A 57,671-nucleotide genomic window follows, 5' to 3' on the forward strand; every position below is an offset into this window, starting at 1 on the left:
TGCAGCACTGATCGGCCTCGGATTGCTCGTCGCCGACGAAATCGAAACTTCGCGCTTCCAGTCCCGCTACCTCTTTCATTTCGCATCGACCCTCGACTACCGCATGGTGGACGGGCCGAGCAAGTCCATCCGCTTCCCGGCCCACGGACCATTCGATGAGCGCATGGGCTATAGCCGACTGCCCGGAATCTCCACCCGACTGCTTGAGCAGGGTTATAGCGTGACCCGGCAGGCCAGCTTCTCTGACGCCTTGCTGAGCTACGTCGACAAGGGCAATTTCCCGCCTTATACCGAAAAGACCGGCGCCGGCCTGACCATTGCCGACTGCCACAGCGATGCACTCTACAAATTTCGCTACCCCTATCGCGCCTATGCCGATTTCGCTGCGGTGCCCAATCGCGTCGCACAGGCGCTGATGTTCATCGAAAACCGCGACCTGCTGGATGAATCGCGGCCAACGATGAACCCTGCCGTGGACTGGGTACGTTTCGCCCGTGCCGTGATCGGCCGCGTTGGGCGTCTGGTCAACGAAGACTTCGACGCCCCCGGCGGCAGCACGCTGGCCACCCAGATCGAAAAGTTCCGCCACTCGCCTGATGGCGTGACGCCCAACGCCCACGAAAAGCTGCGCCAGATGATCTCGGCCAGTGTCCGTGCCTATCATGACAGCGAGGAAACATTGCCGGCGCGTCGCCGCCTGCTGCTCGACTACCTGAATACGGTGCCGCTATCGGCTGCGCCCGCTTTCGGTGAGGTCAATGGCCTGGGTGATGGCCTGTGGGTGTGGTTCGGCAGCGACTTCAGCGAAGCCAACGCCCTGCTTGCCGAACCTGAGGCCAGCGGCGCACGCCTGGTTGCTCAAGGACGCACCTTGCGCCAGGTGGTGGCGCTGATGATCGCCCATCGCCGGCCAACCTATTATCTGTCAGCCAAGGGCCACGACGATTTGCGCAGCCTGTCCGAAAGTTACGTACGTCTGTTCGCCGAACACGGGTTGATCGGACCAGCGCTACGCGATGCCGCGCTCAGCGAACCGCTCACTTTCCGCAACCACCAGACCAACCCCGCGCTGTTGCCCGCCGATGCCGGCAAGGGCGCAATGGCAGTGCGCAATCGCCTGGCCGGCGTCCTCGGCGCCTCGCTGTACGACCTGGACCGCTTCGACGCAGATATCGCCACCACCCTGGATGGAAAGCTGCAGCAACAAGTCAGTGTCTTTCTCGGCAACCTCGATCAGCCGGATGCTGCCCACCAGGCCGGTCTGATCGGTGACCGCATGCTTGATCCGGGCACGCTCGGGCAGGTGCGCTACAGCTTCAATCTGGTCGAAAGCACGCCAGCCGGCAACCGCGTGCGTGTGCAGACCGACACCACCGATCAGCCGCTCGACATCAACGAAGGCAGCAAGCTGGAACTCGGTTCGACGGCCAAGCTGCGCGTGCTCTCGACCTATCTCGAAATCATTGCCGAACTGCACCAGCGCTACAACGCGCAGCCGCCCGAAGAACTGCGCAAGGTGCCGGTGGAACAACGCGACCGGCTGACCCAATGGGCCATCGACTATCTAAGCCATGCCAAGGACCGCAGCCTGCCGGCCATGTTGCAGGCCGCGCTGGCACGCAGCTACTCGGCCAGCCCGGGTGAGACCTTCTTCACCGGTGGCGGCGCCCACAACTTCAACAACTTCCGCCACGAGGACGACGGACGCACGCCCACCATACGCGAAGCGCTGCAAGGCTCGATCAACCTGCCCTTTGTGCGCCTGATGCGCGACATCGTGCGCCACGCCATGTACCAGGTACCGGGCAGCTCTGCCCATGTTCTGGAGCAGGCCGATGATCCGCGGCGAGCCGACTATCTGGCGCGCTTTGCCGACAAGGAGGGGCAGGTTTTCCTGCGCCGTTTCTGGCACAAATACCGTGGCAAATCGGCCAGCGATATCCGGGATGTCTTCCTCGACGGCCTGCGCCCGAGCGCCAGCCGTCTCGCCGCCGTCTTCCGCTACCTGTCACCGCAGGCCAATCCGGCAGCGCAGGAAGCCTTCCTGCGGGAGCGACTGGGCAACGAAAAGCTGACGGCAACCGAAAGCGCCAGCCTCTACACGCGCTACGCTCCCGAGGCCTTCGATCTGCCTGACCGCGGCTATATTGCCCGCGTGCATCCTCTCGAACTGTGGCTGGTCGGCTACCTTTCGAGCCACCCGGAAGCCAGCTGGAGCGAACTGGTCACAGCCAGCAAATCCGAGCGGCAGGCGGTGTATCGCTGGCTGTTCAACACCCGCTTCAAGGGCGCACAAGACTCACGTATTTACACGATGCTGGAAGTCGAAGCCTTCCTCGACATCCACCGTCGCTGGGCCAGGCTCGGTTATCCATTCGGCCATCTGGTGCCGTCACTGGCCACGGCACTTGGCAGCTCGGGCGATCGCCCGGCCGCGCTGGCCGAACTGATGGGCATCATTTCCAACGATGGCATCCGTCAGCCGACCCGGCGCATCGACCGCCTGAGCTTCGCCAATGGCACGCCCTACGAAACGCACTTTGCCGGCGCCTCGGGATCAGGCGAGCGCGTGATGGCACCGGAAGTAGCCGAAGCCCTGCGCAATGCGCTGTCGGAAGTGGTTGAAGGCGGCACGGCACGGCGCCTGTCTGGCGCCTTCAAATCGGCCGACGGCAAAACGCTGGCGGTCGGCGGCAAGACCGGAACCGGCGACAACCGCATCGTGCTCGGCAAGGGTGCCGGCCGCGGTGTGGCCCAGAACCGTACGGCCACCTTTGTCTTCTACATTGGTCCCCACCACTTCGGCACGCTCACTGCCTACGTGATGGGACCGGATGCCAGCAAGTTCCGGTTCACCTCGGCCCTGCCGGTTCAGATCATCAAGGCCATGGGGCCGATCCTGCTGCCACATATGGAATCCATCGGCGATAACACCTGCCCGGGCGGCTGGCCGGTCAAAACGCCGGCGGAAGACGATTCGTCGCGGTCAACCGGAAATTCAGCCGAAAATCCAAAAGCGCCGGAAGCTCAGGAAGCGCCCCCTGCGACCAAGCCACCCACCGCCACGCAGAAGCCAGCAAAAATACCGGAGGCTGCAAGCAAGCAGGACGGGGCGCCGACGCCCAAGACGGCGGCAGCGTCGACATTGCCCGCTGAATCCACCATGCCCGCCAAGCCGAACCCGACACCTGCGCCGCCCCATAAAACTGAAGCGGTCTCCACACCGAAATCCGGTGCCAAGTCCGATGCCAAGCCAGCCAGCACGCCGGCCCCTGCAGCAACAGTGGCACCAACCAAGCCCAAAGCAGATTCGGCACCGCCGCCCGAGGCAACCCCCACGCTGAAGACTGACCACGCGCTCACCATTAAACCCAAAACGGCGAGCACACCTAAACCGGAACTGGAACAGGCAACACCACCGAAAACCGAGCCCAAAACCCCGGAGGCTCCGCCAGGAAAACCCGACGCCGCCGACAAGAACTAGCCGAGCCGGAGGTGACGGAAACCGCCTTCCCGCCATCCGCCCTTATCGGACGTCGCCCCGCAGCCGCGCAACCAGGGCGCGCAAACCGTCTGGCGTCACATCGGCTGGCGCTACCGGCGCCCCGACGCGCAACGCAATGTCCGAGAACAACCCGCGGCGGAACGGCTTTTTCATGGCGTCACCGTCAACCCGCGAGAAAAAACTGCCCCACAGACCGGATAGCGCCATGGGCACGACCGGTACGGGATTGTCGGCCAGGATGCGCGTGATACCCGAACGGAAAGGCTGCAACTCACCGTCATTGGTAATATTGCCTTCCGGGAAGATGCCGACCAGATTGCCGTCAGCCAGCGCTTTGCTAACTTCGGCGAAGGCAGCCTCCAGCATCGCCGGGTCTTCCTTCGCTGGCGCGATGGGGATGGCGCCGCCGTGACGGAAAACGAAACCGAGCACTGGCGACTTGAAGATGCGGTGATCCATCACAAAACGGATCGGACGCGGCGAAGCACCCATGATCACTACCGCGTCGGCAAAGCTGACGTGATTGGCCACCAGCACGGCCGGGCCTTCGTCCGGAATGTGCTGCAAGCCCTCTGTGCGTAGCCGATAGACCGCCTTGACCAGCAGCCAGGCAATGAAGCGCAGCAGGAACTCCGGCACCAGCCTGTAGATGTAGATCGCCACCAGCGCATTGAGCAGCGCGGCGAGGCCAAACAAGGCCGGCATCGACAAGCCGGCGCCCAGCAGGCTGGCCGCCCCCAGCGCACCGACGACCATGAACAGCGCGTTGAGAATATTGTTGGCAGCGATGATGCGCGCCCGATGGTCGGGCGAACTGCGTAGCTGAACCAGCGCGTAGAGCGGCACGATGAAGAAGCCGCCAAAGACACCGAGCATCATCAGATCAAACAACACGCGCCAGACGGCCGGGATGCTGAGCAGAGCGAGCAGTTCGTGCGGCGTCGTGCCGACCAGCCCGGTCGGCGAGGCGAAATAGACATCCAGTCCGAACAACGTCAGGCCGATCGAGCCGAAAGGCACCAGGCCGATTTCGACGTGCTTGCCGGACATGCGCTCGCAGAGCATGGAGCCAATGCCAATACCGACGGTGAAGATCGCCAGCAACAGCGTCACCGACGACTCACCACCGCCCAGCACGAATTTGGCATAGGCCGGAAACTGCGCCAGAAACAGCGCGCCATAGAGCCAGAACCACGAGATGCCGAGGATGGACAGGAAAACCGTGCGGTTCTGTCTGGCGAAGGCAATATTGCGCCAAGTTTCCGACAGCGGGTTGAGATTGACCTGCAGTTCCGGCGCTGGCGCCGGGGCGCTCGGAATACCGCGACTGGTCAGATAGCCGGCCAACGCAACGACGAATCCGCCCACCGCAATCCACGCTGGATGCTCGACCGAACCAGCCAGCAAGCCGCCAGCCAGCGTGCCGATCAGGATGGCGACGAAGGTGCCGGCCTCGATTAGCGCATTGCCGCCAACCAGCTCTTCCACGTGCAGGTGCTGCGGCATGATCGCGTACTTGACCGGCCCGAACAGCGTCGAATGGCAACCGAGCAGGAACAGCGCGCCCATCAGCACCGGCAGACTGTGCAGGAAGAAGCCCGTGGCAGCGACACCCATGATCACCATTTCCAGCACTTTCACGAGGCGGGCCAGCATCGCCTTGTCGTACTTGTCGGCCAGTTGCCCAGCCGTCGCCGAGAAGAGGAAAAACGGCAGGATGAAGATGCCCGCAGCCATGTTGGCCAACAGCTCCGGCTTGATCGTCGTCCAGCTTGCCGCCTGAAAAGTCAGCAGCACGACCAGCGCGTTCTTGAACAGGTTGTCGTTGAAGGCGCCTAAAAACTGGGTGACGAAGAACGGCGCAAATCGGCGGGTTTTCAAAAGTCCGAATTGACCGCTCATGCTTGGCTCGCAGCGAAGAGACGACGGGTGTTGAAAACCGCCGGTGAAAAGGAATGGCCCTGCCAGTTGAGCAGGCGCTTGAGAGTGAAGTCGAAGAGCAGCGGATTGTGCTGGCGCAGGATATTGAGATCGCTGACCGCAGCTTTCGGCAGCAGGCCGTCTCGCGCCATTGCCGTGCTTGAGGTCAGCGGCACGATGCCGGGCAACGGGTAATCGGAGCCATACAGCAGGCGGTCATGCAGGTCGCCACGTTCGAGCAGCGTACGGATCAGGGCTGGCTTCCGGTTGCGCTGGGTGATCGCCGAAATGTCACCATGTAGTAGCCCCTTGGCGCGCGGCTCAGCCATCAACCTCAGGAACAGCTCGAAGCTGGGACGTGCCTTGCCGTCATCGTCGAGATCGTCGCCCAGGGAAGCACAGTGGGCGACCACCACTTTCACCCCGGCATCGTGCGCCCGTCGCAGGCGCAGCGGGTTGCCGAAAGCCTGCGTGTCGCTGCCCTTGACGGCTTTTTCCTCGCCGCAATGGACGATCAGCGGCGTACCTGCTTCGGCCAGCACGCGGTAGAAGGCATCGCACTTGGCGCCGGCCGGGTCCATGCCCATGGCGGCCGGCAGCCATTTTATGGCGCGCGCGCCGTTGGCGATGGCCTGTTTCAGGTCATCGGCCGCCGTTGCACGATAAGGATGCAGGGAGGCCACCCACTCGAAGCGCGCCGGAAAATCCCGCGCCAGCTTGGCCGCCCAGGCATTAGGCACGTAAAAGGCCGAATGCTCGGGATGGGTGTCGCCCTTGCCGTCGTGAAAGCGCTCGAAAGCAAAGAGCATGACCTTGAAGCCTTCCGGCATCGCGTCGCACAGGTTGAGCAGGCGCGCGACATAAGCCTGATCGACCTTGCCCGGCGCATCGTGGGCGCAGCCGGCATTCATGTAGAACAGGCGCTGGGCGTAATGTAGCGGATGCAGCACCGAGGACAATTGCGGCCCGACCACAATACCGCTGCCGCCATCGCCAATGCCGGCCAGATGGACGTGGCAATCCCAAAGTTGCGCCGGATCGATACCCGCCCACGCCTGTTGCAGCCACGAGCTATCGATCAACCCGGTCGGGATGGCAACCCGGCATTTGTTGACCAGCAGCGGCTTGGCGGACACCCAACCCGCCGCCGACAGCGCCGCGCCACCGGCCAGCGCGCCAAGCAGGCGACGACGGCCGGGGTTGAACATATCACTCATGGTACTTGCCCCCACGGCAAGCCGCATTTTCGGCCCCCTGGAAAATTTCATTTTTGCGCATTTTTTCGGGTTGACCGTGGAAGGCATGTTGACGCGCACTCATACCGCCTCCGCCAGATGTTTCAGGCTCACGTAATCGACCTTGCCGGTACCGAGCAGCGGTAGCGCCGCCACTGTTTGTATCTTGCGCGGCACGGCCAGTTCCGGCACGCCGGTTTCACGCGCCTTGGCGGCGAGCCGTTCGCGGGTCAGTGCAGCGTCGGTAGTAAACAGCACCAGCGCCTCGCCCTTGGCCGGATCGGGCTGGCTGGATGCGGCGTGCATCAGGTCCGGCGAGGTCGCCGTCGCCAGTTTTTCCACCACTTCCAGACTGATCATTTCGCCGGCAATCTTGGCGAAGCGCTTGACCCGGCCGACAATTTTCACGAAGCCATCCTCGTCCAGCTCGACAATATCGCCGGTTTCATACCAACCTTCGCCGATGTCCGACACCGGCGGCTGCAGCACACCCGGCTTGTCGGCTTTCAGGTAGCCGGCCATGACGTTAGGACCACGCACGTGCAGGATGCCGCCCGAGTCGATACCCGGCACTGGCACCAGTTTGTGTTCGATGCCCGGCAACAGGTTGCCGACCGTGCCGGTTCGGTAGGCCATCGGCGTGTTGACGGCCAGCACCGGCGCCGTTTCCGTGGCGCCATAGCCTTCAAAGATACGCAGGCCGAACTTCTCGAACCACAGTTCGCGCACAGCCGCCGATAGCTTCTCGGCGCCAGCCACGACATAGCGCAGGCGATAGAAATCGTAGGGATTGGCAAACTTGGCGTAGTTGGCGAGGAAGGTTGAAGTACCGAACAACACGGTGCAGCCGCGGTCATAGGCCAGCTCGGGAATCACCCGGTAATGCAGCGGCGACGGGTAGAGAAAGAGGCTGGCGCCGTTGAGCACCGGCAGCAGCGCACCGGCCGTCAAACCGAAGGAATGAAAGATGGGCAGCGCGTTGAGCACCTTGTCGTTGACTGAGAAGTCGATGACCGAGCAAATCTGTGCAATGTTGGCGAGGATCGCCCGGTGCGGCAGCACGACACCTTTGGGCTTGCCTTCAGAACCGGAGGTGAAAAGCACCACGGCTGGGTCTTCCGGTGTGCTCGGCAAGGCGAAGGCACGCGGAAAATGGATGGCGTAGCCCATCAGCCATAGCTTGTCGCCGAGTCCGATCTGTTCGCGGACATCTTCCAGATAAATGAGTTGTACGCCGTTCAGGCCCGCCAGCTTGTCGGCCAGCTTGGCCTGCTCGACAAAGGCGCGCGAGGTGACGATGGTCTTCAGTTCGGCACCGTCGATGGATGCCTGCATGGCTTCGACGCCCGCCGTGTAGTTGAGCATGGCCGGAACGCGCTGTCTTGCGGTCAACCCGAAAATCAGCCCCAAAGTGGGCACCAGGTTGGGCAGCAACAGGCCGATCTTTTCACCTGGCTGCGACACGCGCTCTATCTGGCGACCGAGCACCAGGGCCATCTTCAACAGATCGTTGTAGGAGTATTCGATCTGCTTGACGTCCTCAATCAGCCGGCGCCGCCGACCAAATATTTCGGCTGCATCACACAGGGCCGAGTAAAGCGTTTGCTGCGGGCGCGAGGCGAAAATCATTTCCTGCATCAGCTTGCGCATCTGCTCGCCAGACTTGCGGCGGCGCAGCTTGGCGGTTGCTCCCGCTGGCATCGGAAAATGCCGTTCGGCCAGAATGGACAGACGAATCTTTGGGAACAGCGTGCGCGGATGCTTGCCGGAAAGGCGCGAAAAGTAGCTGCGCGAGGCACCATCAACCCGCACCGGCACCACCGTCGCGCCAGTTTTGGCAGCGACGAAGGCCGGGCCGTCGTACACCTTCATCAGCGAGCCGGTCAGCGTGATCCGCCCTTCCGGGAAGATAACCACTGGCCGGCCGGATTCGATCAGCCGAATCACTTTTTTCATGGCCATCGGGCTGCTCGGGTCGACCGCCAGATAATCCACCTGCGACAGCAGGATGCGGAAGGCAAAGCTGTTGGCGATGGTCGTATGCACGACAAAGACCGGATCGATCGGCAGGAACAGCCCAATCAGCAAGCCATCGAGAAAAGACTGGTGATTGGCGACGATCAGCAGGCGGTCATGATTGAAATTGGCCTGCTGATGCGACATTTCGACGCGAAAAAGCAAGCGGGCAAGGCCGCGCAACAGCGGCCGCAATAATTTGCGCATCAGCAATTTTCCTTGAGGTAGTCGAGGACGTTCGAAAACGTCAGCCCCAACGCGTCGCGATTGATCCAGAACCAGACTTCCTTGCCGATCTTCTCGGAGCCCAGCACGCCGGATTCATGGAGTATCTTGAGGTGGTGCGACACCGTTGAACGCGCCAGCGTCGATACCTCGGCGATCTGCCCAACATTTAGCCGCTCGCCCGGCTCGAATAGCAACAGGATGCGCTGCCGGTGCTCATCACCCAGTGCCACAAAAATTTTGGACATCGCCTGCCACTGGGGAGGGATCGTCCGCGAATAGTCATTTCTCATGTCGACGATCTTAGTTATATCGACATGTCTGCGTCAAGCTATTTTTTCACAATCTGCTTATCGTCCGCCAGTTAAGCCACGATTGCCTAGAATTGAAGCAAGCGACCTAACTCCCTGTCGACACAGGTCTTATCGGCAACTACCAACGGGCAACGCACAGACTTGTCCACAGAAAATGTGGATAGTCAGATGTCGCGCCAAGTGCATCAATTTGGATTCTGATGCACGGCTCTGGTGCCTCGTTTAGCCTTGGCCCAGCTCCAGAGCGCCTCTCCAAAGTAAGGCAAAACAGCGCCACATCCCAGTGCTGCAAGCATTTCGGGCGATAGCATGATAGTCACCTCATTCAGAAAGAAGATTGCCGAGCAATAAAATGCAAATACCATACCAAAGAGCCGTCGCCTCGGCAGTAGCACCGAATGAGCATGTCACGATGGCTAATGAGCAACGACCGAAGAGCACATTTTCCCGTGCTCTTCGGTCGTTGCTTTCGGCCAACCTCGGCTACACCCAGATCATCCTTCAAGCAATGGCGGTAGGTAAAGGATGCGATTGGTGGCCGAATCCATCACCGGATGAATTCAAAAAAGCCGTGATCCAAAAACAGTGGTGAGGCGTGCCCATCCTAAATACCACCAACGACAGTACTAGCTAAGTTGCCCCACGCAACAATGGCTTGACTAGCCCCGGCTGAACACTTTCGTCGCTGCTGTTACTTGCATCAGGTTCCACCACGCACGGCTCAATGGCCAACGCAAGCACTTACGCCCTCCCTTCGCTTGCCAGCTTTTGCAGCAATTTCATTGCTAGTTTCTCGGGCGACCTATTCGCAAGCTGGGTGCTGGCGCCACCCTTTGACGTTGAAACAACCAGAATCATTCCAGCCACCCAATAATTGCCCTGGTAGGTCGTTCCATCGACCTCGCAACGGACTAGATAGCGTTGCTGTCGAAAACTTTCTTTCAGGTCACTCATGACGCCCCAATGTTGTTCAAAAATACATCTTATCAATTTGGAGTGGTAGACCATGGAAGCAGCCAAAAAAAGAAACCGTCAGCAATCACGCTTCGATCAACCACGTTCAATTCTGCGTCACAATTACGCAATGACCCTAGACATCATCGACAACGCGATTCGACGCCACCTTCGCTGGGTGGCTGATTTTCATTCAGTGCTCGCCGGTACACTGACGAAGGATTTTGACCCGGAAACAGCGAGAGACGACACGGCATGCGCCCTAGGCGAGTGGTTTGGCAGTATTGAATCACTTGAGCTACTAGGCGAAGACTTCCATATCCGGTCAAGGGCTCTCCACGCAACATTTCATGAAATAGCTGCAGAAGTGGTCGAAAGCCTGAATGCGAATGACCCCCCGGAAGTCACCAAAGCATTAATTTCAGCGCTGGAGGATTTATCCAAGAGTGTGGTTGAGTTCCTTGAGTTTGCCAAAAAGAGGCTGCTTGGAGTCCCGCCGTCCTGGAAGAGTTAATTTCTCTCGAGGCAGGACAGCAGAAGAACGCGACAGCCAACACAGGAGGCTTCAATGCTTTACCGCGGGAGAGCCGCCGATCAAGTCGCTACGACCCACGCTACAGTACCCCACGAGCAGCAACAGCCGACTTGAAGCGCGAGCCGCCGAGCCTTTCGACGGAGACTTCAAGCGGCGCGTGCCCTGGCTACGTTATCGACCACGTACAGCCGCTCAAGCGTGGTGGCGCTGATACGCCGAGGAAGCGGCCAAGCAAAAAGACAGGTGCGAGTAATCAACCGACTTCAGACTCCATTACGCTTTAACACGGCAAAACAGACTCAAAGCAAAGGGCTGATTTCCGTACAGCATCCGTACAAAGCAAAAGAGCCACCCGAGAGGATGGCTCAATAGCTTGATTTTAAGAGAAATTCTGGTGCGCCCGGAGAGATTCGAACCCCCGACCCCTGCCTTCGGAGGGCAGTACTCTATCCAGCTGAGCTACGGGCGCATGGGAGGGAGGCATTCTACCCTCTGGGTACGACTTGCGTCCATTCTCAAAACCGGATTAAGCTCCTACAAATCTACAAGTTTGCTTGATTCGGTAAAAACAACATGTCAAATGAGATCAATCAGGAACTGTCGCACGATGTTGTAGAGAAAGTGATGAGCAGCATCGATATCCCGACCTGCCCAGGAATGGTCACTGATGCAATGCGAGAGGCTCAGAAGGATGAGCCGGATTTAAGCCGTTTGGCCGATATCATTGGCAGCGATGCCGGCATGTCGGCTGCCGCCCTTAAACTTGCCAACTCGCCACTGTTCGGTGCGAATAATCGGGTGGTGAGCGTGCGCAAGGCGGTTGAACGCCTGGGCATCCAGAATGTTGTTTGCGTGGTCGTCGCTTCTGCACTCCGTGCCAGTGTTACCGGTTTGCCTGCCGCCTGGGTCGAAGATTTCTGGAGGCGAACGATGCAGCTCGCCCTGGCATCGAGTTTGGTTGCTCGCCGTCAATATGGCATTTCTGCCGATGCGGCGTACACCTATGCGCTTTTTCACAACGCGGCCATACCTCTGCTGATGCGTCGCTTCCCAAATTACGCCGATGTTCTCGAGGGCTGCCGCAGCGAAGGGAGGATGCTGAGCGATGCCGAAGAGCAATACTTCCCTTGCACCCATTCCATCGTCGGTTCACTGCTGGTGCGTAACTGGGGACTTCCACCCTTGCTCGGCCAGGCTATCCGTTTTCACCACGAAAAGGATGTCTATGATTTACCGGATCGTAGCTTGCCCGGCGGCGCCCTGTCATTAATCGCAGTGACTCAGGTGGCTGAACACCTTCTCGACGAAATCATTGGTGACACTAGCGAAGTTGATACCAATCTGCTCGAGCGTGCACTCGCCTTCCTGGGCATTTCGAACGACGACCTTGATGAATTACGCCAACGGTTCGCCTCTGCCGTGGAAAATTAAGCCAACTAGACTTTAATCTAACAACGTGCGCGCCTCTTCAAAACGCTGCGCATAATAGCGATCGCTAAGCTTGTCGATGCGAACCTTGCCATTGGTGGACGGCGCGTGAATAAAGCGTGTATCACCGATGTATATACCGACATGCGAGTAGGATCGATTCATCGTATTGAAGAAGACCAGATCGCCCGGCCGCAGTTCTCCTTGCGCGATTGGCCGCCCATTGCGGGCAATGTCAGCAGCACTACCCAGCACTTTGAGGCCGGCTGCCCGACCATAGATATAACTGACCATCCCGCTGCAATCCAGGCCGGCCTCGGGGTTCTTGCCGCCAAAACGGTAACCGGTATCGATCAAGCCCAAGGCGTAGAACACCACTTCGTTGCCCACTTGGCTGACCGGACGTATAGTTTCCGTCGAGCCGGATGTACGCCGCTCCGCAGTACCGCAGGCGGCCAACAGGAAGATCGACAGAAAAATTGAAAACAGTCGCGGAAGTCGCATGTAGCTGGTGTGCTTTCTAGGAACAACTCGTAACTTACCGTTTTTACAGGAATTTTCAAGACCATGAACCTACAGAATACAGAACTTCTGCGGTCAAGCAACCTGATAGGCGGGCAATGGGTCGAAGCCGACAGCGGTGCCCGACTGTCCGTGATCAACCCCGCCACGGGAAACACGCTGGGTGATGTGCCGTTGTGCGGCGCCGCCGAAACCCGTCGCGCCATCGAGGCGGCGGATGCGGTCTGGCCGGCCTGGCGAGGGCTGACCGCTCGCCGCCGCGCCCAATTGCTTCAGGCATGGTTCAAACTCATCGTCGACAATGCCGAGGATCTGGCGCAACTGGTGACGGCCGAATGTGGCAAGCCTTTGTCCGAGGCCAGAGGCGAAGTGATCTACGGCGCATCATTTATCGAGTGGTTTGCGGAAGAAGGCAAACGGACTTACGGCGAAAGCATTCCTAGCCCGGCAGCCAACACTCGATTGATTGTCATCAAGCAACCGATCGGCGTCTGCGCCGCGATCACGCCCTGGAACTTTCCGCTCGCCATGATCACCCGCAAGGTTGCGCCGGCCCTGGCCGCGGGTTGCCCGGTGGTCGTCAAACCGGCTGAAGCCACGCCGCTCACGGCGCTGGCGTTGGCCGTGCTGGCCGAGGAAGCGGGGTTCCCCCCCGGCGTTTTCAATGTTGTCACGGGCAAACCAGCAGATATTGGTGGGGAGCTCTGCGCAAACCCGATCGTCCGCAAGCTCTCTTTCACCGGCTCGACTGGTGTTGGCCGACTGCTGATGGCGCAATGTGCCCCGACCATCAAAAAACTGTCGCTTGAACTCGGCGGCAACGCGCCTTTTATCGTTTTTGACGACGCCGACTTAAATGCTGCGGTCGACGGCGCTTTGGCGGCGAAATACAGAAATACCGGCCAGACCTGCGTATGCGCCAACCGCTTTCTGGTGCAAGCCGGTATCTACGAGGAGTTCGCGACAAAATTTGCCGAGAAGGCCCGCGGCCTGAAGGTGGGCGATGGCACCGAGGCTGGCGTCGTACAGGGTCCGTTGATCAATGCGGCCGGCCTGAGCAAGGTCGAAGCCCATGTGGCCGATGCCGTCGGCAAGGGGGCTCGCGTGCTGTGTGGTGGCGCCCGTCACGAGCGCGGCGGCAATTTCTTCCAGCCAACCGTGCTGGCTGACGTAACGACCGAGATGAAGGTAGCTCGCGAAGAAACCTTCGGCCCGGTGGCGCCGCTTTTCCGTTTCGAGACGGAGGCTGAGGCCATCGCCATGGCCAATGACACCGAGTTCGGCTTGGCAGCGTATTTCTTTACCCGCAATGTTGGCCGCTGCTGGCGCGTCGGCGAGGCGCTTGAATACGGCATGGTCGGTGTCAATACAGGGATGATTTCGAACGAGGTCGCACCGTTCGGCGGCATCAAACAATCCGGCCTTGGCCGTGAGGGTTCGAAGTACGGCATCGAGGATTATCTGGAAATCAAATATCTCTGCTTCGACATCAATACCTGATGGGCAAGCTCATCCTCGTCCTGCTGCTGGCACTGGCAGCCGTGCTGCTTTGGCGCAACTGGTGTCGGCAGCGGCGTGAGGCTTACATCAACACCTATCCACTTCATCGCATTCTCGACCAGCGGCTGGCGGCCCGCCGCCCGGAACTGACAGTCGAACAACGCATCGAGGTTTTCGCTGCACTGAGCGACTATTTTCAGCTCTGCCGCAAGGCGGGACGACGCATGGTCGCCATGCCATCGCAAGTGGCCGACGATGCCTGGCACGAGTTCATTTTGTTCACTCGCCAGTACGACAAATTCTGCCGCCATGCCTTCGGGCGATTCCTTCACCACACGCCGGCTGAGGCAATGAGCACGCCGACGCAAGCCGGCGATGGCATTCGGCGCGCCTGGCGCCTGGCCTGTGCGCACGAAAAAATCAATCAAAAAAGTCCGGAGCGTTTGCCCCGCCTTTTTGCGCTGGATGCGTCCCTCGGTATCGCCGGCGGATTCATCTATCAGCTTGATTGCCTGGCAGCGAGTGGTGGTACCGGTTCAGGTTATTGCGCCAGCCACATCGGATGCGGCGGTGATGGCAGCGGTTGCGCCGGAGACTCCGGCGCATCTGATGGCGACAGCGGTGGTTGTGGCGGCGGGTGCGGTGGCGGAGATTGACCAGCTACTTGTGATAAGTCCGGCCGCTGCCAGAAGCGCCATGCCCCGAATTTGCCACCGTATCAAACATGCTCCAGCCCTGCTGTTGGGCATAGACAAAGAGTAACAATGCAAAGACGCCGGAGGCGAGTGTGAACTTGTCAAACATCAGTCGTCCCCATCTGAATCGTCAGCGCTCTCCGGCGCATGATCACTTTCGGCCCAGCGACGCGCCTCGAAGGCGGCATGGCGCATGGCGCTAAAGACCGGAAAGATGATGATAAAGATCATCACCAGCACGAAATTTGACCAGCCCGCACCGGCTGTACGCACTTCGAGGGTATCGCGCACCGCTACCGGCTTGTCCTGTGCCATATCCGGGTCCAGCGTCAGATAGTAGGTGCCGGCCGGAATATTCAGGAAGACGATTTCGTCGTCCCGACTGCCCTCAGTCCATCGCCCATCGTCGTAGCCACTGTAAAACGACAATTCGCGTCCCGCCTGCCAGGCTGCGCCGGTGTTCTTGTTGACCAGCACCATGTCGAGTCCAATCCAGTTGTTGTCGAGTGAAGTCCGGTTCTTTACGGCTATCTTGCGTGGCTTGCCGGAAATCTCGAATTCGCGGGTCTGGACCTCCGCTCCTGGCTGTGGCTCGAACGTAAAATCCTGCCGCAGCAATAATTTGCCGCTGGAAAACAACACAAAAAAAGCCTGAAGCAGCATGGCTGCCAAGGCCAGTTTCCAGGACAAGCCCCATATCCGTCGATTTGTCTCACCCCAGGGATTCGGTTGATTGGCGAAAACCCCGATCGGCCGAAAAAGGATGTCCTTCAGTTTGAAAGCCTCCGCAATCACTTGCGGCTCGACGTAGCTGCCCTGCGACCAGGTCAAATCGTTGCCGGTCGATTCGCTGGACAACATCAACGGAGGCGCCACGTAATCAATCACGCGATTGGTTTCGCCCCGCCTCACCCGCCAAGTAAACTCCCCGGTAACCTGAATCACCTCGACAACAGGCGATGTCGAAAAATGCTTGAACGATTGCCCGCCAAAGCGAACGTTCTCCAGTTCAACGATCCCGCCGGCCGGCGGTTTGGACAGCACATCGACGACATTCCAGTGACCGTTGTATTCAGTCAGCCAGCGATAGGTGCCATTTTCGCAAGCCAGCAGGTATTCGCTCCAGTCGTAGGCAATGCCATCGACCCGGCATTGCTTGACGAGAAACCCGATCACTTCAAGCGCCTTGCCCTCCAGAAGTCCCTTGCTACCGAGCGGCACGCGCGGCGTATACCGCTCATCGCGCATCCCCAGCGACTTCGACAAGACCTTGTAACTCTGGTCCGTCGCATCGACCACTGCACCACAGGAAGCGCAGCCTACCGCCAGGATTTCCTGCGAACGAGCCGCCATCGGAGCGCCGCAACCTGGGCAACGGAAAACGCGAGCTTCGACCATCTTTGTCGGAATGGCCATGCCATCGCGAAGATTGCTCATCCGCAACGACCGGAAGTCGACCGCCTCGCCGACAAACAATAACGGTGGAGTTTCCGAATAATCCAGTGTTGCGAAATTTGCCTGATTTCTCAGGTCGACCGCAGCAACGGGGTAGCCGGCACCAACCTTGAATGGCAACTCACCCTGACCTGCGATGCATTCGGCGTTTTCGATATTGCTGACGGTCCATGCCTGGCTAGCGAGGGAAATCCGCTGCCCGATCTTTAACTGGTCAAAATCCGGCAAAGGTTCCCGAACCTGCTGCATGAAGGAAAGCACATATTCACCAGCCGCTTCCGACAACCAGCCATTCCGCATGTCGTCAAACAGCAGGTGCCATTCGTTCCACGTTCCCTGGCTGTACTCGATCTGGATACGTCCGATCAGCGCGAAATGAACCCCCTGATAGCTACCCTCCGCTCCCAGTTGCAGCGGCGAACGATCCTCGACCAGCGCCGCCATCTTGCCGATGTCTTCCAGATTCTGGTCGTGACGAACCAGCATGCTCTGACAGTATTCGCAGACGGCAAAGACCGAGGACGCCGACTTGAAAACAACCGGCGCCCCGCAGGATGGACATTGGGCGCTTAAAGCCACGTTGCTGCGGTCAACTCAATTTTTTGAGCAATTCCGCTTTTTTGGCATCGAACTCGGCCTGGCTCAGAATGCCTTTTTCGACCAGCCCATGCAGCTTTTCAAGGGTAGCCACGACTTCGTCTGCTGACACCGAGGCCGCCACCGCGCTGGCGGGTTGTGCGGCCGATGCCATTGCCTGCCCCATGACCTGACCAAAACCGATGCCCGCCCCCATACCGACGCCCATGCCGGCCATGCCGCCTTCGTTCTTTGCCGCCTCGGGAATGGCGTTGGCAACCTGGTACTGCGTGAAGCGTTGCATGTCACCGATCATGTTCATGCCGATCTTCTGGTCGAGAACCTTCTGCAATTCTTCCGGCAACGAGACGTTCTGGACAACCAGCGAATCCAGCACCAAGCCGTATTCGGCGAACATCGGCGCAGCCTTGGCCAGCATGGCCTTGCCGAACTCATCCTGGTTGGCCGCCATGTCAATGAATGGCACTCCGGATTCGCCGAACAGGTCAGTCAATCCGGCCACCATCGTGTTGCGCAGCTGACCTTCCAGCTCTTCCCGGGTGTAGGTATCGCGGGTGCCGGAAATTTTCTGATAGAAGGTCTTCGGATCAGTCAGGTGATACGAATAGATGCCGAAGGCGCGCAGGCGAACAATGCCGAATTCCTTGTCGCGGATCGTGATCGGATTGGGGGTGCCCCACTTTTGATCAAGCTGTGTGCGCGTCGAGAAGAAATAGACGTCCGACTTGAATGGGGACTCGAACAGCTTGTCCCAGTTTTTCAGGTAGGTCAGGACCGGTAGCGTCTGTGTCGTCAGCTTGTACATGCCAGGAACGAAGACATCGGCCACCGTACCTTCGTTGACGAACATTGCCACCTGCGAATCGCGTACCGTCAGACTGGCGCCATTCTGGATTTCCATTTCCGCCATCGGGTAACGCCAAGCCAGCGTACCGTCGCCACCCTCGGTCCATTGAAGGATGTCGATAAACTGCTTCTTGATGAAGTCCATCAAAGCCATGAAATTCTCCTTGAGTGATCAGGCAATGCAACCGGCATTAAGAATGCCAACGCCGAGGGAAAGTGAAGCGAGAAATATTCCGGAGGCAAGCTTGCCTTGCGGAATATTCAAATTGATCTGGGGCAGGGCAAATCGCGCCACTATGTAAGCCATGAGCTGTACGGCACAAGCCACAACGCCCCAGCCGATCATCACGTAGATGTTATGACTGGCCGCCACGGACACGGCAATCGGCAAGGCGTAGCCAACAATCGCGCCGGCCAGGCTAACAGCGGCCGCTGTATTGCCCTCGCGGATCAGGCGTAGTTCGTTGTATGGCGTGACAAGGACATACAACGCCAAAAATACGGCGAGCAGGACGATAGCCGTCGCGAAATAGCCTGCAAAGGCTGGCAAACTGTTGATAACCGGATCGAACATGGAATATCCCGGGAACAATGACAGCCGATTGTCACCGCTGACCCACATTTGTTCAAGCTGAACGGGCGAAATACCAAGTGATGAATTCGTCCCGCGGCATCGGCTTGCCATACAGGTAACCCTGCGCATCCTGGCAGCCGAGCGCCAATAACTGATCGCGTTGCTCAATGCTCTCGACACCTTCAGCCAGCGAGCACATCCCCAAGTCATGCGTAAGGTCGATGATGGCGCGGACAATCCGCAACCCTTCGGCAGACGCCGACATGTTGATTACGAATGAACGGTCAATCTTGATTTCATTGATCGGCAGAGTCGCCAGATAACTTAATGAAGAATAACCGGTACCGAAATCATCCAATGCCAGGCGCACCCCAAGTTCGCGCAGCTTCTTCATCACCGACAAACCAAGCTCACGATCGCCCATCATGGCGGATTCGGTCAACTCGAAGGTAAATCGTCCAGCAGGAATCCGCCAGGCTTCAAGGCACTGCGCGACCAACTCGGGAAGGTCTGGATCAAGCAGATCGCCCGCGGTCAGGTTAAGGGAAAGCGAGATATTGACGCCCGCAGCATCCAGAGCCGCACACTGGCGCAAGGCGGCCCGGATCAACCAGTCGGTGAACAAGGTTCGCCAGCCATTTTCTTCGATAAGTTCAACGATGATCGGTGGCGCCACCCAGTCACCGTTTCCCCGACGCCAGCGCAAAAGCAATTCAGCACCAAAACATTGCCCGCTAGCAGCATTGACCTGAGGTTGCATGTATAGCATCAGAGATTCATGGCGCAGGGCTTGTCTCAATTCCTCGGAAAGCTCATTGCGCAGCAACCAATGTTGTCGCATGCCGAGGTCAAACAACGCAAAAGCCTCGTTCGCCCCTTGCACACTCGCTCTGGCCAGACGTGCGGCAAGAATGACCTCCTCTGCGTCGCTCCCGTGCTCCGGCAGCATTGCCATTCCAATCTCAACATCAAGCATCACAGTACGACCACTCAGCAAGACGACCGGCTCGTCAAACGCCCGTCGAATATGCGTCGCCGCCAGTACCGGCTGGGCCATTGTTTTCACTTCAGGCAAAAGCAGAATCCACTCGCCTTCATGGCCGACAAAGGCCTGATCTTCTGGACGGAGCAAGCGCTTCAGCTGCTCGGTCAATAAACCTGGAATGGTTTGCAGTTCTGCTGCCGAAAAGTGCGAAAACGCTCGTCGATTGACCAGCGAAACCGATAGGACGGCGACAGCCCGATCAGCCTTGGCCATTTCCTGCAGCCGACGCATGGCCACGAACTCGCCAGACAACCCGATCTCGGAAAGTCTGGCCTCCTCCCCAAGCTCAATGGCACAACTGATAGCAGCCACCACACTACGTCGGAGGATGGCCAACAGATCCAGCTGAATTCGGCCCACCTGCTGCATATCGCCGAACAAATCTGCTTCACAGCGTGCTACCGCATGATTGAACATACTAAACATATCTGCGAGGGAAAACCCACTGCTGCTCAGCTTGTGCCAAGAATGCAGCCATTCACGCTGCCAGCCAATATCTGCGATCGATAATGGCAGTTCAGCGGTACGCTCGACAAATTTCTGGAGTGCTCCACTGCTGCCAAATCGCTCTGCCACCCACATCAATGCATCCTTCCACACTGACGTTAGGGCTCTGAGCGAACGCAGATCCTCTGGACTCAAGCCAAAGGCTGCGTAGTCGATATAGCCGGCGCTAGCCGAGGTAGTAGTCATTGCCAGCCAGTCCGTAGGCATTGTGTGGCAAGGCCTTGGCAATTCGCAGCGCGGCATTCGCGTCTTCTCGCAGGTCAACGACACGGTAAGAACGCACCAGTATCTTTGCTGCATCCAACATTACAACCACGCGCGGCTTCGAGCGCTTAACTCGATTTTGCTGGATAACCACCCCTACCTCACCAGTATTCAGTTCAACCAGTGTGCCAATCGGATAAAGGCCGACACATTGAACAAATTGCTCCATCAGGGCCGGACTAAACAGTTTGCCTCGCAAATTGTGCAATTCCTCGAGCGCCTCCTGATGACCGAGCGCTGTCCGGTAGGGCTTGTCCTTGAGCATGGCACAGAAGGAATCAGCGAGGCCGGCAATCTCCGCTGCCAAGCCAATCTGTTCGAATTTCAACCCGCGCGGATAACCGCTGCCATCCCAGCGCTCATGATGGCGAGACACCGTGAGAATTACTCCATGCGGCAAATTTGCCTGTGAGTAAAGCATTTCCAGCGAACTCGCAACATGCGAACGAACCACTTTAAGCTCGGCGACCGAGAATGGCTCCTTTTTAGACAGCAATTCATGGGGAAGCTGTATTTTGCCGATGTCCTGCATCATTCCTGTCAGCCCCAGTTCGAGCAGGCGCTCATCGCGCCAGCCAACATGGGTCCCGAGTAGAATCATGTTGACCGCCACGTCCATCGCATGATCGAAGCTGTACTGGTCATTTTGCTTTAGCCGAAGCAACCACATCACTGCGTCGGGATTGCGTTGCAGGCTGCCCGCAATTTCGCTTAAGCCCTCGCGAATAAGCGCGATATCGATTTCCTGCCCATCGGAAAACAACTTGAATGCGTCCTGCAAGGCATTTGCCAAAATATCGTATTGAGGCTCGATGCGTGCAAGCTCCCGAGACAGCTCTCTAGCTTGATCATTGTCGCTTTGGCTGTGCAGAAAATCCAGAAAACGGCGCCGACGTGACTGGCGCTTTTCCGAAGTAAGCGACATGGCTTCATGCTGGCTAGATTTCCGTTCGTCAATGCGATCGCTCTGAAATGGCGAAGCCTTTAGTGGTGCATCTTTTTCGTGCTTCGTTGGGACATAGTGTTCATTTAACGAACGTGTACGGTCGATGTAAACGAAACGGCATTTGGATTGGAAAATATCCACTTGATCCGGCGTGGAAATAACAAAGCCCTGGAAGGCAAAGTTGAACTCTGTCCAAGGACAATCAGGCTCCGCAACGAACATGCCAATCTTGAGATCAGCGACCGATACAATTTCCATCGTCATTTTTCTGGTTATTGCTCAAGCGCCAGCCGCTTCAAGCCATCAAGCGGAAGATTGTGCGTGACCTTGTGAGGAATAACAAGATGATGCCCAATCAGCTCTGCGTTTCCTCCCGACAACAAACAGCAGGCGCCACCATCTGCCAGGCGGACAAATGCTCGCTCTATCGCCCCGGCCTGCGCTTCAAGCCCCCCCGAAACTATTGCATCATCGGTACACTGCGGGTAAGCGGCATACCCACCATTCGCAAATGGCAAGGCTGCCGTTTCACGTGCCAGCGATCGCCGCATCAACTCCGGCCCAGGCAAAATAAAACCACCGAGAAATTCACCTTCGGCGTTCATCGTGTCGATCGTGGTTGCCGTACCCGCCATGACCACCAACACCGCCGAATGGCTCATGCCGCGCGCACCGATTAGCGCGCACCAGCGGTCGACGCCGAGTTGCTCGGGATTTCGATAGCGATTGGTTACGCCACATCGCGAAAATTCGGAAGTCACCTCCCAAAACACAGGCGACCACCTGCCAAGCTGTTCACGAATCCGCCCCCCGGCCACCGTACCTGCCACATTGGCAAGTACCACTTTATCGGGATTTGGCCAATCGAGAAGCAGACGCGCCAGTTGCTCAACATCGGCATGAGCAACTGCGCCTTGGGCCAGCCACTGTGCGCCATCATGTACGCCCCATTTGATGCGGCTATTCCCGCTGTCGAGACAGACAATCATGCTCGACGCAGGCTGACATCACCTGAAAATATGCGCTCGACATCGCCGGTCACGTCAAGCAGGAGCGCGCCGTCGGCATCGACACCCAGGCAACGTCCGATTTTCGGCACCGCACCCTCCCCAAGGATTTGCACCACCAAATCCTGCCAGGCGTGATAACGCTGCCATTCCGTTTTTAGGCCAAAAAAGCCGTCGACCGCGAAATCGTCCAAAACACGAGCGAGTTGAACCAGGATTGCCACCAATACATCGTGTCGATCGAGGGGGTGTCGACAAGCCTGGCTCAAACCAGCCGCCGGCTGCGGGAGATCATCCGTCGGCGGCGCCAAGTTGAGGCCAATGCCGACAATCACCTGTGTTCCACGCCGATCAGAAACAACCTCAATCAAAACGCCGGCCAGCTTGGCGAAACCATCACCAGAACGAAGCAGCACATCGTTAGGCCACTTCAGACAAACCCCCGCAGCACCCAGACTCTCCATTGCACGCGCCAAGCCGACACCAACCGCCAGTGACAATCCGCTCAGGCTTGCTGCGTTGCCCGAGAAGCGCCATAACACCGAGAATGTCAGACTGGATTCCGGCGATGACAACCAGTTTCGCCCTCGTCGACCGCGACCAGCAGTTTGCTTGTCGGCCACGATTACCGTTCCATCCGGCACACCATGCGCAGCACGACGCATCAATTCACTGCTGCTCGAATCGCACTCATCCAGCGCGTCAACATTGAAGCGGCCGGCCAGAATACCCAGCCTTCCCTTCAGCAATACGGGGTCTATCAGTGTCATGCAGCGGATTTTACTCCGCCGCGTGATCCTTGCTGCCGTCGATGCCCAGTTCAGCGATCTTGCGAGTAATGGTATTGCGGCCAATCCCAAGTGCCTGCGCTGCCTCAATCCGCCGACCACCCGTGTGCGCCAGTGCGCGCGAAATCAGGATGCGCTCAAAGACCTGTGAAAGAACACCATGAATATCCGGCACACCACGCGCCAACATTCGATCAGCTTCGCCAGCGAGCGCACTTTCCCAGTCGGTCGCCAACGATGATGGCGTCGCATCGCGCAACTCTCCTGGCAGATCACCTATCTCGACCTGCTGCCCTGGTGCCATCACAGTCAGCCAGTGACACAGATTCTCCAATTGACGGACGTTACCCTGAAAATCCAGACCGCTTAGATACTTGAGCGCTGGATCAGACAGTCTCTTGGTTTCGACACCGAGCTCCCGTGCACTTTTTTGCAAAAAATGCCGGGTCAGCAGCGGAATATCCTCACGGCGCTCACGCAATGCCGGCAGGCGAATGCGAATCACGTTAAGGCGGTGAAACAGGTCTTCGCGGAACAGGCCATCTCTGACACGCGTGTCGAGATTCTGGTGCGTAGCGGCGATGACCCGTACATTTGCCTTGATCGGGGAATGTCCGCCAACTCGGTAAAAGTGTCCGTCAGACAGCACCCGCAATAACCGCGTCTGCAATTCGGATGGCATATCGCCGATTTCATCAAGGAACAGCGTACCGCTTTCCGCTTGCTCGAAACGTCCACGACGCTGGGTCTGAGCGCCGGTGAAAGACCCACGTTCGTGCCCGAATAGTTCGGACTCAAGCAAATCCTTCGGAATGGCCGCCGTATTGATCGCGATAAACGGCTTGTCAGCTCGCGGACTATGGCGATGCAGGGCACGCGCCACCAATTCCTTGCCGGACCCTGACTCGCCTGTGATCAGCACCGTAGCGTGAGAGAGCGCGAGTCGACCGATGGCCCGAAAGACCTCCTGCATGGCAGGCGCCTGACCAAGTATCTCCGGGACCAAGCCCTCCTCCTCGGCTGCACCGCTTTGGTGCATCGATTCATCAATGGCTCGTCGAATCAGCTCAACCGCCTGATCAACATCGAATGGCTTTGGCAGGTATTCGAAGGCGCCTCCCTGGAAGGCAGCCACTGCACTTTCCAGATCGGAATAGGCCGTCATGATGATGACAGGCACCGACGGAAATCGAGTTTTAACCTCCTGCAGCAACTCCAGACCGGACTGCCCCGGCATGCGGATGTCAGACAGCAGCACCTGTGGCGGCTCGATACCCTGTTCAAGCTGCGAAATAGCCTCGCTAGCCGATGCGTAGCTTTTAAACGGAATTCCCTCGCGCGCGAGGGTCTTTTCCAAGACCCAGCGGATGGAGCGATCGTCGTCTACGATCCAGACAGGTTTCATATTTTCGTGGCTCATCTTGTCATCGGTATGACTACCACCAAAGCAAGACTCAAGCCTGCTCGACCGGCAGCTTCAGCGTGAAGACCGTATTACCGGGCCGACTGAAACAATCGATGGTTCCGTGATGATGCTGGATAAAATTCTGGGCGATGGTCAACCCCAAACCGCTCCCTCCCTCACGCCCGGAAACCAAAGGGTAAAACATCCGTTCACGGATCGCTTCGGGAATCCCCGGGCCGTTGTCGATGACCTTGATCTCCAAAGCCAGGCGATAACATTTTTTGGCTAGCGTTACCTGCCGCAAGGATCGGGTTCGCAGCACGATATCCCCCTCACCGCCCATGGCCTGTGCCGCATTTCTGGCTATATTCAGCACAGCCTGGATTAACTGTTCGCGGTCGCCAATCAACTCCGGCAGACTGGTATCGTAGTCCCGCTGAAAATGCAGAGACCCGGGGAATTCAGCCGTCAACAGGCTGCGCACCCGTTCCAGAATTTCATGAATATTGACCGTCGTCGGCAACATGGCCCGATGCGGCGTAAGAAGGCGCTGCATCAGATCCTGTAGACGATCAGCTTCCTTGATGATGACTTGCGTGTACTCCTTGAGCGATGGATTGCCCAACTCATGCTCCAGCAATTGAGCCGCCCCCCGAATGCCACCCAGTGGATTCTTGATTTCGTGGGCCAGATTACGGATCAGTTCACGACTGACCTGCTGCTGCTCGATCAGACGCTCTTCTCGCGTCGACGCCAGATGGTGCTGAATCGGCTGCAACTCAAGCAGCAGGCGAACCCCCGGCGCGATATCCGGACGCAACGGCGTAACCGTGCAGTTGATGTGAAGCACTTCACCATCACTGCGCTTCAATTCGACATTCTGACCGGTGTAACCCCAGTTATTGAGCAAGCCATTATTGAGAGCCCCCTGAAGGGTCGCCGAGCAGGTACACACTGCGGACAAGGTTTTACCGATCACCGCACGGCTGCTCACCGCCAGGAGATTTTCCCCCGCCGCGTTAACGTAACGGATAGCGAGCTGCTCATCGATCAACAGCACGGCAGAGGCCAGCAAATCGAGGCCGGCAAAGGAAGCGTGAGTGACATTCATGCCCGATATTGTAGCCAGTTGAGGCTCAATCCTGATGACAACTTGCGTTACTGACCAATCGTTCATTATCATGCAGGTCTGGCAACCGGACCCGGAACAATGTTCAAGACCACCGCATGCTTTATACCGCTGCTGCTTGGCGCAACCGCGCTCTTGACCGGCTGTCAGGAGAATGACCCACCGCCATCAACAGCTCGGGTTGTTTTGGTACAAGCAGCGGCCGAGACGCCCTCCACAAGCGCTGTCTATACGGGCGAGATCCGCGCCCGACATGAAATCGACCTTTCCTTCCGCGTAGGTGGCAAGATCGTAGCGCGGCTGGTCGATGCAGGGGCCGAAGTCAAGGCCGGACAGCCACTTGCCCGCCTCGATCCCAATGATTTGGAACTTGCCGCAAGCGCCGCTCGCGCGCAGTTAAGCGCTGCAGAAAGCGACCACACCACCGCCCGATCTGAACGCGAACGATACGCCGATCTGCTCTCCCGTAAATTTGTCAGTCAAGCGGCATTTGATGCCAAAAATAATGCACTCAGCAGTGCCAGGGCTCGCCTGGAGCAAGCCCGTTCGCAGAGCCGGATAGCCGGCAACCAGTCTGTGTATGGAACCTTGAGTAGCGAAACCCCGTCCGTTGTCACCGCAGTCGTTGCCGAAGCGGGACAGGTGGTCGGCGCAGGCCAAACCGTGTTGCGCATTGCTCGACCGGATGAAAAAGAGGTAGCCATTTCGATTCCGGAAAACCGGATCGCTGAACTGAAGGCGGCAAAAAATCTCGTGGTCAGCCTGTGGGCCGCCCCGAAAATCGCCATGCACGGCGAATTGCGGGAGCTTTCACCTGCAGCCGATCCTGCAACCCGCACCTACGCGGCGCGCATCAGCATACCCAAGGCACCGCCGGAAGTCCGTCTCGGCATGACGGCCCGTGTCGCGCTGGACGGTAGCGCCGAGTCAACCTTGCTGGTTCCGCTAAGCGCGGTCATCGACCTCGGGCACGGCCCAATGGTACATATCGTCAAGGATGGCAAAGTTCTCACGCGCTCTGTTCAGGTTGCCAGGTTTCGCGAGGATGGCGTTGCACTCGCCGGAGGCGTGGAAGCCGGCGAACTGGTTATTGTCAGCGGCGCAGGAAGGCTGGTCGATGACCAGGAAGTTCAGCCCAAGCCCCTGACCCCGGCGGATCGGCAGCGCTAAGCCGTGAGCCACCGCTTCAATCTTTCAGACTGGACGCTCCACCACCGAACGCTGGTCGGCTATTTTCTGTTGGCCATTGCCTTGATGGGCGTGATCGCCTTTGGAAGACTGGGCCAGGCCGAAGACCCGCCGTTCACGTTCAAGATCATGGTTATCCGCAGCCTCTGGCCGGGTGCCACGGCCCGTCAGGTTGAACAACAGCTCACCGATAAAATTGAAAAAAAATTGCAGGAAATGCCTTATATCGAGCGCGTCTCCAGCTTCTCCCGTCCCGGCGAATCGACCGTGTTGTTCGTCGCCAAGGACAATACCCCACCCAGCGCTGTACCCAATGTCTTCTATCAGGTTCGAAAAAAGATCGGCGATATCAGGCACACGCTACCCGCCGGGGTTCAAGGACCCTTTTTCAATGACGAATACGGTGACGTTTTTGGCAATATTTTCGCGCTGACCGCGGAAGGCTTCGATTATCCGCAGCTAAAGGACTTGGCCGAGCGTATTCGCGACGAATTATTGCGTGTGCCGAATGTTGGCAAGGTAGAAATCTTCGGCATCCAGGATGAGAAGATTTTTATCGAGCTGTCAAACTCAAAGCTCGCTACGCTGGGCATCGACCAGACAATGATCGTTCAGGCCCTGAACCAGCAGAATGCTGTAGCGGGCAACGGCTTTTTCGAGACCCGGAGCGAACGCATCCAGATCCGCCCCGGTGGCGCTTTCAACAGCGCCCAAGCTGTTGCCGACACCCCGATCCGCGTCGGCAACCGAAGTTTCAGGCTCGGCGATATCGCCGATGTCCATCGCGGCACCGTCTCTCCGCCCGCCACGCAGGTTCGCTTTGGCGGCAAACCGGCTATGGCGATCGGTGTATCCATGACTACGGGGGGCGATATCATCCAGCTCGGGAAGGATTTGAATGATCACGTCGCCGCATTGCAGGCAACCCTGCCGATTGGCGTCAATATCGGGGTTGCCGCCAGCCAGCCAGAGGCCGTCGAACGCTCTGTCCAAGCCTTCACACACGCACTTGCGGAAGCGGTGCTGGTAGTTCTTCTCGTCACCTTCATCAGCCTCGGCGTCCGCACCGGGATGGTGGTCGCCATCTCCATTCCGCTGGTGCTGGCCGCCACTTTTCTAGCCATGGATCTGTTCAATGTCGGCCTGCACAAAGTTTCACTCGGCGCATTGGTGCTGGCGCTTGGCTTGCTCGTAGACGATGCGATCATCGCGGTCGAAATGATGTGGGTAAAGATGGAACAGGGCTGGGAACGCACCCGCGCAGCATCTTTCGCCTACAGCAGTACTGCCGGCCCGATGCTTTCCGGCACACTGGTCACCGTTGCCGGATTCATTCCGATTGCCTTGGCCAAATCCGCCGTCGGCGAATACGCTTTCGCATTCTTCCAGATCAACGTTGTCGCCCTGCTGATTTCTTGGCTGGCCGCTGTGATCGCCATCCCCTGGCTCGGCTACAAGCTGTTGCCCGACCCTCGCGCCGTGCGCCAGACGAGCCGTTTCGAACAACGCCTGCCGCGCCTTGCCCGACTGGCAGACAAACTCGGATTGAACAGCCCGGCCCACAGCGAAGATCACGATGTCTATAGCACACCGTTTTATGCCCGCTTTCGCCAACTGGTCAATTGGTGCGTGAGTCATCGCTGGCTGGTGATTGGCGTCACGCTCGCGTTGTTTGCACTATCCATCGTCGGCATGTCCAAGGTCCAGAAGCAGTTTTTCCCGAATTCGACACGCCTCGAACTCAATGTTGAACTGCGTCTGCCGGAAGGCGCCTCGATTGAAGCGATCAATGCCGAAACCAAGCAACTCGAGGCATGGCTGGAGAAGGACAAGGCTGAATTTGACCAATTCGAACATTACATCGCCTACGTTGGTTCCGGCTCGCCACGCTACTACCTCGGCCTTGATCAACAACTGGGCTCCAGCAACGTCAGCCAGCTCGTCATCGTCACACGTGATGTCGAAGCACGCGAAGCCTTGCGCGGTCGACTGGTCAAACTGTTCGAAAACGGAAGTTTTGCCGCTCGCGGCAATATCGCCCGCATCGAAAGCGGTCCCCCAGTCGGCTACCCCGTGCAATACCGCATCTCTGGCGAAGATTTCGCTACACTGAGAAATGCCGCCGTCCAGATAGCCGCCGTCATGCGCCAGATCCCGGAGCTTTCAAACATCAATACTGACTGGAGCGAGTTGTCAAAGTCCGTAGAAATCGAGATCGATCAGGACAAGGCACGGCTACTTGGTGTATCCACGCAGGACATTGCTGCGTTGCTCAACATGTCTCTGAATGGCTATTCCGTTACCAGCTATCGAGAGGGAGAAAAGAGCATCGACGTGGTGCTGCGCGGCGATCGCGAAGAACGCAGCCATCTCTCGTCGCTCGCCGATCTTTCGGTACCGACACGAGCGGGAAAAAGCGTCCCACTGAGCCAGATCGGTCGGCTGAAACCAACGTTCGAACCCGGCTTGATCTGGCGACGCGACCGACTGCCAACCATCACCGTACGCGGCAATCTATATGGCAAGACTCAACCAGCCACCATCGTCGACCGCATCAAACCCGAAATTGCAAGCATCCAGTCCGCCCTGCCGGAAGGCTACCGAATCGCCACCGGCGGCTCAGTCGAGGAGTCATCAAAAGGCTCCGGCTCGGTGATGGCCGGTATCCCGCTCTTTGTACTGGCGGTGATCACCATTCTGATGATTCAGCTGCAGAGTGTCTCTCGCGTCATCATGGTGTTGCTCACTGCACCACTTGGCCTCATTGGCATTGCGCTCTTCCTGCTTATTTTCCGACAGCCGTTCGGCTTCATGGCCTTGCTGGGAACGATCGCACTGTTCGGCATGATCATGCGCAACTCGGTAATTCTGGTTGATCAGATCGAACAGGACTTGGCGGCCGGCAAACAGCGCTGGGTGGCGATTGTCGAATCGACCGTACGGCGCTTTCGACCCATCGTATTGACGGCGGCTGCGGCCGTACTGGCAATGATCCCGCTATCGAGGAATGACTTCTTCGGCCCCATGGCCGTCGCCATCATGGGCGGCCTGATCGTTGCCACGGCACTGACGCTGCTTTTCCTGCCTGCCCTCTACGCGGCCTGGTACAAGGTCAGGCTGCCAGCCCCCTAACGCTGGCTGGCAAGCTCTTTCTGGATCGCCTGAATGTTGCGCTCATGCTGCGCAACTCGCTCCCGATAAGGCACCACGCGGTCGCTTGTGCCACCACGCGAGGACTCCTGCTCGGCAAGATCCTTCCTTGCCTGCTCAAGGCTGCGCTGCTCTCCTGCCAACTCCTGCTCAAGGATATGCCGCCGATCACCGTCACGGGCTCGCTGCGTGTCTTCCTGCACACGGGGGAAACCCGAAGGTGAAGGATGAGAAGCCGCACTTGCCGCCTTTGCCCTGGGCGGAGCAGGCATGGAATTTTCGGGGCTACTGGAAATGACCTTGCAGTTCTTGTCGATCCGGGAACTGGCGTAAGTGGTGCCACCATTGCCATCGATACATTTATAAATAGTCTGCGCCGAAGCCGATAACGGCAATAAAACAACAATCAGGGCAAGCGGACTACGTGTCATCGTCATCGTTCCTCGTAATTTTTTAGTGTACCGGACTTAACGGCTGACTCTCAAAAAAGTGAACGAAAAAAGGGCGGGAAAACCCGCCCTTTTTGTTACATCCTGTAAATTAGCAGGAGTAATACAGATCGAACTCGACCGGGTGGGTCGTCATGCGAACCTTGTTCACTTCGTCCATCTTCAGGGCGATGAATGCATCGATCCAGTCGTTGGAGAACACACCGCCACGGGTCAGGAACTCACGATCCTTGTCCAGGGCAGCCAGTGCCTCTTCCAGCGATGCACAGACGGTCGGGATCTTTGCATCTTCTTCCGGCGGCAGATCGTACAGGTTCTTGTCAGCCGGATCTCCCGGATGAACCTTGTTCTGGATACCATCCAGGCCGGCCATCAGCAGCGCTGCGAAACACAAGTACGGGTTGGCGATCGGATCCGGGAAACGGGTCTCGATACGACGAGCCTTGGTCGAGGCAACGTGCGGAATACGGATGGAAGCAGAACGGTTCTTGGCAGAGTAAGCCAGCTTGACCGGTGCTTCGTAGTGCGGCACCAGACGCTTGTAGGAGTTGGTACCCGGGTTGGTAATCGCGTTCAGAGCCTTGGCGTGCTTGATGATGCCGCCGATATAGAACAGGGCCAGTTCAGACAGGCCAGCATACTGGTCGCCTGCGAACAGGTTCTTGCCATCTTTCCAGATCGACTGGTGAACATGCATGCCGGAACCGTTGTCGCCAACGATGGGCTTCGGCATGAAGGTGGCAGTCTTGCCGTACTGGTGAGCAACGTTGTGAACAACGTACTTCAGAATCTGGGTCTGGTCGGCACGCTTGACCAGGGTGTTGAACACGGTACCGATTTCGCACTGACCGGCAGTGGCGACTTCGTGGTGGTGAACTTCAACCGGGCAACCCAGGGCTTCCAGGGTCAGGACCATGGCCGAACGGATGTCGTGCAGGCTGTCGACCGGAGGAACCGGGAAGTAGCCGCCCTTGACGGTCGGACGATGGCCTGTGGAGCCATTGCCGTCATTCTTTTCGCCAGAACCCCAAGCTGCCTCGGCAGAATGGATCTTCAGGGAACAACCGGACATGTCTACGTCCCACTCGACGCCGTCGAAGATGAAGAATTCTGGTTCCGGGCCAAAGTAGGCGGTGTCACCCAAGCCAGAGGACTTCAGATAGGCTTCAGCGCGCTTGGCGATGGAGCGCGGGTCGCGGTCATAGCCACGGCCATCGGCCGGGTCAACGACGTCACAGGTCAGGACAACGGTGGTTTCGTCGAAGAACGGATCGATGTAGGCGGTATCCGGATCCGGGTTCAGCTGCATGTCGGAGGCTTGAATGCCCTTCCAGCCAGCGATGGAGGAACCGTCGAACGCGTGACCATTTTCGAACTTGTCTTCGCTGAAGGCGGAAACCGGCACGGTGACGTGCTGTTCCTTGCCGCGGGTATCGGTGAAACGAAAATCGACGAATTTAGCGTCGTTTTCCTTGATCATATTGATCACGTCTTGCGGGGTTGCCATATGCCTTAATCTCCTAAGAAAACAAGTTGCCGGGCGATCCGGCGACAATCAAAAGTTTGTAACCCGGACTATTTAGCAGAAAGCATGCCAATGGCCAGCGAGTAATCTTTATATTTTGCCACAATGAGATGCCGGGTTTAAACAAAGAATTCGCACAACAAACAAAGCACCAGCTTAGTGCAAACTCAAATATATGCGCACCGTTATGGTGCAATCAGGCAATTGAGAGATACGCAGCGAATCGCCGGGTGCTGCTTCAGACGGGCAGACAAGGCATCTTCCGCCTCACGCAGCGCCTCGCCATTTTCGAAAACAAGATGGCTGTAAAAAACCTCTGCCTCTACCTGCCCCTTGAGATAGTGCAAAACTACTTTTTGAGGCTCCGGCAAGCCTGTCAGAAGGGGTTGTAACTCAGCGAGGAGTTTGTCCCGCGCCGGCAAACGCGTCGCATAAGTATCAGGATCCATGTCGTCTTCCGGGTCGATATGCACCAGAACATCCAGCACCTCCGGGTGCTCGCGCAGAACTCTCGCCCGTGCCGACTCGGCGATGCGATGCCCCTCGGAAACGCTGATGCGAGAATCAACCTGAACATGGGTATCCACCAGTGCCTGATGGGCCATCCGACGGGTCCGCAACTCGTGCAGATCGCGGACACCCGGCGTCGCCAGCAATGTCTTTCGAATGGCTTCGACCTGGGCATCATCAAGGCCGGTATCGATCAGCTCCTTGATTGCCCCCCAGGCCAGTCCGGCACCCATGTGCAAGATCATGAAACCCATGAGTGCGGCGGCCAGAAGATCAAGGAAAGACCAGCCGAGCAGGGCGCCACCAATGCCGACCACAACCACCAACGCCGAGGCGGCATCGGCTCGTGTATGCAAGGCATTGGCGGTCATCAGCTGAGAACGCAAACGTTCGGCGGCACGAATGAGGTAACGATACAGCCCTTCCTTGGCGACGACGGTAGCTACCGCCACCCAGAACGCAGACCATTCGACGGCAGGCAACGCATCGATATGCTGGAGCCGCATGCCTGATTCCCAAAGAATGCCGCCGCCTATCAAGGTCAGCGACACCCCCAGCACCAATGTGGCAGCCGTCTCCATGCGAGCATGCCCGTAAGGATGTTCGTGGTCAGCAGGGTGGGCGCTTTGCCGGCTGGCGTAGATCACCAGAAAGTCAGACAGCAGGTCGGAAAAGGAATGCAGCCCGTGCGCCACCAGCGATTGGGAATGGGCAAACCAGCCAACAAGCAACTGGGCAACGGTCAACACAAGATTGACCACCACGCTGACCCAGGTCGCTTTTTGTGCCTCGGCCGATCGTTCGGCAAGCGATGCGGTTAACTGGTGTTGCTCTTGTCCCATGATGTCTACCCTATACTGTTAACCTCGAATTTTAGCAGCAGGGAATTATGGGAAAGTTAACCGAGATACTGAACTTGGCCAAAGCACGTGGCGAAGCACTTGGGCGACCCTACAAAGGCGAACTGACGCCGCAGGAAGCCTGCGACCTTCTGAAGCTGGCCCCCGGCGCGAAGATTGTCGATGTCCGGACCCGCGCCGAATGGGACTGGGTTGGCCGGGTCGCAGGCAGCGTCGAGATCGAATGGAATCAGTATCCGGGCGGCGTGCGCAACCCGAATTTTCTGGCTGAACTCAAGCGTCAAGTTGACCCTGAAGCTCTCGTCATGTTCCTGTGCCGCAGTGGCGCCCGCTCGGTCGGCGCAGCGACGGTGGCGACCGAAGCAGGCTATGGCGACTGCTACAACATCCTCGAAGGTTTCGAAGGCGACAAGGATGCCAACGGGCACCGCAACACCATCGGTGGCTGGCGCAAAGCCGGGTTACCCTGGATTCAGGGATAATTCCGCAAAAACAGGTCTTGCTACGGTCAACCGGAAAAATACGCCAAATTTAGAGAACAGCATGCAAACAGCCACCATCTCCTTCGACCCGTTCAACCGCCTGTCCGACGAGGCCTGCCACGAACGCATCCGCGTCGCTCGCGCCAAACTGGGCAAAAAGGTGGTCATCCTTTGCCACCACTATCAGCGAGCCGACGTCTACCAGTACGCCGACCTGACCGGCGATTCCCTGAAGCTCTCGCGCCTGGCCTCGCAGACCGATTCTGAATACGTCATATTCTGCGGCGTGCATTTCATGGCCGAAGTTGCCGACATCATGACGGCGCCGCACCAGAAAGCCATCCTGCCGGATCTCGCGGCGGGCTGCTCGATGGCCGACATGGCCAACCTCGCAAAAGTCGAGCGCTGCTGGCGTGAACTGAACGAAGTCCTGAATGCCGAAGAACAAATCACGCCAGTCACCTACATCAACTCGGCGGCCGATCTAAAGGCCTTCTGCGGCGAACATGGGGGCATCGTGTGCACATCCTCCAACGCCGGCACCATCGCCAAATGGGCTTTCGAACGTCGGCCGAAAGTGCTGTTCTTCCCCGACCAGCATCTCGGTCGCTGGACCGGGCACAACATGGGCATCCCGATGGACGAAATGGTCGTCTGGGATCCCGATCTCGAACTCGGCGGCCTGACACCAGCGCAGATCAAGAAGGCAAAGATTCTGCTCTGGAAAGGCCATTGCTCGGTGCACCAGATGTTCCAGAAATCCCATATCGACGCCTTCCGCGCCAAACACCCGGACGGCCTTGTCATCTCGCATCCTGAGTGCAACTTCGAAGTCTGTTCGGCCTCCGATCATGTCGGATCAACCGAGTACATTGTGAAGACCATCAAGGAAGCGCCGGAAGGTACGCGCTGGCTGGTTGGTACCGAGTTGAATCTGGTCGACCGCCTGGCCAGGGAGGTTTTGCCGCAGAACAAGATCGTGCAATTCATGGCAACCACCATCTGCATGTGCTCGACCATGCAGCGCATTGACCCGCAGCATCTGGCCTGGACGCTGGAAAATCTGGCGGACGGCAAGGTCGTCAATCAGATTCTGGTACCGGATCACGAAGCCGGGCTGGCCAAGCTGGCCCTGGAGCGAATGCTGGATATTTCCTGACCCCATGACCCAACCCGCGCTGCACATCACCACCTACAACATCCACAAAGGTTTTTCGCAGTTCAACCGGCGGATGATGGTGCATGAGTTGCGCGAACGCCTGCGCCACCTGAACCCTGACATCGTGTTTCTACAGGAGGTGCAGGGTCTGCATTTGGGTCATGCAGAGAATCACGATGATTGGCCCGATTCGCCGCAACACGAATTCCTGGCCGAAGACGTCTGGGCGGCCTCCGCCTATGGCCGGAACATGCTCTACGATCACGGCCACCACGGCAACGCGATCCTCTCCCGCTTTCCGATCCTGCATTCGCACAATCAGGACGTCACCCACCTGAAATTCGAAAGGCGCGGCATGCTGCATTGCCGTATCGAACTGCCGGATGGTCTGGCGGTTCATTGCGTCTGCGTGCACCTGTCGCTATTCGGCTATTCGCGGCGCAAGCAGATGGCGGCGCTGGCCGAATACCTTGACCAACTGGCCGAACCCAACGCGCCGTTGATCGTCGCCGGCGATTTCAACGACTGGCGCAACCGGGTCGGCGACGATCTGACCCGGCGCCTCGGGCTGCGCGAAGTCTTCTGCGGCCCCAGCGGCATACCGGCATGCAGTTTTCCCGCCGCCATGCCGATGTTTCGTCTCGACCGCATTTACGTGCGCGGTTTCGACGTCATCAACACCGAGGTCCATCACGGCAAGCCATGGTCGGCCATTTCCGATCACGCCGCGCTGTCGGCGCATCTCGCCGCGAATGGCCGTTGAGTTTTTACCGGGTAACCGGCTGACCCTGCTCAATTCGGGCGACGATTACTTCCCCGCCCTGCTCGCCGCCATTGATGCCGCCGAGATCGAGATTTATCTTGAAAGCTACATCTTCGCCAACGACGATATCGGCCAGGAGGTCGCCAGCGCGCTGTGCCGAGCTGCCGGCCGCAGCGTTCAGGTCAATGTCACGGTCGACGGCTTTGGGGCGCGAAATTTCAAAATCGACTTCTTTTCCCGGTTGACCGCAGACGGCGTGCGCGTCATGTATTACCGCCCGGAAATCGGCCGCTTCAACATGCGGCGTCACCGCTTGCGCCGACTCCACCGCAAGCTGGTCGTGATCGATGGCCGCATCGCCTTCGTCGGCGGCATCAACATCATTGACGACAACAACGCACCGATCGACATGCGCCCCCGCCTCGATTACGCCGTACGTCTGGAAGGGCCGACGTTGCAACAAGTCCACCACGCCGTCCGCCATATGTGGGAAATCGTGTCGTGGGCCAATTTCAAGCGACGCTTTCGCCTCGCCCCCGTCGCCAACCCCGTCTGCGAAATCGCCGGCAAGCAGTCCGCCGCCTTCCTGATCCGCGACAACATTCGCCACCGCAATGACATCCTGCATGCCTATCTCGATGCCATTGATGAAGCAAAGCATGAAATCCTGATCGCCAACGCCTATTTCCTTCCCGGCATCCGCTTCGGCCGGGCGCTCTACGCGGCTGCGCGACGTGGCGTAAAGATCACCGTGCTGCTCCAGGGCAAGAGCGACCACCCGCTTTTGCGCTACGCTACCCAGACGCTGTATGCGACCACGCTGGCAGCCGGCATCCGCATCTTCGAGTATGAAAAGAGCTTCATGCATGCCAAGGTTGCGGTCATTGACGGCCAATGGGCCACCGTGGGCTCCTCCAACATTGACCCCTTCAGTCTGCTGATGGCCAAGGAAGCCAACATCGTGGTGCGTGACCCGGTCTTTGCAGACCAACTGGAATTCAGTCTGCGCAGCGTCATGGCGACCGGCGCCCGTGAATTGCTGGCCGACGAACTATCCCGCCTACCCATGCACTCCCGCATTTTGCGCTGGCTGGCCTATGCCGCCGTGCGCGCCATGGTCGGTATAGCCGGCTACAGTCAACGCCACTGGAATGCGGCGGAGACTAGGTCGACAAAACCTTAATCGCCGAACGCTTTGGAATGGCATCGAATTGCCAGTTTTCCCTGGCCCACGTCCAAACCTCAGCCAGCCTTGCATTTGCCATGTCGGCAGGCACAACCTGGCCCAGAAAGCGCAGCGCGCGCACCAGTTCCGCCACGGCCTGATCGGTCCGCAAGGCGCAAGCCAGCGTCTGTTTTGACAGCTTTTCGCCGGCGGCATTGGCCGCCACCGGCAAATGCGCGTAGCCCGGCATGGCAAACCCCAGACATCGCTGCAGCCAGATCTGGCGTGGCGTCGACGCCAGTAGGTCGGCACCGCGGACGATATGGGTAATTGCCTGAAAATGATCGTCGACCGTGACCGCCAGTTGATAGGCAAACACTCCATCGGCCCGCAACAACACGAAGTCGCCGACATCGCTTTCCAGATGCTGCGCGACCCTTCCCTGCACACGATCATCGAAAGCAATCTCCGCATTGTCGACACGCAGTCGCCAGGCCCGGGCCTGGCGCCCTGCTGGCAAACCGTCACGGCAGGTTCCGGGATAGGCCAAGCCGCCATCAATGGCCGGACGAGTGGCCGAGTCGGCGATTTCCTTCCGAGAACAAGCGCAACCATAGGCCAACCCGGCATTCTTCAGCTGCTCAAGCGCCTCGGCATAAGCATCAAGGCGACGGCTCTGATAGAGCACCGGACCATCCCATTCGAAGCCAAAGGCCTCCATCGTGTGCAGTATGGAATCCGCCGCCCCCGGCACATTGCGCGGCGCATCCACATCCTCCATGCGGACCAGCCACTCGCCTCCCTGCACCCGCGCCTCAAGGTAGCTGCCGACCGCTGCCACCAGCGAGCCAAAGTGCAGCGGACCGGTCGGTGAGGGGGCAAAGCGTCCGCGGTAAGCAGGTTTCGTGGTGCTCAAAGTGAGGGGCTCGGGTGACTGATGGCGTGAGGTGTTTTCGGAAAAGATTGTAGTTGAGCGCCGGGCGAAGTCGACCGTCTTCCGGACCGGCTATCACCGTTGCTGCAAATGATACTGGAGCGGCCACCCCGAACGCTTTGGGGAGATTGCGCCCCCCATAGAATCGCAACGACATATCGGTAGCGACCGGCGACCCGGCCAGCGCCAAGGTCTTCAACCCGGGAGGCTGGTTTCCGGCACCGGCGACAAAGCCGGAATGAGCGCGACATCATTTATCCCTGCGCCAGATGCCCAAATCAACATTTAAAAAACGGGCAAAATTTCCGGTTGACCGCGGGAATCGACCACTTGCCCAATCTTTGATCGAGTAAGAGCAGTGGCGAAAGCATTGCGTATAAAACGCCGATTTGAGCAGTCCCGTAACGAACGTATGAGTCAGTGATTCAGGCCGGCGCCACCAGAAAAGTGCCTTATTTCCGCCCCTCCGAGGGCATCGCAAGGCTTGATTCACCTTTACGAAACACGTTACGTATGAAATAATATTCTTCTAGCCAATATAGGCTACCTACCCGAACTCGTTGAGGCGGGTGGAGGAGACCAAATGAAAAAAAGCCCGCGGAAGACGGGCTTTTTTCTTGTACACACCCCAAAATTCAAGACGAAAAAAATGCCCGCACCAGGCGGGCATAAATCCATTTCTTGGAGGAGATGGAGGAGACAGATTCATTCTGCCCCAAACATTTGTGCAGTGCAACATATTCCGTGCAAAAACCTGAAATAATTCACACATGGTGATTTATCCAGTGTGTGAAACACTTCGCCAAGCCACCCACAACATGCAACGCGGGCTGACCAGAAACACAATAAACATCGAATAATCAGTTATTTAGGCAATCTCACTGGAAATGCTCGGTGGAACCAGGGAGCGCTCGGAGACAATCAGTCGCTTGCGTATGCCATCGCCGATTTTCCGCTCAACTTCCCACATGGCAAGCCCCTTGACGACGGCGACTTGTTGAATGGCGGTGACGACATACCCCAGTTTTGTACAGAGATACTGCGCACCGCGCTCGATTGATGACTTTACTTTCATAGGGCCACTCTCCCATGTCGTATCTGCTTCACCGGCACCCAGGAAAGGGTTCCATGCGGGGAAGGCATTCAAGAATACCATTGCCGCAGAAGCACAAAAAGAAGCCCAGATAGACTGGGCTTCGATCATTGAAGTTAAATCAGGACTTGCTCGGAGCCTTGTCGCCAATCGGCGCCTTTGGTCCAGGCTTGCCACCCATGCCACGACGCGGGCCGGCATGAAACTCCTCAAATGTCTTCTGTTGCGCCGGCGTCAGCACGGCATAGAACTCCTTGAGGGCAACCACATGCTCGGCCATCTGCGCCTGGCGCGCCTTGGACAACTCCAGCATTTTTTCAGCACGTTCCGGCGCATTGAGCTTCGCCCAGTCTTCCGGTTGGCCACCACTCAGCGCCATTCGCGGTTGCTCTGAATCCATCAGCTTCTTCCAGGCCGGCTCCTGTTCTGCACTTAGCTTCATGGCATCGTGCAAAAGGGCATGGTGCTGCTCCATCATTTTGACGTGTCGTTCAGAATGATGAGCGCCCATGTGCCCACACCCCGGATCGGCCATGGCCGCTCCAGCAGCAAATACACCTGCGCCAGCAGCGATCACAAGCGATTGGACAAGTTTGCGATATGAGATCATTTGTATCCTTTTTGATTTTGAAGCGACAAGCGAAATCAGGGAGAGAGGTTTGATCTCGCCAGAATTTGAGGTCAGCGCGAAATGCGCCCGCGACTGCGCAAGGAAGGTTTCGATAATTTGACTTTGAAGGGAAGGCTCGATTGGTTGCATTTGACTGTTCTCGTCACGTATTCGCTTGAAGTAATCTTCACACCAAATTGACCGCATGAGTTCATTTGCATTGCAACGGTTTGTATCAGGATGTTGCGCAAGCTTGGTCAGACGTTTTACGGAGTCCACCCACTCATTCGGAAATGCCGGAAGACCGGAAAGGCACCAATACAGGCCAGCGCTCCGCCCAACAACAAACGTGATCAAAATCCGGGATGACGACAATTCGCGGCCGTCGGGCCTCAGGAAACCTGGCCGCGTATGAGTCCAGCACCGACGCCTCAACGACGTGGCGTTGGCGTCACTGATTCCGCAAGCCAAAGGACATTTCACTTTTGGCCATTTTTTCCGGTTGACCGTGGGAATGGCTGCAAGGGGTCGAATATGCCTCATCGCGACTATCACGTTTCTCCAAAGCTGCCATTTGCGACTTCACACAATCGGCCAAAATCGGACGGTGAGCAATCCTCGGAAGCAGCCCTCGCATTCACCGGTTGAATCCGCATCTGAAACCTGCCGGAATGCCTTGCGAGCTCCGTGACCGAAGTTGACTTTCGGCCTCCGACCAGAATCAGGCGCTAATAAGCCGGTCACCTGCCTCTCACTTCTTAATCGTGCAGAAAGACAGCTTCTGACTCTGCCGAATTCCACCTCGCGACCTGCTCCTGTCATTCGTGCGTTCGAACGTTCTCCGGCTGGTTGAAGGTAGCGGTGGCCACTCGGGTTACGGGTAGTCGTGCTGTTTCCTGACTTTCAGCGCCAGATGTCCTTGAACGGTTGTTCCTTTTTCGGAGCGCTAAAGCTTCTGGCTCTCTGGTGCATCCCCGCAAAGCAGGCGATAAATCCGACTGAATTTATTCGTCGTGTTCGTCCAAGGCTCTCGTAAACAGCCGCACGGCTCCCTCTAAGTCGGCGACGAAGCTCTGCAACCGAGCTTCGTCGTAGCTTGGTTGCCTTAGCAGATCGTTGACCTCCTTGGCCGCTTCGAATATGGCCGAGAGGCCAAGGTTGCCCGCCGCACCCTTGATAGTGTGGACGATCTGCTCGGCTGTCGAGACGTCGCCGGCTGCCAGGCAGGTCTTTATGGTGGACACGTTATTGCCCGTCCTTGCGGCGAATCCATGCACCAGTTCTAGATACTTGGCTTCGTGATTGCGCAAGATGCGCAACCCTTTTTCGAGGTCGATGCCCGGCGTGTCCGCTAGTCGCGTCAGAATCAACTCGTTGGTCTCCGGCCGGGAAGGGGATTCAATGGCCTCGGGTTTTACATCCACGGTGACGGTTTCACGGCGAGGTAAGTATTTCAAAATCTTCGCATAGAGTATGTCCGGCTCGACAGGTTTGGCAATGAAATCGTTCATGCCTGCTGCCAAGCATGCGGCGCGGTCATCTTCGAAGGCGTTGGCCGTCATCGCAAGAATGGGCGTCGACCGGTACTCCGGCAACTCGCGGATGGCAAGAGTCGCCTCAAGGCCATCCATCACCGGCATCTGCATGTCCATAAGGATCATGTCGTAGGCGCCCGTCTTGGCCTTCTCGATAGCCGTGCGGCCGTTGTCGGCGACATCGACCCATAAGCGTACGCCATGCAGCAATTCCAGCGCCACTTCGACGTTGATCGGATTGTCTTCAGCCAGCAGGAGACGTGCGCCTTCGTGCCGGTTTCGCAACTCGCGCTCGGCAGATGACAAAGGTATCTCGTTCATCGGCATGACGCCGTGGCCGCGCTGCAGCCAAGCGGTAAACCAGAATGTACTACCCTTGCCCGGAATGCTGTCGCAGCCAACCTCGCCGCCCATCAGAAGTGCCAGGCGCTTGGTGATTGCAAGGCCGAGGCCGGTACCACCGTACTTGCGCGTGGTGCTGTTGTCCGCTTGCTCGAAGTCATGGAACAACTTGCCGATGTTTTCGGTGGCGATCCCTATACCCGTGTCTTCGACGGAGAAGCGCACATTAAGCCGATCCGGATTCTCTTCAAGCAACTCGGCCTTAAGTACGATGCCTCCCTTATCGGTAAACTTGATTGCGTTTCCGGCGAGGTTGAGCAAGGCTTGGCGAACGCGCAGCACGTCGCCTCGGAGCCACACTGGCACGTGATCGCTATCGACCTTGACTGTCAGGCTCTTGGCGCGCGCTGATTCACCGATGATGGACGCGGTCTGGTCGAGGACTTGCCCGAGCGCGAAATCGGTCTGTTCGAGCGTCAACTTGCCGGCCTCGATCTTAGACAAGTCGAGGATATCGTTGATAATCGACAGGAGATGTTTCCCGGAGGCGTCAATCTTGCTCAGTCGCTCGGTCTGCTGTAACGAGAGCCTGTCCTTGCGCATCAGGTGAACCAGACCGGTGATGGCGTTCATCGGTGTGCGGATTTCGTGGCTCATGTTTGCCAGAAACGCGCTCTTCGCCCGCGTCGCATTCTCTGCTTCGCAAATCCGCTCCTCTAGCTGGCTATTGAGCTCGGTAATCTTTGCCGATCGCTGCAGGACAAGGTCCTCCAAGTGATCGCGGTAAGTGCGGAGTTCAGCCTCTGCACGATGGCGTTCGATCACAATCGAGACCAACGAAGATGCCTCCCGGATCATGTGCAGGCGTGCCTCGTCGGGAGCGGCGATCCTTCGGTAATACATGGCGAATGTCCCGATCACACTGTGTAAAGAGTCCCGAATTGGTTCCGACCAGCAGGCAGCCAAGCCAGCGCGCGCTGCGAGCTCGCGGTAGGGCGCCCAGTTCGGATGGGTCTGAATATCGTTGACGATGACCCGCTGCCCCGAGTAGGCGGCAGCCCCGCAGGAACCGCGACCATCGCCGATTTCGAGACCTTCGATGGCGTCGCAGAAAAAAGGCGGCAGGCTCGGCGCAGCACCGGTGAGCAGGTGTCGACCGCTCTCATCGAGTAGGAGGATGCTGCACATGACTTCAGAATCGATCGCCTCCAGACCGACAGCGATCGAACGCAGTATCTCCTCCTGTGAGGCGCCGTCCAGAATCTGCTGGAGGATGTCGTTGCGGTAAACCTGCAGGCGGTCGGCCAGCCGATTGCGCGTGATGTCGCGAGACAGTACCATGTAGCTTCGGTCTTCCTGTTCCGTGCAGGGTTTCGCGGAGATGGACAATTCGAACCAGTGTCGGCCATCCGGCAAGTCTAGTGCGATGACCTCACCAAATGAGGTGCCGCTTGCTGCGGCTTCCCGGACCGCCGACATGACAGTTCCGGCAGCTTCCTGCGGCAGCATCTCGTCCACGGTATGCCCGAGCAATAGTTCTTTCTGGGCCGCGAGCAGATCGGGATTCCTCGCCCAGATGTTGATGTATTCTCCCGCTTCGGAGAGTTCGAACAGCAGGTCCGGTATAGCTAACAGTGTGGCCGAAAGGTCTGCATTGGATCGTTCGAGATCCTGTTCCACCTGGTGTAGCGCCACGAGCTGCGTACCCAGTTCGCACGCCTGTGCGGCGATATGCTGCTGGTTTTCATGCAGAATGACACGCATCCGTTCGTGCGAATCGGCAAGGAGTGTGAATTCGGCAAGGTCGGAGTCGATGTGGATTGGCTCGCCGAGCTCTAACTTCCCCACGCGCTCGCTGGCACGTGCAAGCGACTCTATCGGTCGCGAAAAACGCAAGGCGATCCATTTTGCGGCGTACATTGCGATCACAAGCATCAGTGCCGTGATGGCAATCAGCACGTTCCGCACCAGTTCAGCATTGCCTAGAATCACGGCGCGCGGAAAGGCGTAGCGCAACTCCATGTCGGTGCGGCCTTCCAGACTGACCCTCGTGCTGCCGAGCCACCAGTTCCCGCCGGATGCATCCTTGACCCACCGCCCTCCGCTCACAGGGGCGGCAAAATCGTTCTTCGAATATGAAGCGAGCGGGTCATCGTCGGATGCGTCGCGATCGCCGGCGATCAGGTTCCGATCGCGATCGAACAGCCAGAACCGCGCCGACCACGGTGCCGCAACCTTCCTTAGGTTCGGACTCAACGATTCAAGGTTGATATCCATGGCGACGACGAAGCCGTTCTCCATGCTGCGGGCAAGCGTGATCCCGTCACGGCCTGAACTGAAAAACCGGTAAGGAGGTGTTCGGATTACGCGCTCGGCGCTGACTGCCATCTGGTACCACGAACGCGACCGTGGATCGTAATCATTGGCAGAAGGCTCGAAGCGACGGCTCAATACGTTGAAATCTTCGTCAAGCCCAAGCCGCAACTGTCCCTCTTCGCGCATGTCTCGTGCGCGTTGGGCCTGCACGAGCCAAACGACATTGGGGGCAACGAAGAATTGTTCGCGGTCGTATGCATTCTTGATTTCGCGCAGGTTCAGGTACTCGCCGCCAGGTCCGCCAACGTAGACGCTCTCCAACATAGGATTCGCGCGCAGCAGTGAACCTTGGGCGGGAAGTCGCGTGATCCAATCCCCAAGCTTTCCGCTTTTTAGGTCTGGAACATTAGATAGAAGGTTCAACAGTGAAGTTGGGGGCAGGAGCAGGCGATCAAGTTCAAGACCAGCTTGCGCAGCCATCGCGTTCGCGTTTTGCTCGACCTCCTTGTCCGACAGCCAACTGAGTAAGAAGTAACTCCCCGCCGCACAGGCGATGCCAAGCACAAGTACCGCCCCGCCAAGCATCTGCTGCAGTTGTTGTCGTATTGCAATCATCGATAGCTCCCCTCACGGCACTATCTCGTTAGACGTACCTTAGAGATTTAAATAAAGACCTCTCCGTACCGTCGTTGGCTCGCCGATGATTGTCTGCGAACAGGGCGCCACTTAATCTAACGACATCAGAACGTAACCCGGCCCCTGAGCACTTTCCCATGTGACAAAAACGCAGCACTGGCGATAATTTTTTAATCATCATAGCCGGTATCTCCAAGCGAACGCCAAATTAATATGGCGCAATTGCTTAAGCATCAGGCTTTGATACGTTGTCTTGATTACTCGAAGGTCAGCTGACTAATGAACAACCTGTAGCTCATCAGGCGAAGGCTGGACGACAGCTAAGGCCAACAACTCTGTCACATGGCGGTATTGTTGAACGACAGCTCCAAGCAGTTAACTGCCGTTGATCCGGAGAAACAACAATGGCCGCTTAGGGCACCGAAGCGACAATGCTCCGCCCATATTCATCGCCCACAACCGGCCTTCGTTCAACTTGGAAAAACCAGAACGAGCCCGCCTGGCGAAAGCTTTAAACAGGCTGATTCCAGACCTATTTCTTCCACTTCGCCCACGGGTCCACATCACCGCCAACAGGGGCGCTTGAAGTATTCGATGTCCGTTTGTCCGGTCTAGGACGGCGCTCGGCATTCTGGTCATGCAATGCCGCTTTTTTGGTGCGTTTTTCGCGCAAGCGCTCGGCGTCTTCCAGACTCAATTCCGCCGGTTCTCCCGGGGTTTGATCTGACGGAATGATGCGATCTCGGGGGGGTAATTCAAATTGATCGTCGGAGGCGCGCGGCAGGCTCTTGAACTTGTACAAATAAAAGCCTTCGACTTTCTCTCGCGCCCAATCGGTCTTCTTCAGAAATTTGCAGCTGGATTCAATGCTTGGATTTTTGTTGAAGCAGTTGATATTCAAGTAGGCAAACAGGATTTCAAAACCGTAATAGTTCACGATTTCTGTCAATACCTGCTTTAACCCAACGCCATGGAGTGGGTTGTTCGTGTGAATTGAATCGGCGTTCATGAAAATACTCAAGCAAGAGGAAACCGATCATTGTACCTGCGACCATGCAGACAATTGCAGCGACTGCTCGACTGCTCGACTGCTCGACTGCTCGGGTGATTGGATGCTGCTTGTCGCACCATGTTTTAGTGCCGGGAATTCATCGGGCCGGCGTTTTCCGGGGCCTGGGCGAGGGTTTGGGTGCGTTGTTGTTCGGTGCTGAGCCTGGACCACTCGTTGCGGTAGTTGGCGACGGATTTGAGTTCCGGACCTTGCGGGCCGCCACCGAGGGCGGGGTTTTCGATTTTGGTCAAAATTTCGGGTTGACCGTGGTTAACCATGGAAATGGTACCAATACGCCACCAACCCACGCCATGCCAATGGTATGCTTTGGCTGATCTGATACGAATGCGAGGTGAATCTTGCTCTTGGCTCTACGTTGTTTGCTGGCCGGATTATCGCTCGTGCTGACCGAGGCGCATGCCTTGTCGCCGGCCGAAGTATTTCTGGCGATTGGGCCGTCGGTCGTCGTTCTTGAAGCCGTTGACGAAACGGGCCGAACGATTGGTAATTTCAGCGCGACGGTCGCTGCTACCGATACCTTGGTGACGGTTTGCAACGGCATCGATTCGGCATTCGGGTTACGTGTCGTGCGTGCCGCAGGAAGCCTGAAGGCCAAACTGCAGTCGAGAGACTTCGAGCGAAATCTCTGTCTCATTTCAGCACCGGGTGTGGAAGGCAGACCGCTGGCAGCAGCGCCCGCAGACATCGTCACGGGCAGCAGGGTATATGCCGTGTCCAACGCCCTCGGTCTCGGCGTCGGGATTTCCGATGGAATATTCTCCGGCAAGCGCAAATTTCCGGGCGGCGAATACCTGCAATTCACCGCCCCTGTCTCCCCCGGATCGGAAGGCGGTGCGCTGATCGACGATCAGGGGCGTCTCCTCGGCATCATTGATTACCGGCGACGCGACGGGCAGAACGTTAACTTTGCCATCCCTGCGGCCTGGCTCGATCAAATCCGCGCTCGCGTGGCAAACAACACCTCGCATCAACAGCAGTACGAACGGGCACAGGCCCTTGCCGGCAATAAGGACTGGGATGTTTTGTTGCAGCATGCCGAAAGCTGGGCAAAAGCCTTTCCGGACAGCGCCGATCCATGGACTTTTCTTATCCGCGCCGCCCACGAGAAAAAGTTGGCAGATGCCGAATTGCGGGGCTGGAAGGCGTTGTATCGCATCGATCCGTCACAGCGCATGCACGGGCTTGGACTCGGATGGCAACTCGCCCTGCACCAGCAATACGATGAAGCTCTGGAACTGGTCCGGCAGCTACTTGCAAATAATCCGGCGGACGGCTCTGCGTGGTACCTGCAAGGGATGCTCCAGCAAGCAAAAGGCCGTTTCGAAGATTCGGAAAAATCGCTGACTCGAGCCGTTGAACTCGATCCATGGCTGATCGAGGCGTACCAGAGTCTGGCGCGCATTGCCCAGGCACGCGGCAATTGGGCGCTGGCGATTGCCACCTGGCAGCGGCTTGCCGGTCTTCGCATCAACGATGCCGAGGCCCAATGGAGCTTGGTCAACGCCTATTTGCTTTCCGGCCGGCCGCAAAAGGCTTGGCTTGTCGTCGAAAGACAGGGCGAAAGCCAAGCTGGCAATACGACCTACTGGTACTGGCGTGGCCGAACGCTTGCCGCTTTGGGCGCTCACGATGCGGCCTGTACGGCTTACCGGAAAAGCCTTGATCTCAAGGTAGACAATGCCTGGTCGTGGGGCGCGATCGGGTTTTCCCGCACCGAGCAAAGGCGGCTTCCGGAGGCTATCGCAGCCTTCCGGGAGGCTCGCCGGCTTGCGCCCGACAACGAGGAATGGACCTATCAGCTGGCAATCGCCCTCAAGGATGGTGGGCGCCCCGAAGAGGCGCTCGCGCTGACCAGCGGCCTGGTCGCCAACAGTCCTCAGCAATCGCGCAACTGGCGCCAGCAAGGGTTCGTGTTGAGCATCCTTGATCACCCCAAGGAGGCGGTCCCGGCACTAGAGCGATCATTGCAAATCGAACCCCGGCAGATAAAGGTCTGGAGCGCCTTGATTGAAGTGAATCACCAGTTCGACCGGAAGGCAGAAGCCCGCCAGGCTTACGAAAAGTTGCGCGGCTTTGACAGTGCTGCTGCCGAAGCAATGTATCGACAGATCATTCTGCCTGACGAGGCGTATACCCCATGATGCGACACCCGCTTTACCAGTTGGGCGTATTGGCTGCCGCTGTGTGCGCTGCAGGCCTTCACGCCGCCGAACCAGCCGATGCCGAGGAAGTGTTCCGCCGTGTTTCCCCTGCCGTGGTTACGGTCTATGCAATGGACGACAAGGGCGGCATCGAGGCGCAGGGGAGCGGCGTTGTCATCGGCGCCGGGCTGGTCGTCACCAATTGCCATGTGGTCCAGGATGCAACCAAGCTGGCGATCGATGCCGGGCAGAAAAGATGGGAGGCCAGTTGGGTCCGCCGCGATGCCTCCCGGGATGTCTGCCTGCTATCCGCTGCCGGACTGAATGCCCCGACCGTGGGCATGCGAGATATCGCAACGCTTGGCGTCGGCGAAGCTGTCTTTGCGATTGGCAACCCACTGGGCTTCGGGGTGACCGTCAGTTCAGGTCTCGTTTCCGGCCTCGCCGGCAAGGGGAGCGCTGGTTACGTGGTCAATACTGCCGCCCAGTCCCCCGGATCGAGCGGCGGCGGCTTGTTCGATCGGGAAGGACGCCTGGTCGGCGTTACCACCGCGACACTGGGAACCGGCCAGAACCTCAACCTGGCCCTCGCCACCGATGAGATTGCCACGCTTTACAAACAGGGGCAGCGCCCCCCGGAAAACCTCGTCCTGCCAGTCGCCGATCGGCAATGGCAACTTGAAGCCGAGGCGTTGCAGCAGAGCGCCGCCTGGAAAAAACTGGAAGCACACGCCGCGGCATGGCGGGCTTATCACCCGGAGTCCGCACCGGCAATGGTCTATCAAGCCATGGCACAAAATGAACTGGGGTTGCCAGCAGCGGCCATGGCCACGCTGGAAAAGGCTGTTTCAACGGATGACCACTTTGCATTCGCCTGGCTGAACTACGCCATCGTTGCGCGGGCTATGGGCCGCAAGGACATAGCGGTGAAAGCGCTGGACCGTGCGCAAGGCATTCTGCCGAATTACTCATTGCCGAGCGAGGTGCGGGCTAGCTGGGCGCTGCAGGAAAAAAATCCATCCAAGGCGAGAGAAGATATCCGCAAGGCGATTCGGCTGGCACCGGGCAGACCCAGTAGTTGGCGGTTACTGGGGCAAAGCGAGGAAATGCTTGGCAACGGAAACGCCGCCGTCGCGGCCTATCGTGTCGCATTGCGGCTGGGTGACACCAGCCCGGAAATTGCCCAAAGGCTGACCAAACAACTGGCCGAAGCCGGGAAGCCTGACGAGGCAAGCGCGGTCGCCGGGAAGGCCGTTCTCGGCCGCAGCGAAGCAGCGCGCTCGGAGCTGGCCATTGGTCACGCCGAGCTCAAGCGAAACCGGCTCGCTCCTGCAGAGTCGGCGATGAAAAAGGCAGTCGAGCAGGCGCCGGAACTTCACGAAACATGGCAGGGCCTGGCTGCTGTGATGATTGCCAGCAAACGCCCGCGGGAAGCTGAGCACGCGCTCGACGAAGCCTTGAAACGCAGCCCGGATAATGCCGATATCCTGGCCAACCGCGCTGTGCTTCGGCGTGAGATGGGTTCCCGTTCAGGCGCCGAGGATGATATTCGCAAAGCGCTTGCACGCGACCCCGGAAACATCGGCGCTCTGCGCATTCAGTCTGTCATGCTGGTGGATGCCAGGAACTTCAGGGGCGCGGTGGCCGTTCTGGCAAAAATGGACAGCTTGGGCGCCGCGGGGACGGAGGAGTTGATCAGCCTGGGTGATTGCCAGGCCGAAACCGGTGCATATATTGAGGCGCTTGCCACGCTGGCTCGTGCGGAACCCAAGGCTGGCGACAACGTTCGGTTTTATCAGGCCAAGGCCAAGGCGGAGGGACGTAGCGGCAAGCTTCAGGAGTCACTGGTCTCTCTGGAAAACGCCCTTCGGATAGACTCGACCAACCAGTGGGCATGGAGCAGCAAAGGCTACGCCCTGCTCAAGCTCGGGCGGACAGCGGAAGCGGTCGAGACGCTGGAAACCGCAGTACGGCTGGCGCCGGATTTCGCCAATGGCTGGATCAACCTGGGGCAAGCACAGATGCAAGCCCGAAACCTGGGACGCGCCATCACCGCGCTGGAAAAAGGTATCGCCCTTGCCCCGGATGCCATGGATGCCCGGCTATATCTGGCTCAATCTTATCTGTCTTCGCGGATCACACCCAAAGCCCGCGAGCAGGCCAATTGGCTGATTACAAAACAGCCGGCGTTCGCCCCGGCACACGCCATCCTGACGCTGGCGTGCCTGCTCGAAAGCGATTTTCCCGGGGCGACCCAAAACTATGGACGGTTGCGGGCGCTGTCGCCCGAGATCGCCAAGAATATCCGCCAGCAGGCGCTGGCGGCCGGCGTTAGCCAAGCCCGGGGATGGGCAGAGTGATGCATCGGTAAAACAAACGGATGCCTCCTGATACCGGAAAATCCGGAAATTTGGATTTCGATCGAAATTTCCGGTTGACCGCAGGAGGTCATGTGAATGAGCACAGGTCGACAATGCACTACCGCTTGCTCGCGCCGCGTTTTGGGGGTCTCAGTTTTTTCTCTTGATCACCAGCGGCTGAGCGACCCGATGCAGCCCGCGTCGGGTCGGCTTGTTCGAGCCAGATCAAGGTGTCGATGTAGGACATGAAGCCTTGCAGGTAGTCCGGCGCAATGTCGCGCATGCGTTCGAGGCTGCGCAGGACGAGGTGCTGGGAGTTCATAGGGCCGGCATTTTCCGGGGCCTGGGCGAGGGTTTGGGTGAGTTGTTGTTCGGTGCTGAGCCTGGACCACTCGTTGCGGTAGTTGGCGACGGATTTGAGTTCCGGGCCTTGCGGGGTTTGGCCGGTGGAAATGGATTTGAAATTTGGCCGATTTTTCCGGTTGACCGCAGGAATCTCGTTTTTGGCCGGTGTCGCATCTGATTGCACGTGGGCGTGCTGGTTGATGTAGGTGAGCAGGTCGGCAAGCGGGCTGGCGGTGGTTGATGGGGTAATTTCAGTCGGCTGCGGCGCCGAGTTGGCGGCGAGTTCGTCGGCAATGGCGCTGATTTTAGCGTTCAGCGCTTGGCGGATTGGTTCGGCTTGGCTGCCGGCGCGGCGGGCCAGCGCATCGAGATAGGCGAAGCGCACGGGGTCGCGTTCGGGGGCGCCGCTGGCGCGCAGGGCAGCGAGTTGGGTGGCGATGGCCTCGCTGTCTGGAGCGTCAGCCATTGGCCTTGTTGCCGTTGGTGCTGGATTTCGGCACCGGCGCCATTTCGACGCGGCGGTTGCGGGCCCGGCCGTCTGCGTCGCTGTTGGCGGCGACCGGTTGTTGCGACCCGAAGGCGGCGGCGAAGATGGCTTCGGGCGGCACGCCGTCGTCGATTAAGGTGCGCGTCACGGTGAGGGCGCGCTGGGCCGAGAGTTCCCAGTTGTCGGCGAACTGGTGGTTGCTGCCGCGCACCGGCATGTCGTCGGTAAAACCGCTGACCATGAGCATTTGTTCGCTGGCGCCGAGGTAGGCGGCGATGGGCTGCGACAGGCTCTTGAGGAGCTGCTGGCCTTCCGGCTGCAATTGGTCGGAATTGAGCGCGAAGAGGACGTTGCCGCTGATGCCGATCTTGCCGTTGTTGAGCGTTACGCGGCCGGAGGCGAGCGGGCCGGCCAGGGCTTTTTCGAGCGCCATGCGGCGTTGTTCTTCTTGCTGGCGCTTGTGGATTTCGCTTTCCAGGCTGGTGACGAGTTCGAGCTGCACGCCAAGCACGCCGACCAGGATGATCACGAAGGCGCCGAGCAGGCCGGACATCAGGTCGCCAAAGACGGCCCAGATCGGCGTGCTGTGTTCAACGCTGGCGTCGATGTCTTCCATGTTCAGGCCTCGCCGGCTTTGTCAGACGGAGAAGCGGCGACGCGCTGCAGGTCGTCGACCATCTTCTTCTGCGACATGATACTGAGGTCGATGATTTCCCGAGCCTGGGCGACGTAGTAAGCGAGCTGCTCATCGCTGCGGGTGAGCGACTTGGCCAGCGCACCTTCGATGCGTTGCAAGGCGGTCATCATCTTGTCGTTGGAGTCGGCGAAGAGCTTGACGGCGTGGCCGAAAGCTTCGCCCAGGCTGGCGACTTCCAGCGCCCCGCCGGTAATGCCGGCGCCGATATCGACCAGCTTGCCGGCTTCGCTCTCGACCTTGGCGGCGAACTGGCTGCCGACGCGTTCGAGCAGGTCGGCCGACGAGGCAACCAGCGCGTCGATGGCGCTGCGCTGCTCGGTCGAGGCGTGGTTGATGGCGTCGAGCAGGGCGCCCAGCGTTTCCATGATGCGGCTGCGTTCTTCGAGCAGGCTGTTGTCGCGCGCCATGCTGGCCGACAGTTCGTGGCGCAGTTGGCCGATGACTTCGGCGGCCGCCTTGGGCGCTTCGGCGGCGGTTTGCATCAGGCGGGTGACTTCAGCAATGGTCGTTTCGGCCTGACGCTGATTGGTGGCAACGAGGTCGTGAGCCGTTTCACCCAGCGTTTGCGTAATTTTTTCCTGCTGCGCCAGTGTTGCTTCGCCGGCTTGCTGCCATTGCGCTTCGAGCTTGCCGGCCATGGCGGTCAGGGCATCGGTGAAATGCGCCTGGCGGGTCTGTTCGCCGCTTGCCCAGTCAGTTTGCCAATTGGCTTGCGTGGCGCGCATGTCGGCGAGCAGCGCGGCGGTGCGCTGGGCGAAGGTCTCGGCGAGGCTGGTTTGCGTTTGGTCGAGTGCTTGGGTCAGGCGGTCGCTGGCTTGTTCGTGCTTGGTCAGGGCGCTGGTCCATGTGTCGGAAACCGTTTGCACGGCACCGTCAAAACGCTGGGCGATGCCATCGAGCTGGGTTGCCACTTGCTGCGTCAGTGCGGCTTGCTGCTCCTTCGTGGTTTGCGCGAAGGCGGCGTGGCTGGTGGCGAGTTCGGTTTTGAGCGCGGCGTGGGTGCCATTGACCGAATCGAGCAGTGCCTGCGAGCGTTGGCCGAAGGTGTCGGCAAAGGCGGTCAGGGTCGTGTCGAGTTTCTGGTTCAGGGCATCGCTGGTGCTGGTGTGTTGGGACAGCGCAGTTTGCCAGGTGTCGGCGACTTGCGTGACGGCCTGATCGAGGCGGCTGGTCACCCCGTCGAACTGGCTGGCCAGGGTGGCGGCCAATTGTTGCTGGCTGGCGTTGGCCGTTTCGGCCAGCGTCGCGTGTTGTTGCGCGGCGTCGGCCTGCAGCTTGGCCTGGTTGTTTTCGACCGAGGTGAGCAGGGCGGCGGAGCGTAGCTCGAAGGTATCGGCATAGGCGGTGAGCGCAGCTTGCTGTTGCTGGTGCTGGGCGTCGGTGGCTTGTTCGTGGCGGCTCAGGGCTTGCGTCCAGGTGTCGCTGACAGTCGTCACGGTTTGCGTGAACTGACCGGCGATGCCTTCAAGCTGGCCTTCCATGGTGCCGAACAGCTTGTCGTGCAGGCTGCGCGTTTCGTCGGCGATGCTCGCCATGGTGGCGGTGACGACCGGCTGGATGCTTTCTGCCGCCACCGTCGCGCTGTCTTTGAGACTGGTTTTGAGCGATTGATCGACTGACTGGGCGAGCTCGGTGTACAGGCCCTTGGCTTCAGCGTGGAAACTTTGCTGGCTGGCCAGCAACTGCTCGCCGAGCTGGCGGTGGTGGTCGGCCATCTGGCGCATCATGGCGTCGAGCTTGCCGACCAGATCGGGCAGCGCTTGCGACTGGGCCTGCAGGGCCTTGAAGGTTTCCTGACGCTGATGGGTGAGCGAGAAATCACGCAGTACGCTGGCGATCTTGCTGTCGAGCAGTTGGCCGACTTGCAGGCGGTCGCGCCGACACAGCGCCGAAATCAAACCGAGCATGGCCGAGGTGGCGACACCGGCAACCGAGGAGCCGAAGGCAACGCCCAGCCCCCTGACTGGCGCGGCCAGTGCGGAGCGGATGGTGTGCAGGTCGGTGGTGCTTTCCAGTGCCAGTACGGCGCCATTCAGCGTGACGACCATGCCGAGGAAGGTGCCGAGCATGCCGAGCAAAACCAGCAGGCCGACGAGGTAGGGCGTGATGCCGGGGCCGGGCAGGGCGACGCGCTCGCCTTCGATGCGCAGGCGGACGGTGTTTTTCAGGGCGGCGGGGACTTGTTGTAGCCATTCGCCAAGGTGGCCGAGGTCGTCCGGAATGGCGTTGAGCGCCTTGGCCAGTGCCGTGGTGTTGTCGTGGAAGCGCCGCATTTCGAGGGCGCCGGCCAAATACACGACCGTGATGACGCAGGAAACGGTGAAGGCCAGCGAGTTGCCGCCGATGTAGCCAATGGCGACCCAGGCGACGGCGAGCAGGCCGAGGATGAAAGCGAAAATACTTAGATTGCGGTTCATTGCTTGGTAACTTGTGTTGGGTTGCCCCCATCGCCGAGCGCGGCGATGAGCCCGGCAACGGGTTTCAGGCGAAGTTCGAGTTCGGCGAGCAGGACGGCCTGCGTGTCCCGGCAAAAGGCCTCCAGCCAGCTGCCGGGCTGCGTCCAGTTGGCGGGTTCATCGCTGGCGGCCTCAGAAAGCGCATCCCGATGCTCTTGATAACGCTGCGCAAAGCGCCTGGCGACCAGCATCGGGATCGTCCCCAGCAGGTTGCGCTCACGCCCGGCCAGCGCTTTTTCGAGGGTGGCATCCAGATCGGCCAGTTGCCGATGGGATGGCGAGGTTTCGGCCAGGATTTTACGCGCGTTGCCCCGCAGTGCACCAATGCTGGTGTTCATGTCGCGCTGGTGTGTCAGATAGTAGCGATGATAGGGCGAATAATCCGCAGCACTTTCCGCCGTGGCTTGCGGTAACGGCACCGGAAAGCGGATACGGGCTGCTTCGGTACCGAAAACACCGTCATTCAAGATCGACTCGGACAACTGTCGACGCACCCTGGCCAGTTGATCACGCAATAGCTGGGCAGCCGAGTTCGTGTTTGCGTGGGCGGCCGAAGTCCCCTCCGTGCCGCTATTCAGTACAGAGAACAGTGCCAGTGCGTCCGAGAAATCCAGCCATTGCCCGAGCCGTTCGCCAAAATCATATTTTGGATCATGGGGCTCCGGGATGGTTTCGGAGAGGATACGAACGAGACCGGAGCGATTGAATGTGGTGCGCGGCAACCTGCTTGTCATGCGCCAATCCGATATCAGTGTGCGAAAGGGGCGCAAGGCTACTATAACTTTGCCATGCGGTCAGCACGTCCGACCAGATGGGCGCCTCAGCCCGACAACACTCGCTGTTCGCGATCGTCAAAAGCGAAAAATCCTCGGACTGGCGAACATCCGCGCCAACAATATTTCATTTTTTGCCGAAAAACGCGGTTGACCGCAGCAACGGCTAATTTTGCCCGGCAAATCAGTATTTTCGCCGCCATGTGCGATCAGTCTGCCCGCTGGTGCGCCACCCAGATCAGCTTGTCGGTTACAAAGCCCAGCGCCCTGGCCTTGGCGAGCAGTTGCTCGCGGACCTCACCCGGCAAGGTCTTGTCGCGGGAGAGTATCCACAAATAATCACGATCCGGCCCGGCGACCAGCGCCCAGCGATAGTCCTGCTGATCCAGCGCGATCACGTGATAGCCGCCGTAGAAGGGGCCGAAGAACGACACCTTGAGTGACGCGGTGTTGCTGTCACCGATGAACACGGCGCGGCCGATGGCCTCCTTCCAGGCTTGTCGCTGCACGTCGTAACCCCGGTTGATGACCCTGACGCTGCCGTCTGCTGCCAACTGGTAGGTGGCATTCACGTCGCTCATGCCGCGCTCGAATGAATGGTCGAGCCGGGCTATCTCGTACCACTGCCCGAGATAGCGCTGGATGTCGAAAGGACTGACGGGCTGCAGACCCTGGGGTGGCGCGGTGACACAAGCGGCCAGCGAGAGCGCCGACAGAACGGCAAGGATGGTTGAACGAAGGTAAGGCATGGATGGCTTTCTGAGTGATTTCAAAAAAAGCTGGAACACCATTAATTCTATTTTGTCCTAGACAAATATACAGACCGATCGCAATATTAAGCCGATTAATCGACATGCCGGTATATTTCACACACTTCGTTCAGGACATCACAAGCAGCATCAGGAGAGCACATGAACAAAATCGCACTTATCACCGGCGCGGCTGGCGGCGTCGGGCGTGCCGTAGCGGAACGATTGGCGGCCGAAGGATGGCAATTGATTGTTGCCAGCCGCAGCGGCGAACGCCTGTCAGCCTCCTTCGGCGAGCACCACCTGCAGGTGGTGGCGGATTGTACGACGGTGGCTGGCGCCCGGCAGATTCTGCGAGCAGCCCAAGACCACGAGATGCTACCCACCGCACTGGCCCATTGCGTTGGCAATATCCGCCTCGGCGCCATGCACCGCATGAGCGAGGCTGATTTCAACGATTGCCTGAATGCCAATCTGATCAGCGCCTTTCATACCCTATCCGCCTTTGTCGGCGCCTTGCGCGAGGCGCGCAGTGCCGGTGCCGCCGTACTGGTTTCATCCGCCGCGGCACGCATTGGTACCCCCAATCATGAAGCGGTTGCCGCTGCCAAGGCCGGGCTGGAGGGATTGGTGCGTGGGGCCGCAGCGACCTATGCCGCCAACGGCATTCGCATCAATGCAGTCGCCCCCGGCATCATGGAAACACCTGCATCCGCCGGCGTTATCGCCAGCCCTGCCGCCCGTGAGGCCGCCGCCCGGCAGTATCCCCTGCCCGGCATCGGCTCACCGGATGAACTGGCAGAACTGATGGTCTGGCTGTTGTCCGACTCGGCGGCCCGCGTCACCGGCCAAGTCTGGTCGCTCGACGGCGGCTTTTCCAGTATCCGCCCCATGGTCAAGTGAGCGCTACCATGACTGAAGAAAAACTGCTGGCGCCGCCCCGAACTGTGGCGTGGCTCGGCTACGGCGGGTTGATACCTTTCCTGACCCTGGCAACGGCCAGCCTGCTCGACCGGCACCACGGCGCCATCTGGAGCGATGCGCTTTACGGCTACGCCGCAATCATCCTCAGTTTTGTCGGTGCTTTGCACTGGGGCCTGGCGATGGCTCTCCCCGGGCTCACCGAACGCCAGCGCTCGGCCTGGTTTAGTTGGAGTGTTGTACCGGGGCTGATCGCCTGGCCGGCCCTGCTCTTATCGCCGCCACTTGCGGCACCGTTGTTGCTGATCGGCTTCATCGCCCACTATCTGCAAGACCGGCGGCTAGCCCGCCAGGGCACGCTGCCCGACTGGTATCTGCCGCTCCGCCGCCGTCTGAGCCTTGTCGCCTGTACCTGCCTGGTGGCCGGCGTTTTTGCATCCTGTGTTTAACTACGGAAAACACTTGGAGGTCACCTCATGAACCTGTTCAATCGTTTGCCCGGCTTTCCCCACACACCGGCTGGACGGGAACGTGTCGTGCTCCGTCTGTTACCCCGGGCTTTCCTGATCGGCACGCTGCTGTTGGCCATTCCCTCGCTGCTGGCGAGACTGGTCGCCAGCCCGGAGAATGCGCTGGCCGTCACCACCACTGACATTTACGTGATCAGCTTCATCATCCTGCACTGGACCGTGGTTTTCACGGTTGGCATCGCTGCTTTCATCATCATGATGATGAAAGGGCCGGCCTATGTCGCCGACCCCTATCCGCTGGCGGAATCGGAAACACCGGATGCAGCGCCGAAATGGCCGCCGCATGACCGATAAGCCGGTAAAGAAAACCGCTGCCGTCCCCGATGGTCGCTGGTCGCGACTAGCGCGCCTGGGCTCTCTGGCAGGCGGCGTGGCCGGCAATATGCTGGCGGAGGGAGCGCGTCAGTTTGCCCAGGGCAAACGCCCGCAACTCCAGCAACTGCTACTGACGCCCGCCAACGCCCGCCGGGTGGCCGACCAACTGGCGCAGTTGCGCGGTGCGGCGATGAAAGTCGGGCAATTGCTCTCGATGGATGTCGGCGACCTGTTGCCGCCTGAGCTGGCAGACATCCTTTCCCGGCTGCGCGCCGATGCCGTACCGATGCCGATGAGCCAGGTGGTCAGTGTCCTCAATGCCAATTGGGGCGAAGGCTGGGATCAGCATTTCGAGCAGTTTTCCTTTACCCCGGTAGCCGCTGCATCAATTGGCCAGGTGCATTTCGGACGACGCAAGGATGGACGGCAGGTGGCCATCAAGATTCAGTATCCCGGTATTCGTCGCAGCATCGACAGCGATGTCGACAACGTCGCTACCCTGCTTCGCGTTTCAGGCTTGTTGCCAAAGTCGCTGGATATCAAGCCGCTGCTCAACGAAGCAAAACGGCAGTTACATGACGAGGCCGACTATCGCCGGGAAGGCGCCTGCATGATGCAGTTTTCCAGCCTGCTGGCGGATGCCGGCGAATTCGTGGTGCCCGCCATGCACGACGACCTGACCACAGAAAATACTCT

Annotated in this window: 47 protein-coding genes and 1 tRNA gene (2 of these 48 cut by a window edge); 18 read left to right on the forward strand and 30 right to left on the reverse strand. The window is 58.7% G+C overall.

Features of this window, described 5'->3' with window-relative positions:
• Positions 1–3,484 carry the 3' portion of a transglycosylase domain-containing protein gene (locus tag IPJ12_07620; GenBank protein ID MBK7647010.1) on the forward strand. Its footprint begins 47 nt before the window's first position, so 3,484 of the gene's 3,531 nt are visible here — the last part of the coding sequence; the start codon falls outside the window, past its left edge; its stop codon occupies positions 3,482–3,484.
• A 42-nt stretch (positions 3,485–3,526) separates the two neighbouring features.
• On the opposite strand, the gene IPJ12_07625 is transcribed toward IPJ12_07620, so the two are convergent.
• From IPJ12_07625 to IPJ12_07640, 4 genes are all read right to left on the reverse strand, one after another.
• Entirely contained in the window at positions 3,527–5,407 is a 1,881-nt protein-coding gene (locus IPJ12_07625) for an MFS transporter (GenBank protein MBK7647011.1), read from the reverse strand.
• Positions 5,404–6,633, reverse strand: a complete 1,230-nt coding sequence (locus IPJ12_07630; protein MBK7647012.1) for an amidohydrolase family protein — start codon at positions 6,631–6,633, stop codon at positions 5,404–5,406. The genes IPJ12_07625 and IPJ12_07630 overlap by 4 nt, the downstream gene beginning before the upstream one ends.
• Before the next feature lie 108 nt (positions 6,634–6,741).
• Positions 6,742–8,883 (reverse strand): bifunctional acyl-ACP--phospholipid O-acyltransferase/long-chain-fatty-acid--ACP ligase, encoded by a 2,142-nt coding sequence (gene aas / locus IPJ12_07635; protein MBK7647013.1) that lies wholly within the window; start codon positions 8,881–8,883, stop codon positions 6,742–6,744.
• Positions 8,883–9,194, reverse strand: coding sequence for a helix-turn-helix transcriptional regulator (locus IPJ12_07640; protein MBK7647014.1), 312 nt, complete (start codon positions 9,192–9,194; stop codon positions 8,883–8,885). The genes aas and IPJ12_07640 overlap by 1 nt, the downstream gene beginning before the upstream one ends.
• A gap of 433 nt (positions 9,195–9,627) precedes the next feature.
• Here IPJ12_07640 and IPJ12_07645 point away from each other — a divergent pair, with 433 nt between their 5' ends.
• Together IPJ12_07645 and IPJ12_07650 are read left to right on the forward strand one after the other, a co-directional pair.
• Positions 9,628–9,807: a hypothetical protein gene (locus IPJ12_07645; protein ID MBK7647015.1), complete on the forward strand. Its 180-nt coding sequence runs from the start codon at positions 9,628–9,630 to the stop codon at positions 9,805–9,807.
• 414 nt (positions 9,808–10,221) lie between these two features.
• The gene (locus IPJ12_07650) at positions 10,222–10,683 is read left to right on the forward strand and encodes a CZB domain-containing protein (protein MBK7647016.1); all 462 of its coding nucleotides are present in this window, start codon (positions 10,222–10,224) and stop codon (positions 10,681–10,683) included.
• Positions 10,684–11,096: 413 nt separating this feature from the next.
• Here IPJ12_07650 and IPJ12_07655 read toward each other — a convergent pair.
• Positions 11,097–11,173, reverse strand: a tRNA-Arg gene (locus tag IPJ12_07655).
• Between the two features lie 104 nt (positions 11,174–11,277).
• Between IPJ12_07655 and IPJ12_07660 the strand changes: the two genes are divergently transcribed.
• Positions 11,278–12,135 carry an HDOD domain-containing protein gene (locus IPJ12_07660; GenBank protein ID MBK7647017.1) on the forward strand — a complete coding sequence of 286 codons (858 nt, stop codon included), beginning with the start codon at positions 11,278–11,280 and terminating at the stop codon, positions 12,133–12,135.
• A 12-nt stretch (positions 12,136–12,147) separates the two neighbouring features.
• Here the strand turns inward: IPJ12_07660 and IPJ12_07665 are convergent, their stop codons facing one another.
• Positions 12,148–12,636: a C40 family peptidase gene (locus tag IPJ12_07665; GenBank protein MBK7647018.1), complete on the reverse strand. Its 489-nt coding sequence runs from the start codon at positions 12,634–12,636 to the stop codon at positions 12,148–12,150.
• 63 nt (positions 12,637–12,699) lie between these two features.
• On the opposite strand from IPJ12_07665, the gene IPJ12_07670 reads away from it, so the two are divergent.
• Together IPJ12_07670 and IPJ12_07675 are read left to right on the forward strand one after the other, a co-directional pair.
• Positions 12,700–14,154, forward strand: a complete 1,455-nt coding sequence (locus tag IPJ12_07670; GenBank protein MBK7647019.1) for an NAD-dependent succinate-semialdehyde dehydrogenase — start codon at positions 12,700–12,702, stop codon at positions 14,152–14,154.
• Positions 14,154–14,810: a hypothetical protein gene (locus IPJ12_07675; protein ID MBK7647020.1), complete on the forward strand. Its 657-nt coding sequence runs from the start codon at positions 14,154–14,156 to the stop codon at positions 14,808–14,810. The genes IPJ12_07670 and IPJ12_07675 overlap by 1 nt, the downstream gene beginning before the upstream one ends.
• Positions 14,811–14,814: 4 nt before the next feature.
• Here IPJ12_07675 and IPJ12_07680 read toward each other — a convergent pair whose 3' ends face one another.
• The 10 genes from IPJ12_07680 to IPJ12_07725 are packed head-to-tail and all read right to left on the reverse strand — an operon-like array spanning position 14,815 to position 25,394.
• The gene (locus IPJ12_07680) at positions 14,815–14,958 is read right to left on the reverse strand and encodes a hypothetical protein (GenBank protein MBK7647021.1); all 144 of its coding nucleotides are present in this window, start codon (positions 14,956–14,958) and stop codon (positions 14,815–14,817) included.
• Positions 14,958–16,883, reverse strand: a complete 1,926-nt coding sequence (locus tag IPJ12_07685) for a DUF4178 domain-containing protein (GenBank protein ID MBK7647022.1) — start codon at positions 16,881–16,883, stop codon at positions 14,958–14,960. Before IPJ12_07685 ends, IPJ12_07680 begins: the two co-directional genes overlap by 1 nt.
• 10 nt (positions 16,884–16,893) lie before the next feature.
• Positions 16,894–17,901 carry an SPFH domain-containing protein gene (locus IPJ12_07690; GenBank protein MBK7647023.1) on the reverse strand — a complete coding sequence of 336 codons (1,008 nt, stop codon included), beginning with the start codon at positions 17,899–17,901 and terminating at the stop codon, positions 16,894–16,896.
• Between the two features lie 18 nt (positions 17,902–17,919).
• On the reverse strand, positions 17,920–18,321 hold the full coding sequence (locus IPJ12_07695; GenBank protein ID MBK7647024.1) for a DUF350 domain-containing protein: 402 nt from the start codon (positions 18,319–18,321) through the stop codon (positions 17,920–17,922).
• 52 nt (positions 18,322–18,373) lie between these two features.
• Positions 18,374–20,059, reverse strand: coding sequence for an EAL domain-containing protein (locus IPJ12_07700; GenBank protein MBK7647025.1), 1,686 nt, complete (start codon positions 20,057–20,059; stop codon positions 18,374–18,376).
• Complete coding sequence (locus IPJ12_07705) at positions 20,040–21,341, reverse strand: HD-GYP domain-containing protein (protein ID MBK7647026.1); 1,302 nt, start codon at positions 21,339–21,341, stop codon at positions 20,040–20,042. Before IPJ12_07705 ends, IPJ12_07700 begins: the two co-directional genes overlap by 20 nt.
• 14 nt (positions 21,342–21,355) lie before the next feature.
• The gene (locus tag IPJ12_07710) at positions 21,356–22,072 is read right to left on the reverse strand and encodes a type III pantothenate kinase (GenBank protein MBK7647027.1); all 717 of its coding nucleotides are present in this window, start codon (positions 22,070–22,072) and stop codon (positions 21,356–21,358) included.
• Positions 22,069–22,860 carry a biotin--[acetyl-CoA-carboxylase] ligase gene (locus IPJ12_07715; GenBank protein ID MBK7647028.1) on the reverse strand — a complete coding sequence of 264 codons (792 nt, stop codon included), beginning with the start codon at positions 22,858–22,860 and terminating at the stop codon, positions 22,069–22,071. Before IPJ12_07715 ends, IPJ12_07710 begins: the two co-directional genes overlap by 4 nt.
• Positions 22,861–22,870: 10 nt before the next feature.
• The gene (gene ntrC, locus IPJ12_07720) at positions 22,871–24,283 is read right to left on the reverse strand and encodes a nitrogen regulation protein NR(I) (protein ID MBK7647029.1); all 1,413 of its coding nucleotides are present in this window, start codon (positions 24,281–24,283) and stop codon (positions 22,871–22,873) included.
• A 49-nt stretch (positions 24,284–24,332) separates the two neighbouring features.
• Positions 24,333–25,394, reverse strand: a complete 1,062-nt coding sequence (locus tag IPJ12_07725; protein MBK7647030.1) for a PAS domain-containing protein — start codon at positions 25,392–25,394, stop codon at positions 24,333–24,335.
• Between the two features lie 99 nt (positions 25,395–25,493).
• On the opposite strand from IPJ12_07725, the gene IPJ12_07730 reads away from it, so the two are divergent.
• On the forward strand, positions 25,494–26,582 hold the full coding sequence (locus tag IPJ12_07730) for an efflux RND transporter periplasmic adaptor subunit (GenBank protein MBK7647031.1): 1,089 nt from the start codon (positions 25,494–25,496) through the stop codon (positions 26,580–26,582).
• Between the two features lie 3 nt (positions 26,583–26,585).
• Positions 26,586–29,732: an efflux RND transporter permease subunit gene (locus IPJ12_07735; GenBank protein MBK7647032.1), complete on the forward strand. Its 3,147-nt coding sequence runs from the start codon at positions 26,586–26,588 to the stop codon at positions 29,730–29,732.
• On the opposite strand, the gene IPJ12_07740 is transcribed toward IPJ12_07735, so the two are convergent.
• From IPJ12_07740 to IPJ12_07750, 3 genes are all read right to left on the reverse strand, one after another.
• Positions 29,729–30,181 carry a DUF4124 domain-containing protein gene (locus IPJ12_07740; GenBank protein MBK7647033.1) on the reverse strand — a complete coding sequence of 151 codons (453 nt, stop codon included), beginning with the start codon at positions 30,179–30,181 and terminating at the stop codon, positions 29,729–29,731. The genes IPJ12_07735 and IPJ12_07740 overlap by 4 nt on opposite strands.
• 109 nt (positions 30,182–30,290) lie before the next feature.
• Entirely contained in the window at positions 30,291–31,706 is a 1,416-nt protein-coding gene (gene glnA, locus IPJ12_07745; protein MBK7647034.1) for a type I glutamate--ammonia ligase, read from the reverse strand.
• Between the two features lie 203 nt (positions 31,707–31,909).
• Complete coding sequence (locus IPJ12_07750) at positions 31,910–33,076, reverse strand: cation transporter (GenBank protein MBK7647035.1); 1,167 nt, start codon at positions 33,074–33,076, stop codon at positions 31,910–31,912.
• Between the two features lie 47 nt (positions 33,077–33,123).
• Here IPJ12_07750 and IPJ12_07755 point away from each other — a divergent pair, with 47 nt between their 5' ends.
• From IPJ12_07755 to clsB, 4 genes are all read left to right on the forward strand, one after another.
• A complete protein-coding gene (locus tag IPJ12_07755) occupies positions 33,124–33,576 on the forward strand; it encodes a rhodanese-like domain-containing protein (protein ID MBK7647036.1) in 453 nt (150 codons plus the stop codon).
• A 61-nt stretch (positions 33,577–33,637) separates the two neighbouring features.
• Positions 33,638–34,735 carry a quinolinate synthase NadA gene (gene nadA / locus IPJ12_07760; protein MBK7647037.1) on the forward strand — a complete coding sequence of 366 codons (1,098 nt, stop codon included), beginning with the start codon at positions 33,638–33,640 and terminating at the stop codon, positions 34,733–34,735.
• A gap of 4 nt (positions 34,736–34,739) precedes the next feature.
• On the forward strand, positions 34,740–35,498 hold the full coding sequence (locus IPJ12_07765) for an endonuclease/exonuclease/phosphatase family protein (GenBank protein ID MBK7647038.1): 759 nt from the start codon (positions 34,740–34,742) through the stop codon (positions 35,496–35,498).
• A complete protein-coding gene (gene clsB, locus IPJ12_07770) occupies positions 35,488–36,681 on the forward strand; it encodes a cardiolipin synthase ClsB (GenBank protein MBK7647039.1) in 1,194 nt (397 codons plus the stop codon). The genes IPJ12_07765 and clsB overlap by 11 nt, the downstream gene beginning before the upstream one ends.
• On the opposite strand, the gene gluQRS is transcribed toward clsB, so the two are convergent.
• The 6 genes from gluQRS to IPJ12_07800 all read right to left on the reverse strand — a co-directional run bounded on the left by gluQRS (position 36,662) and on the right by IPJ12_07800 (position 45,458).
• Entirely contained in the window at positions 36,662–37,579 is a 918-nt protein-coding gene (gene gluQRS, locus IPJ12_07775; GenBank protein MBK7647040.1) for a tRNA glutamyl-Q(34) synthetase GluQRS, read from the reverse strand. The two genes, clsB and gluQRS, sit on opposite strands and share 20 nt — an antisense overlap.
• An 886-nt stretch (positions 37,580–38,465) precedes the next feature.
• Positions 38,466–38,672, reverse strand: coding sequence for a hypothetical protein (locus tag IPJ12_07780; protein ID MBK7647041.1), 207 nt, complete (start codon positions 38,670–38,672; stop codon positions 38,466–38,468).
• Between the two features lie 139 nt (positions 38,673–38,811).
• The gene (locus tag IPJ12_07785; GenBank protein MBK7647042.1) at positions 38,812–39,579 is read right to left on the reverse strand and encodes a Spy/CpxP family protein refolding chaperone; all 768 of its coding nucleotides are present in this window, start codon (positions 39,577–39,579) and stop codon (positions 38,812–38,814) included.
• Between the two features lie 725 nt (positions 39,580–40,304).
• A complete protein-coding gene (locus IPJ12_07790; GenBank protein MBK7647043.1) occupies positions 40,305–44,108 on the reverse strand; it encodes a response regulator in 3,804 nt (1,267 codons plus the stop codon).
• A gap of 553 nt (positions 44,109–44,661) precedes the next feature.
• On the reverse strand, positions 44,662–45,138 hold the full coding sequence (locus tag IPJ12_07795) for a DUF2132 domain-containing protein (protein MBK7647044.1): 477 nt from the start codon (positions 45,136–45,138) through the stop codon (positions 44,662–44,664).
• Positions 45,139–45,263: 125 nt separating this feature from the next.
• On the reverse strand, positions 45,264–45,458 hold the full coding sequence (locus IPJ12_07800) for a DUF2894 domain-containing protein (protein MBK7647045.1): 195 nt from the start codon (positions 45,456–45,458) through the stop codon (positions 45,264–45,266).
• Positions 45,459–45,581: 123 nt separating this feature from the next.
• Between IPJ12_07800 and IPJ12_07805 the strand changes: the two genes are divergently transcribed.
• Both IPJ12_07805 and IPJ12_07810 read left to right on the forward strand, forming a co-directional pair.
• A complete protein-coding gene (locus IPJ12_07805) occupies positions 45,582–47,342 on the forward strand; it encodes a tetratricopeptide repeat protein (protein ID MBK7647046.1) in 1,761 nt (586 codons plus the stop codon).
• Positions 47,339–49,702 (forward strand): tetratricopeptide repeat protein, encoded by a 2,364-nt coding sequence (locus tag IPJ12_07810; GenBank protein ID MBK7647047.1) that lies wholly within the window; start codon positions 47,339–47,341, stop codon positions 49,700–49,702. Before IPJ12_07805 ends, IPJ12_07810 begins: the two co-directional genes overlap by 4 nt.
• 118 nt (positions 49,703–49,820) lie before the next feature.
• Here the strand turns inward: IPJ12_07810 and IPJ12_07815 are convergent, their stop codons facing one another.
• The 5 genes from IPJ12_07815 to IPJ12_07835 all read right to left on the reverse strand — a co-directional run bounded on the left by IPJ12_07815 (position 49,821) and on the right by IPJ12_07835 (position 55,209).
• On the reverse strand, positions 49,821–50,513 hold the full coding sequence (locus IPJ12_07815; GenBank protein MBK7647048.1) for a DUF2894 domain-containing protein: 693 nt from the start codon (positions 50,511–50,513) through the stop codon (positions 49,821–49,823).
• A complete protein-coding gene (locus tag IPJ12_07820; GenBank protein MBK7647049.1) occupies positions 50,506–51,150 on the reverse strand; it encodes an OmpA family protein in 645 nt (214 codons plus the stop codon). The genes IPJ12_07815 and IPJ12_07820 overlap by 8 nt, the downstream gene beginning before the upstream one ends.
• A gap of 2 nt (positions 51,151–51,152) precedes the next feature.
• Positions 51,153–53,648, reverse strand: a complete 2,496-nt coding sequence (locus IPJ12_07825; GenBank protein MBK7647050.1) for a DUF802 domain-containing protein — start codon at positions 53,646–53,648, stop codon at positions 51,153–51,155.
• Positions 53,645–54,421, reverse strand: coding sequence for a DUF3348 domain-containing protein (locus IPJ12_07830; GenBank protein ID MBK7647051.1), 777 nt, complete (start codon positions 54,419–54,421; stop codon positions 53,645–53,647). The genes IPJ12_07825 and IPJ12_07830 overlap by 4 nt, the downstream gene beginning before the upstream one ends.
• A 248-nt stretch (positions 54,422–54,669) precedes the next feature.
• Complete coding sequence (locus IPJ12_07835) at positions 54,670–55,209, reverse strand: lipocalin family protein (GenBank protein ID MBK7647052.1); 540 nt, start codon at positions 55,207–55,209, stop codon at positions 54,670–54,672.
• 162 nt (positions 55,210–55,371) lie between these two features.
• Between IPJ12_07835 and IPJ12_07840 the strand changes: the two genes are divergently transcribed.
• The 4 genes in view from IPJ12_07840 to IPJ12_07855 are tightly spaced (at most 27 nt apart) and all read left to right on the forward strand, a layout consistent with a single transcriptional unit that may run on beyond the window.
• Positions 55,372–56,112: an SDR family oxidoreductase gene (locus tag IPJ12_07840; protein ID MBK7647053.1), complete on the forward strand. Its 741-nt coding sequence runs from the start codon at positions 55,372–55,374 to the stop codon at positions 56,110–56,112.
• Positions 56,113–56,120: 8 nt separating this feature from the next.
• On the forward strand, positions 56,121–56,579 hold the full coding sequence (locus tag IPJ12_07845; protein ID MBK7647054.1) for a DUF3429 domain-containing protein: 459 nt from the start codon (positions 56,121–56,123) through the stop codon (positions 56,577–56,579).
• 27 nt (positions 56,580–56,606) lie between these two features.
• Positions 56,607–56,954: a hypothetical protein gene (locus tag IPJ12_07850; protein ID MBK7647055.1), complete on the forward strand. Its 348-nt coding sequence runs from the start codon at positions 56,607–56,609 to the stop codon at positions 56,952–56,954.
• A protein-coding gene (locus IPJ12_07855) for an AarF/ABC1/UbiB kinase family protein (protein MBK7647056.1) crosses the window boundary here: on the forward strand, positions 56,944–57,671 show its 5' portion. It continues 619 nt past the right edge of the window; the window shows 728 of its 1,347 coding nt (coding positions 1–728); its start codon is at positions 56,944–56,946; its stop codon lies beyond the right edge, outside the window. Before IPJ12_07850 ends, IPJ12_07855 begins: the two co-directional genes overlap by 11 nt.

The sequence above is a fragment of the Betaproteobacteria bacterium genome, from assembly GCA_016709965.1.
GTDB lineage: Bacteria > Pseudomonadota > Gammaproteobacteria > Burkholderiales > Rhodocyclaceae > Azonexus > Azonexus amarohabitans.

Excerpts from the sequence above, each read along its gene's own strand:
- IPJ12_07650 (MBK7647016.1), top strand. The coding sequence starts at position 10,222 with ATGGAAGCAGCCAAAAAAAGAAACCGTCAGCAATCACGCTTCGATCAA.
- IPJ12_07820 (MBK7647049.1), bottom strand. The coding sequence starts at position 51,150 with ATGGAAGACATCGACGCCAGCGTTGAACACAGCACGCCGATCTGGGCC.
- IPJ12_07640 (MBK7647014.1), bottom strand. The coding sequence starts at position 9,194 with ATGAGAAATGACTATTCGCGGACGATCCCTCCCCAGTGGCAGGCGATG.
- IPJ12_07700 (MBK7647025.1), bottom strand. The coding sequence starts at position 20,059 with ATGACTACTACCTCGGCTAGCGCCGGCTATATCGACTACGCAGCCTTT.
- IPJ12_07790 (MBK7647043.1), bottom strand. The coding sequence starts at position 44,108 with ATGATTGCAATACGACAACAACTGCAGCAGATGCTTGGCGGGGCGGTA.
- IPJ12_07815 (MBK7647048.1), bottom strand. The coding sequence starts at position 50,513 with ATGGCTGACGCTCCAGACAGCGAGGCCATCGCCACCCAACTCGCTGCC.
- clsB (MBK7647039.1), top strand. The coding sequence starts at position 35,488 with ATGGCCGTTGAGTTTTTACCGGGTAACCGGCTGACCCTGCTCAATTCG.
- IPJ12_07840 (MBK7647053.1), top strand. The coding sequence starts at position 55,372 with ATGAACAAAATCGCACTTATCACCGGCGCGGCTGGCGGCGTCGGGCGT.
- glnA (MBK7647034.1), bottom strand. The coding sequence starts at position 31,706 with ATGGCAACCCCGCAAGACGTGATCAATATGATCAAGGAAAACGACGCT.
- IPJ12_07710 (MBK7647027.1), bottom strand. The coding sequence starts at position 22,072 with ATGATTGTCTGTCTCGACAGCGGGAATAGCCGCATCAAATGGGGCGTA.
- IPJ12_07850 (MBK7647055.1), top strand. The coding sequence starts at position 56,607 with ATGAACCTGTTCAATCGTTTGCCCGGCTTTCCCCACACACCGGCTGGA.
- IPJ12_07845 (MBK7647054.1), top strand. The coding sequence starts at position 56,121 with ATGACTGAAGAAAAACTGCTGGCGCCGCCCCGAACTGTGGCGTGGCTC.
- IPJ12_07630 (MBK7647012.1), bottom strand. The coding sequence starts at position 6,633 with ATGTTCAACCCCGGCCGTCGTCGCCTGCTTGGCGCGCTGGCCGGTGGC.
- IPJ12_07680 (MBK7647021.1), bottom strand. The coding sequence starts at position 14,958 with ATGTTTGACAAGTTCACACTCGCCTCCGGCGTCTTTGCATTGTTACTC.
- IPJ12_07800 (MBK7647045.1), bottom strand. The coding sequence starts at position 45,458 with ATGGTTAACCACGGTCAACCCGAAATTTTGACCAAAATCGAAAACCCC.
- aas (MBK7647013.1), bottom strand. The coding sequence starts at position 8,883 with ATGCGCAAATTATTGCGGCCGCTGTTGCGCGGCCTTGCCCGCTTGCTT.
- IPJ12_07750 (MBK7647035.1), bottom strand. The coding sequence starts at position 33,076 with ATGGGACAAGAGCAACACCAGTTAACCGCATCGCTTGCCGAACGATCG.
- IPJ12_07810 (MBK7647047.1), top strand. The coding sequence starts at position 47,339 with ATGATGCGACACCCGCTTTACCAGTTGGGCGTATTGGCTGCCGCTGTG.
- IPJ12_07715 (MBK7647028.1), bottom strand. The coding sequence starts at position 22,860 with ATGACACTGATAGACCCCGTATTGCTGAAGGGAAGGCTGGGTATTCTG.
- IPJ12_07695 (MBK7647024.1), bottom strand. The coding sequence starts at position 18,321 with ATGTTCGATCCGGTTATCAACAGTTTGCCAGCCTTTGCAGGCTATTTC.
- ntrC (MBK7647029.1), bottom strand. The coding sequence starts at position 24,283 with ATGAAACCTGTCTGGATCGTAGACGACGATCGCTCCATCCGCTGGGTC.
- nadA (MBK7647037.1), top strand. The coding sequence starts at position 33,638 with ATGCAAACAGCCACCATCTCCTTCGACCCGTTCAACCGCCTGTCCGAC.
- IPJ12_07675 (MBK7647020.1), top strand. The coding sequence starts at position 14,154 with ATGGGCAAGCTCATCCTCGTCCTGCTGCTGGCACTGGCAGCCGTGCTG.
- IPJ12_07645 (MBK7647015.1), top strand. The coding sequence starts at position 9,628 with ATGGCTAATGAGCAACGACCGAAGAGCACATTTTCCCGTGCTCTTCGG.
- IPJ12_07780 (MBK7647041.1), bottom strand. The coding sequence starts at position 38,672 with ATGAAAGTAAAGTCATCAATCGAGCGCGGTGCGCAGTATCTCTGTACA.
- IPJ12_07725 (MBK7647030.1), bottom strand. The coding sequence starts at position 25,394 with ATGAATGTCACTCACGCTTCCTTTGCCGGCCTCGATTTGCTGGCCTCT.
- IPJ12_07795 (MBK7647044.1), bottom strand. The coding sequence starts at position 45,138 with ATGAACGCCGATTCAATTCACACGAACAACCCACTCCATGGCGTTGGG.
- IPJ12_07830 (MBK7647051.1), bottom strand. The coding sequence starts at position 54,421 with ATGACAAGCAGGTTGCCGCGCACCACATTCAATCGCTCCGGTCTCGTT.
- IPJ12_07825 (MBK7647050.1), bottom strand. The coding sequence starts at position 53,648 with ATGAACCGCAATCTAAGTATTTTCGCTTTCATCCTCGGCCTGCTCGCC.
- IPJ12_07660 (MBK7647017.1), top strand. The coding sequence starts at position 11,278 with ATGTCAAATGAGATCAATCAGGAACTGTCGCACGATGTTGTAGAGAAA.
- IPJ12_07740 (MBK7647033.1), bottom strand. The coding sequence starts at position 30,181 with ATGACACGTAGTCCGCTTGCCCTGATTGTTGTTTTATTGCCGTTATCG.
- IPJ12_07670 (MBK7647019.1), top strand. The coding sequence starts at position 12,700 with ATGAACCTACAGAATACAGAACTTCTGCGGTCAAGCAACCTGATAGGC.
- IPJ12_07690 (MBK7647023.1), bottom strand. The coding sequence starts at position 17,901 with ATGGCTTTGATGGACTTCATCAAGAAGCAGTTTATCGACATCCTTCAA.
- IPJ12_07765 (MBK7647038.1), top strand. The coding sequence starts at position 34,740 with ATGACCCAACCCGCGCTGCACATCACCACCTACAACATCCACAAAGGT.
- IPJ12_07625 (MBK7647011.1), bottom strand. The coding sequence starts at position 5,407 with ATGAGCGGTCAATTCGGACTTTTGAAAACCCGCCGATTTGCGCCGTTC.
- IPJ12_07835 (MBK7647052.1), bottom strand. The coding sequence starts at position 55,209 with ATGCCTTACCTTCGTTCAACCATCCTTGCCGTTCTGTCGGCGCTCTCG.
- IPJ12_07755 (MBK7647036.1), top strand. The coding sequence starts at position 33,124 with ATGGGAAAGTTAACCGAGATACTGAACTTGGCCAAAGCACGTGGCGAA.
- IPJ12_07730 (MBK7647031.1), top strand. The coding sequence starts at position 25,494 with ATGTTCAAGACCACCGCATGCTTTATACCGCTGCTGCTTGGCGCAACC.
- IPJ12_07665 (MBK7647018.1), bottom strand. The coding sequence starts at position 12,636 with ATGCGACTTCCGCGACTGTTTTCAATTTTTCTGTCGATCTTCCTGTTG.
- IPJ12_07705 (MBK7647026.1), bottom strand. The coding sequence starts at position 21,341 with ATGGAAATTGTATCGGTCGCTGATCTCAAGATTGGCATGTTCGTTGCG.